We start from the raw sequence: 57,671 nt of genomic DNA on the forward strand, positions 1-57,671 counted from the left end.
TCCAATAGCCAATGAAAAATCGGGAACCGTTAAGGCCAACTCTCCAGCGTCAATAGCATCTTGCTCTACTTCATAATAATAAATATCGTATAATAGAGGATCTGAACCATCTAAAACCTCTGGCTCAACAACCGTTAAATCAAAAACCTCTAATCCATCGCCTGGAGTATCATAATCACACAAACGTAAAGGGTCGGCAGGTGCTACAATCTCAGGAGTGTTACGGACTTCTAAATTTAAAATAGTCGTATTGTAACAGCTCGTTGTAACACTCTCGATACGTGCAAAAACAACATCGTTATAAGGATCATCATTTGCATACGGATCTAGCAATTCATTTAAATTGTTCTCTGCATCCGATTGAGTTGGGTGATAGGTAACTATTAAATCAGGATCGCCAAGAGTAATATCAACATCGGCATCGTGCAACGTAAAAAAGGCAAAACCATCATTATTACCGTCGCAAATTACCAATGGCTCTGGCGCTCCATTTACTACAGGAGGCGTATCCATCAAAATGTCAAAATTTTGGGTCGTATCAAAACAATTTTGATTATCGTCATTTTCAAGACGAATGTAAATTGTAAGCGGTGTTGCCGTTACATTATAAATCAATGGCAGTGCATTTGCATTTGCATCAGCATCAGCTTGACTTAAGTGATAGGTAACATTAAAATTAAATGGATTAGCCCCATTTAATACAGTAGCATTAAACAATGCACTAAAATTAATTTCTTCATCACCTGTTTCATCTTGATCGCATAAATAATAAGGAGATGTAACTGCTCCTGCGATAGCCGCAGCAAATTCAATTTCAAAAGAAGTCGTGATAAAACATGTCCCCGACAAATCTTCAATACGAATATAAATTACTTCCACATTACCAGTAATTAAATATACTGATGGATTTAGAATTGGATTTGCACCAGAGTTTGCTTCTCCAGGTGTGTTATGAAATGTAATATTAAACAATGCTGGGTCCTGTGTTCCTAAAACAAGCGAAGAGTTTACTGTAAGATCAAAAACACCTGGAGCCGTACCATCATCACAAATAAATATATCATTAGGTTCTGTTGCTATAATCGGCATTGGAAGAATGGTAATTTCAAAACTATCCGTAGCAAAACATGTAGGAGAATCAACATTTTCTACTCGAACATAAATTATTTCAGAAGGAGCGTTTACATTATAAGGAGTAGGTAATGGATTAATTCCTCCATCAGCTTCTACTTGTGAATTATGATAGGTAACAGTATATGCTAATGGGTCTTGTCCATTTAGAGCTTCCGCATCTTTTAAAGCAGGTAAATCAATAGGTTCAACGTTATTAGAACCTGTGTCACAAATCTCATAATCTGTCATTGGCCCCGCAGTTGCCTGTGTGTATTCAATTAGGAAGCTTGTTGTTTCCCAACACGTTCCTGAAGTATCTTGAATTCGAATATAAATAGTTTGAGACGAACCAACAATTGGATAGGCCGCAGGATTAGCTATAGGATTAAACCCTGTATCGGCATCAGCTTGCGACGTATGATATGTTATAACAAAGTCGGTAGTGCTTTGAGTGCCAAACACAATAGGTGTATTTACTGTTAAATCAAATATCCCTGGTGTGGTTCCATTATCGCATATAAAAAGGTCTATTGGAGGTGATGCAATTACAGGATTTGGATATGTAATTATTACATATTCTCTTAATTGATCTGTACCTGAACCAAAACTTATTGTAACTCTATAATCACCAGCATCTGTCACATTAATTATTGGAAAATTCCCATTAAATATAGTCACATATCCAGTTCCATCATCATATTCCCAAAGGTAATTTGTAGCTCCAAGTTCTGTGGCATCAAGTTCAAAACTATCCCCCTCACAACCTGTTTGTGTTGTTAAAATTGTACAATCTGTCGATCCTGAATTTGGTGCTCCTGCATTGGTTTGTTCTAATTTAATAAAACCAGCAGCTTGATCATAATTTGTAATTACTAGGACATAAATCTGTCCCGGAAGCCCAGCATTAATTGTAAAGTTTTCTACTGGTGCAGCTGAAAAACTACAATCTACTTCGTTAAACGCTTGTAATTTTGTGTAATCACATAAATCATCACCCTGACTAAAAGGCCCCCAACAAATAAAATCTACATCTAGACCTGTTCCTGTTGGATTTCCATTTACATCAAATGAAGTATTTTGCGTTATCTCAAAATTTAAAGTTCCAGCTTGATCTATTTGCAGGAAAAACCAAGCAGGATAAGGTTGATCAAATAAACAAGCATAATCAGGACCAGGCTCTGCTGTTGCATTACAATCTGGATCTGTATTATTACAATTAGCAAATATTAAAGATTGGTCACCTGCACAAAATGGTTCAATTTCAGAACAGGTACCTCCTTGAGCTAACATTATAAGAGGGAAAAATAAAAATATAAATAAGAGTGATTTCTTTAAAGGGAGGTTCTTTTTCATTATCAATTTTATATAAGGGCGAAATTTAAGGTTTTTTTATGAAACCATAAACTTTCAAATATAAAAATAGTGACATTCAATTTTTCAAAGCCAACTCCGAATGCGTATCTTTGCAAACTGCATTTTATGCCTAATTAAAAAATAAATAATGGATTTGGAAAAACAGCTTAAGGCTATTGAAGCATTAGGGGACGATCACGTTGGAACTGCTAGCGACACTCCGCTACGTAGTGATGCTTTCGATTTAAGTGATATTGAAAAAATTGCACTTATAAAAAAAGATGTTCACAACATCATGCAAACCTTAGGTCTCGACTTAACAGACGACAGCTTAAAAGGGACTCCAACGCGAGTTGCAAAAATGTTTGTTCAAGAAATTTTTAGTGGTTTACACCCAGACCGTAAACCAAAAGCGTCAACATTTGACAATAAATACAAATACAACGAAATGTTGGTAGAGAAAAACATCACCCTCTACTCAACCTGCGAACACCATTTACTTCCAATTGTTGGAAAAGCACATATTGCTTACATTTCTAACGGAACGGTTGTCGGTCTTAGTAAAATGAATCGTATTGTAGATTATTACGCTAAACGCCCACAAGTTCAAGAACGATTAACCATACAGATAGTAAAAGAGCTTCAGCAAGTTTTAAACACTGAAGACGTTGCCTGTGTAATTGACGCAAAACACTTATGCGTAAATTCACGCGGTATTCGCGATATTGATAGCAGTACTGTAACGAGCGAATTTGGAGGGGTATTTAAAAACCCTGAAACTCGCAGTGAATTTTTAGACTACATTCAACTTACTACAGAATTTTAACATTTACCTATATAGATGAAACTTTTCGAACAACAAGAATTGCACATTTACAATTCCATTTCAAAAGAAAAAGAAAAATTTGAACCCATTCACCAAGGAGCAGTCGGCATGTACGTCTGTGGACCTACCGTTTATAGTAACGTACACATGGGGAATTGTCGTACTTTTTTGTCGTTCGATTTGGTGTTTCGTTATTTAAAACATCTAGGGTATAAAGTTCGTTACGTTCGTAATATTACAGATGCGGGGCATTTAGAAAATGACGGCGAAAGTGGTGATGACCCTATTCTGAAAAAAGCACGTATTGAAAAATTAGAGCCGATGGAAGTGGTTCAGAAATACACGGTCGATTTTCACGAAACGATGTCGAAGTTTAACGCCCTTCCTCCGAGTATTGAACCCACAGCTACGGGACATATTATTGAACAGATAGAAATTGTCTCTAAAATTATTGCGGAAGGATACGCCTACGAAGTAAACGGATCGGTTTATTTTGATGTTGTAAAGTTTGACAAAAAACACAAATACGGAAAATTAAGCGGTCGAAATCTAGATGATATGATTTCGAATACCCGCGAATTAGCCGCACAGAGCGATAAAAGGAATCCGCAAGATTTTGCCCTTTGGAAAAAAGCCGAACCACAGCATATCATGCATTGGCCCTCTCCTTGGAGCGAAGGTTTTCCTGGTTGGCATTTAGAATGTACCGCAATGAGCACCAAATACTTGGGTGAGTCTTTTGATATTCATGGCGGTGGAATGGATTTAAAATTTCCACATCACGAGTGTGAAATTGCGCAAGCGGAAGCTTGTAACCACAAATCACCAGTGAATACTTGGATGCACGCAAACATGCTGACCCTTAACGGTAAAAAAATGTCTAAGTCGACAGGAAATAATATTCTTCCAGACGAATTATTCACAGGCAATAATGATGTGTTAAGCAAAGCATTTTCACCTACTGTAGCGAAGTTTTTCATGTATCAAGCGCAATACCGAAGCATTTTAGATTTTTCTAACGATGCGTTGGTGGCTTCTGAAAAAGGCTTCAATCGATTGATGGATTCGTATCGCGCATTGACATCCCTTTCCGTGGCTAAAAAAAGCAGTTTCGATGTTTCGGCATGGAGACAATCTTGCTACGATGCGATGAACGATGATTTTAACAGTCCGATTTTAATTGCGCAACTCTTTGAAGCTTCAAAATTAATAAACGCTGTAAAAGAAGGAAACGAAACACTTTCCGAAGCAGATTTAGAAATTTTAAAAACAACCATGCATGATTTTATTTTCGACGTGCTTGGTTTAACCGATGATGTTTCAGAAACAAATACGAACGGCGACAAATTATCGAGCGCTGTCGAACTATTAATTTCTCTTCGGAATCAAGCCAGAGCAAATAAAGACTTTGCCACAAGCGATCAAATTAGAGACCAATTACAAGAAGTTGGCATTCAGCTAAAAGACGGAAAAGAAGGAACCACTTATTCTTTAAACTAGCAAGTAGTAAAATTACAAATGAAGCGCATTTTAACATATCCATTTATACTTCTTATACGGGGATATCAGCTCTTTATTTCGCCCATACTCCCCTCCACATGTCGTTATACGCCTACTTGTTCTCATTACACTATTGAAGCTTTACAAACTCATGGTTTATTCAAAGGAAGTTGGCTGGCTATAAAACGAATTGGAAGTTGTAATCCTTGGGGAGGAAGCGGACACGATCCAGTACCTCCTGTAGTCAAAAAGAAAGGTTAATTGTTCTTTTTTGCGCGCAAGCTTTTCTATATTTACACTCCACATTAATATAATACATATGCCTTTTTTAAGTTTTACTTGGAATCCTTCAGAAGGAATCGATTTAGGTTTCTTTTTAGTACGTTATTACAGCTTAATGTTTGTAATTGCATTCACACTAGGATGGTTTATCACTAAGAAAATTTTTAAAAACGAAAACCAATCACTTGAAAAGTTAGACAGTCTTTTTATCTACATGGTGGTTGCTATTTTATTGGGAGCACGTTTAGGTCACGTTATTTTTTACCAAAGTGAATTGATTTTTGAAGATCCTATTTCTGTATTACTTCCTTTTAGAACAGTTCCCGAATTTGAGTACACAGGATTTCAAGGTTTGGCAAGTCACGGTGCTGCGATAGGAGTAATTATTGCCATGTTTTTGTACAGCAAAAAAGTACTAAAAAAACCAGTACTTTGGATTTTAGACAGAGTCGTAATTGCTGTTGCATCGGGTGCTATTTTTGTGAGAATTGGAAATTTTATCAATTCTGAAATTATTGGTAAAGCGACAAACAGTGACTTCGGAGTAATATTTAAGCAATTAGGAGAAACTTTTCCACGTCATCCTGCACAATTGTACGAATCTGCTGGTTATGTTGTTGTATTCCTTATCCTATGGTTTACGTACTGGAAAACTGAAAAAAGCAAACAACTAGGATACCTTTTTGGTCTTTTCTTAGTATTGCTATGGACGGTTCGTTTCTTTGTAGAGTTCGTAAAAGAAAGTCAAGGTGGTTTTGAAAGTGCTTTAGGGCAAACTCTTTCCACTGGGCAATGGTTAAGTATTCCGTTTATTATTGCTGGAGTTTATTTTATGGTGCAATCGAAAAAGAAACCCACTGTATAGTATGAAATCTAAGGCATTACTTTTAAGTATGATTGGTGGTTTTTTGCTCTTCGGAAGCTGTAAAGAGAAAACTACCGAAAAAGTATTGACACAAGAGGTAGTCTTCAAGAAAGAAGGAGAGCTTCAACTGAAAAAGGCCACTAGCGACTCACTCATTGTTTCACTTGACATTGAAATAGCCGACGATGAATACCAAACCCAAACGGGATTGATGTACCGCAAGTCGATGCTAGACAGTCGCGGAATGCTGTTTATTTTTGAAGATGAAGAACCGCGCTCCTTTTACATGAAAAACACAGAGTTTGGATTAGATATCATCTACATTAATAAAGCGCAAGAGGTTGTTAGCATTCAGAAGAACGCCAAACCATTAGATCAATCTTCCTTACCTTCAAACAAGCCTGCTACGTATGTTTTAGAAGTTAACGCAGGACTTTCAGACCAATGGGGTCTTGAGCCTGGAGATCGCATAGAATGGACTGCTTTATAACTAGCGTACATTTTTGCGCAACACCACTTTTTCTACCATAATGCGTCACTTTCCGAAGCAATTAATGAACGTCTAACAGGAAATAACACTTCGTTTACACATCTGCATCCCTTCTATTTTTAAAACACCTTCAACAATCAATAAGCCATACCAAAAACAGTCATCAAACGAATCAATACCGATTGTTTTGATTGGAAACTGCGCAATGCTTAGTTGTATTCTGAAACCTCAAAACTAGTACAAAACAAAAAACCCTTCGCACATTACGAAGGGTTTTTATAGTCTTTAGAAAAGAAGGATTTACGCTTTAACTTCTTCCTCTTCTTCTTTTTTATTTGAAAGGTCAATTCCTTTTCTCTTAACTGTATCGTACATCACTGGTGTTGCGATGAACAATGAAGAGTATGTACCTACAACCACACCTACGATGATTGCGAATAATAACCCTCTAATAGATTCAGCTCCGAAAAAGAACATACATAACAATACTACCAAAGTAGTTAATGACGTATTTAACGTACGACTTAATGTACTGTTCAATGCTTCGTTAATTACTCTACCAAACTTCCAAGAAGTATGCTCGTTAAAGTATTCACGAATACGGTCAAACACTACCACCGTATCATTTAATGAGTATCCAATTACGGTAAGGATTGCCGCAATAAACGATTGGTCAATTTCCATACTAAATGGCATAAAGCTGTATGTTAACGAGAAGATCCCTAATACGATCAATACATCGTGGAATACTGCCGCTACAGCACCTAAACTAAATTGCCATTTTCTGAAACGCAGTAAGATGTATAAGAATACAACAATTAATGAACCTAATACAGCCCATAAAGAGTCTTTCTTAATATCATCTGCAATAGTAGGACTTACTTTATAGTATTCCATTCTACCTGCTACTTTTCCTTGGTCATCTGTTTTAAACTGCTCTAAAGTCATTGTTGCAGGAAGGTTTGGTTTCAACCCTTCAAATAACATGCTTTCGATTTCGTCATCCACTTCAGTTCCAGTTTCATCTACTTTGAATTTTGTAGTAATTTTCAACTGGTTTTCACTACCGTAAGTTTTTGCTTCAGCACTACCAAATACAGCTGTTAAATCTTCTTGAATTTCAGAAGAGTTGACATCTTTTTCAAAACGAACTGTGTATGTACGTCCTCCAACAAAATCAATACCTTGATCTAGTTTGTTTGTAAACAACGAGATTAAACTGATTGTAATTAAAATACCTGAAATTATATAGGCAATTTTACGTTTTCCAAGGAAATCAATGTTTACGTTTTTAAACAAGTTCTTTGTAAATGATGTAGAGAAATCTAATGGCTTCCCGTTTTTAGTATAACGATCAATAAACAATCTTGTAATGAAAATTGCAGTAAATAATGACGTTAGAATACCTATTAATAAGGTAGTTGCAAATCCTTGAATTGGTCCTGTTCCGAATACCAATAAGATTAAACCAGTTAAACCAGTTGTGATGTTCGCATCTAAGATTGAAGACAATGCATTTGAGAAACCATCTTTAATAGCATCTTTTTGCAGCTTCCCTTTGGCAAGCTCTTCTCGAATACGCTCAAAGATAAGTACGTTCGCATCTACCGACATACCAATGGTTAATACAATACCGGCAATACCAGGTAATGTTAATACAGCTCCTAATCCAGCTAAAACTCCGAATATGAACAAAATGTTTACTGCCAAAGCAACATCTGCAAATGCACCTGCTTTTCCGTAGTAACCAATCATCCATAATAATACAAGTGCTAATGCAATAGCGAATGATAAAATACCACTATCAATTGCTTCTTGACCTAATGTCGGTCCGACAACCTCTGCTTGAATAATATCTGCCGATGCTGGTAACTTACCTGCACGTAATACGTTTGCTAAATCTTGTCCTTCAGTGATATCAAAGTCTCCTGTAATTTCACTACGACCACCGCCAATACCACCTGCTACAGAAACACCTGGTGCAGAGTAAACGATATCGTCTAATACAATTGCAATTTGACTTTGGTTGATGTTTGCTTGATTGGTCATTTCTTCCCAAATTTTAGCACCTTTACCATTCATTTGCATGTTTACAGCCACACGACCTACTTGGTCATACGATTGTGATGCATCCGTTACCACACCACCAGATAATGGCGGGATGTTTTCTCTGTTTCCTCTTAACGCATAAAGTCCTGTAGTAATTAGTACATCACCTTCTTCATTAATTTGAGTTTCTTTTGGCTTTTCCCAAACGAATTTTGCGTAACGCTCACTGTTAGGCAACAAAGAACGTACTTGCGGCATACGTAAGTAACTATTGATTACTGCTGTATCTTTTAATGAGAAGTTTGCGATAACTGGACCGCCTTGGTAACCAGGAGACACTATTTTAGAAATGATTGGTCTTGCATTAGCTGCATCTACCAATGAATCATTTACATCTTGACCACCTAATAATTCAGTAATATCATCGTCTGCTTTTGTTGAATCTACAACAGTTTCGGCAGTTTGTGGTTTTTCAGCTTTTTTAAGCTCTGCTACTTTAGCATCGGCTTGAAAAAGGAATCCTTGCATTTGCTCAGACTTGTATACATCCCAAAATTCTAATTGAGCGGTACTTTGTAATAATTTTTTAACACGATCTACATCTCTTGCTCCTGGCAATTCAACTAATATACGAGCTGACTGACCTAAACGTTGAATGTTTGGTTGCGTGACACCAAATTTATCGATACGTTTTCTAAGTACTTCGAATGCTGATGTGATTGATTCGTCAATTTTCTTTGAAAGAACAACCTTAACTTCATCGTTAGACATTGAAGCGTTGATATCATCTTCCAACCCTTTGTTGAAGAAAATATCAGGTGACGCTAAATTATTTTCACCTGGAAGCGCATCAAAAGCTTCGAAGAAAGACTCTAAATAGGTGTCTTGTGCATCCTTCTGAAGTTCAGTAGCGTTCGCTAATGCTTGATTGAAAGCTGGATCTTTAGAATTATTCGCCAATCCTTTTAAGATATCTTGTACAGAAACTTGTAGAATTACGTTAATCCCTCCTTTTAAATCTAAACCTTTATTAAGCTCTTTTTCTTTTGCTGTTTTATAGTCAATCCCTAATAACACAGAGTTGTTAGCAACTGAATCTAAATATCTTGCTTCCGCAGCGTCACTATCTCTAGGGCTATCTGGAAATTTCAAGTCTGCGAATGCTTTTGCATCGTCTTCAACTTGGTTTGCTACGTATGTAAATGACAGCTGGTATAAACTTACCAGGCCAAATAATACTGCAAATACTATAATGAGTCCTTTATTTTGCATTGTTAATTGTTTTTTGGTCTTATTTTTCCCCGAATTTCCGGGTGGGCAAATATATACTTTTACCCTATGATTTGATAATTATTTTTTTCGATTGTATTACTCTCTAAATGAATTTTGAAAGTAGGCTTTAAAAATTAAATCATAGTACGTCTTGCGTAACTATTAGTTAACCTAGTAAAGATTCTGATGGTGTTCGGGAAGTATTATGAAATCCCGTTTAGAACCGGCCCGGCCCTAACTTCAGGAATGTTATGTGTAGAATGATCTATTGCAATCGCAATTTTTTGTTGTATTATAAATCGAATCTTATCAACTCTATTCGCTTCTGAAACGATGGTACTAGCCAGTGAGAAATACAACAACGGATTGTGTGGTCGTTCAATTTTCTGAGAATGATTTAATAGATACCCATTAAAATCTGAACCATCGTCAAAACTAGTTTGAATTTCTGATACGTTAAGCTTGTAGTTATTCGAGTCGTTTTCAGAAGGAAAATCGGAACCTGCGCCACTTAGTCCGAAAGAAGAATATCCCAGAAAAATACTATCGTCTTTAGAGAATATTTTTTCAATTCCAGTGACATCAATTTCACTGTAGTAAGTGATTTTTAAGTTTCCATTTAAGGACTCTCGCACCTGTATTTTGTCAACCCCAATACGCTGCAATTGTTTTTTTACAATCGCGACTGCATTTTGAGCGTCGGTAAACGATACCTCATCATTGTCAAACTGAACAACTATTTCCTGATTGGGAACAGTTACCTGCTGCTGACTTAGACCTAATAAGGCAAAGATTACTACTAAAGTACTTAAGTACCACTTAGATTTCATGCGCCAAATATAAAAAACAAAAGCTGTACATGACAGCTTTTGTTTATTTAATTATGTAAGTTGAAACTATAAGTTCAACAATCCGTTTGTTTTAGTCACTCCTTCGGCACTATTTTTCATATGTGCTTTTTCGGCATCGTTCAATTCTAATTCAACGATTTTTTCAATTCCGTTACGACCTAACACTACAGGAACCCCTATACAAAGGTCATTAAGCCCGTACTCTCCTTCCAGAAGTGTAGAACAAGGATAGATTTTTTTCTGATCGCAAGCAATTGCTTGTACCAAACCAGAAACAGCAGCTCCAGGAGCATACCATGCAGAAGTACCTAATAATTTGGTAAGTGTTGCACCTCCAACTTTAGTATCTTCTTTTACTTGCTCTAATCTTTCGTCAGAGATAAATTCACTCACAGGAACACTATTACGAGTTGCCATTCTTGTTAAAGGCACCATTCCAGTATCACTATGACCTCCAATTACCATTCCGTCAACATCGCTAATTGGCGCTTCAAGAGCTTCAGCCAATCTGTATTTGAAACGAGCACTATCTAAAGCTCCACCCATACCAATGATTCGGCTTTTAGGCAGGTCTGTTGTTTTATGCACTAAGTACGTCATCGTATCCATTGGATTACTCACAACGATAATAATTGTATCTGGTGAATGTTGCACAAGGTTTGATGAAACAGTCTTTACAATTCCAGCATTGATACCAATTAGCTCCTCACGAGTCATTCCTGGCTTACGAGGAATTCCACTTGTAATTACACAAATATCACTCCCTGCTGTTTTAGAATAATCGTTTGTAGACCCTACAATTCTAGTATCAAAACCATTTAATGAAGCAGTTTGCATCAGATCCATTGCCTTCCCTTCAGCATATCCTTCTTTAATGTCCAACAATACAACTTCGCTTGCAAAATTTTTAATGGCTATGTATTCAGCACAACTTGCGCCTACTGCACCTGCTCCAACAACTGTTACTTTCATTTATTCCTTATTTTAAAATGTTATTATTCTTTTTTATTTCTGAAAAAAAGTTCTTTTCTGAAACTCATACAAAAATACAATTATCTGTATAAAATATAGTCCTTTAGCGTATTATTTTCCGAAGAGAACCTCAACAAAAACATACTATTAAAACACATCAATCTCTTATTTCTGAAAAATTTAAAAGCAAAAAGCCACAACAACTGTCGTGGCTTTTTAAATTATGATTTAACGCTTTACTTATGCGTCAATATTTGCATATACTGCATTCTTTTCAATAAACTCTCTACGAGGCGGTACTTCATCTCCCATTAACATAGAGAAAATACGATCTGCCTCTGTTCCGTTATCGATGGTTACTTGGCGCAATGTTCTGAATCCTGGATTCATGGTTGTATCCCATAATTGCTCCGCATTCATCTCCCCAAGACCTTTGTAACGTTGAATTGCAGCGCTTCCACCAAACTTTTCGTTTAACGCATCGCGTTCTTTATCAGACCAAGCGTATTCTTTCTTAGCTCCTTTTTTAACCAAATATAAAGGAGGTGTCGCAATATAAACGTGCCCTGCTTCTACAAGGTCTTTCATATAACGGAAAAAGAAGGTTAATATTAAGGTAGCAATGTGACTACCATCAACATCGGCATCACACATAATTACTACTTTATGGTAGCGTAATTTTGAAAGATTTAAAGCTTTGCTATCGTCTTCAGTTCCTATTGTCACCCCAAGAGCGGTAAAAATATTTCGAATCTCTTCGTTTTCGAACACTTTGTGTTGCATTGCTTTTTCAACATTCAAGATCTTACCACGAAGCGGCAAAATAGCTTGAAAATTACGATCACGACCTTGCTTAGCCGTACCACCCGCCGAATCTCCCTCGACAAGGAATACTTCACATTGCGCTGGATCTTGTTCTGAGCAATCTGATAGCTTTCCTGGCAATCCTCCGCCACTCATAACATTTTTACGCTGCACCATTTCACGAGCCTTTTTAGCAGCGTGTCTTGCTTGTGCAGCCAAGATCACTTTCTGAACAATTGTTTTAGCATCATTTGGATGTTCTTCCAAATAATTTTCTAACATTTCAGAAACTGCCTGACTTACCGCAGAGGTAACCTCACGGTTTCCAAGTTTTGTTTTGGTCTGTCCTTCAAATTGAGGCTCGGCTACTTTTACAGAAATAATAGCTGTTAATCCTTCACGGAAATCGTCTCCTGTAATTTCAAATTTAAGCTTGTCTAACATTCCTGAAGCATCTGCATACTTCTTAAGGGTTGTAGTTAAACCACGTCTAAATCCTGATAAATGCGTACCACCTTCGTGGGTATTAATATTGTTTACGTACGAGTGTAAGTTTTCGTTAAACGAAGTGTTATACACCATCGCAACCTCAACAGGAATATCATTCTTTTCACCTTCCATAGAGATTACATCATCGATGATCATCTCTCTATTTCCATCTAAAAAGCGGATAAACTCTTTTAATCCTTCAGTACTATGGAATGTTTCAGAAACAAACTCACCATCTTCTTCTTTTTGACGTCTATCGGTCAATTCGATGGTAATTCCTTTATTCAAAAAAGCCAACTCTCTAAGTCTACTCGCTAGGGTATCGTAATTGTAAACCAACCCTTCTTTAAAAATTAAATCATCTGGCTTAAAGGTAACGATTGTACCTCGGTAATCTGTTTCTCCAGTAGATTTTACCGGATATAGAGCTTTACCGCGCTCGTATTCCTGCTCCCAAACTTTCCCATCTCTATGAACGGTAGCTTTTAAATGCACCGAAAGTGCATTTACAACAGAAACCCCAACACCGTGAAGTCCTCCAGATACTTTATACGAATCTTTATCAAATTTTCCTCCTGCTCCAATTTTAGTCATTACAACCTGCAAAGCAGAAACTCCTTCTTTTTTATGAAGGTCGACTGGAATACCACGACCGTTATCTTTTACTGTTACTGAGTTATCTTCATTAATCCAGACGCCAATTGTATCACAATGACCTCCCATTGCCTCATCTATCGAGTTATCAATCACCTCATACACTAAATGGTGCAATCCTCGCATTCCAACATCACCAATATACATCGATGGACGCATGCGCACATGTTCCATTCCTTCTAAGGCTTGAATACTATCCGCCCCGTAACTTCCTTTTTTTTGTTCTTCGCTCATAAAAATTTAGCTTGAAAATGTGTGTTTTTCGAATTCAAACAAATATAAGAAAACACCTACTAAAACATAGGGTTTCAGTACTTTTTGAATGCGAAGTTATTAACAAATTTTGTGAAAAAAATATTCTACAGCTCAACTACTTTTAAACGTCTGTAAATCGATTGAAAAAAGCAACTTAACATTAAAAAAATAAATATTCTGAAAACTTTAATACGGAGCATTTCGTTAATAAAGTATCTTTAAACCCTCAAACAGTTATTTACTATGAAAACACTATGTGTTAGCCTTCTTTTACTATTCGTTATTTCTTTTTCTTCGGAATCTTTACATGCACAAGAATTTCCTAAAATAGATGCTTCTCCGATGGATTTAGCTTTAGCGCGTCCCGATAAAGACAGTCCGCCATTAGCAAGAGTGATTTACAGCCGACCTGTAAAAAATGGCCGTAAAATATTTGGCGAGCTTGTTCCCTACGGAAATGTATGGAGAACCGGAGCAAATGAAGCTACCGAGTTAACACTATACATCCCTATGAAACTAGGCGATACTGTTTTGGATGAAGGCACATACACTCTTTACACCATCCCAGATAAAGACTCTTGGACCGTTATAGTTAATTGTGACACGAATGTTTGGGGATCGTATAGCTATAGCAAGTTCAACGATATGGCTCGAATTAACGTTCCAACAAAAAAGCCTGCAGCACCTGTAGAAACACTCTCTATGGCTTTTAAAACAAACGTGAAAGGAACTACGCTATTAATTGGCTGGGACACTGTTTATATTGAAATTCCCTTCAAAAAAATATAGCTATTACGGAATGTTTAAATACTTGTGTGTTTGTAACGAAACTTTCCAAGCAGGGTTTTTCATCACATAATCCACCATTAAAGGAATCATTTTATCACGATTACTCCATTCTGGCTGCAAGTATAGAATGCAATCTTTATTCACTTTTGCTGCTTGTTCTTCAGCAAACCTAAAATCATCTTTATTAAATATAATCACTTTAAGCTCGTGCGCTACTTCATATATTTCAGGTTGTGGTAATTTTATTTTCTTTGGAGACAAACAAATCCAATCCCATGTGCCAGACAATTTATATGCACCAGAAGTTTCTATATGAACCTGCATCCCTTTTTCTTTAAACTGCTTTGTTAAAGGCCCCATATCCCAGGTTAAAGGCTCCCCTCCAGTGACTACCACTGTATTCGAGTAAGAGGCAGCATTATCAACTATCTTATTCGTATGCGTTGGTGGATGCAACGTAGCATTCCAACTCTCCTTCACATCGCACCAATGACATCCCACATCACAACCACCAATACGTACAAAATACGCTGCGGTTCCTTTATGAAATCCCTCTCCTTGTATGGTATAAAACTCTTCCATTAACGGAAGCATTTCTCCTTTATTTACCAGCTCTTTAATATCTTCTTGCATAGTTGGCAAAGATAGCCATATTTCAAACTTAAATATCAAGTTTAAAGAAGGAAAAATTCAGAAAAAAAATAAAAATACGACTAGTGCAAAAACACGATAATTGAAGAAAACTCCTACTAAATTGTTAATGAAACATGCTTTTAATCGGACATAAAACACTTATGAACGAAAAAACCCACAGCTATTTTAAAGCTATAATGATAGACACTAGCTTTACATAATTATACTTCACAAAATCCCCAAATAAATGACTACTTTTTTTAGATTGATGTTGATTTGCCAATTTACTTTTATGGGCTATCTTGGACAAGCACAAGTTGGAATAGGCACCTCTTTGCCTGACCCATCTTCAGCATTAGACATCTCAGCAAATAATAAAGGTTTACTAATTCCTAGATTAACAACTGTTGAACGAAATGCTATAGCAAGTGCTGCAAATGGACTACTTATATTTAATACAGATTCAGACGAATTTCAGTACAACTCAAGCAATTCAACGGTTCCCATCTGGAGAGCTTTAAGCCTAACAGGAACCAGCATTGCCAGCCCAGGTGATTCCGTTAAATATTCAAACACCGATGTTACTACAGACGTGAATCCAAACACAGCTATTACAGTTCCAATTTTCGGAAACCTACTTTGGAACGACAATACAACACTCTATGTCGTTGCTGGAAATCAGGTTACCATTACTGAAGCTGGACGTTATGAGTTTATAATAAATATCTCTCTAATAAACGTTGCCGCAGGCGCTAGAAACGCACCTGAAATGAGACTTAGCGTAAATGGTACTGAAATAGGATCTTATGGTGCTACTGGATACATGAGAAGCCAAAACGGACATGATGAATCTTCTTTACACCTTAGGGAAGTATTAGAACTCAATGCTAATGATGTTGTTTCTATTGGAATTCAAAGAGCCGCAAACGGAGGAGTTGTAAATTTACGTAGTGCTGGTAGCTCAACGGTATATATTGAAAAAAAGTTATAAGCCATGAAAATTCAATTTATACTCATACTGCTAGTTAACGTTTATATTGGTTATTCTCAAGTTGGAATAGGAACGACAGTAGTTGACGAATCAGCAATTTTAGACATCCCCTCTAATTCACTAGGTGTATTACTTCCAGAAGTTACAAATCTTGAGCAAAACTCAATTACGCTTCCTGCACATTCACTCCTTGTTTTTAATACCGATAGTAATACCATTAATTTTAATAGTGGGACAGCAGTGCTTCCAAAATGGGAAGCACTAAATCCAAATACAACTGTTACTTCGTATTTAGGTCAGTCGGCAAAATATTCAAATACAGATATCACCTCGAACCTAAACACTTCTGCTGAAAGCTCCATTCCTCTTTTTGGACAGGAAAACTGGAATGACAATAGTAGTTTGTATATCAATCGCGGAAATACACTTGTAATTACAGAAGACGGCCGATATGAAATCACAGCAAATATTTCAATCGCAAGTGGAACAACTTCTGGAAGAAAAGCTCCAGAAGTTTATATTAGTGTGAATGGTACGCAAATAGGTTCCTTTGCTACAACAGGATATATGAGACGCGCTAACGGTCATGAATCAACTTCATTACATTGTAACGAGATTCTTGAATTAAGAGCCAACGATACTATTACAATCACAACCATACTAACAGCAAATAATGGCACTGTTACAATGCGCTCTTTAGGCTCTTCCGATTTTTACATAGAAAAGAAGAGTTAACTTTTATATTTTTTCATTCAACAGCACTAATCAACCATTCACCTTCATTATTTAACGTTTCAACGCACATATGACGATTTATTTATCCTATTTTTACAACAAATTTTTTTTCATGCCCCAAAGATTTATCCTCACACTATTACTTTGCGCAACCTTACAAACCTTAACGGCCCAAGTCGGAATTGGAACCATAACATTAGATGACGGTTCAGCCTTAGAAATAGAAAGTACTACAGGAGCCTTAGTTCCACCAAGAATGTCAACAACAGACATGAATTTAATACCGACCCCGCTAGAAGGAGCTATTGTATTCAATTCAACCGAACACGCCTTATTTATTTTCAAAAATGGAACTTGGCAAAGTTTGTCTAATGGAAGCCTTGTTGTGAATAGATCCTTCGGAAATAGCAATAATGTTATCACAGGTGACGATAACACGTATGCAAATTTCCCTATTGGAGCAACTGAGGTTATTGCAACAGACGCCTCTCTTTATGATGTAACTGCAAACGGGACAGTAACTGTAAAAGCAAGTGGTGTATATCAAATGTCCGCTTCTTTTTCAACTACAAACATGCCTTCAGGAAACAAAAAATACATTATCGCAGTAACTAAAAACGGAAGCTTGATAGGATACCTTTCTAGAGGTTTTAGTAGCTTACCAAGTCAAGATTACTGGGGAACAAGCGGAACACTAATGTACCCTCTAGCCGCCAATGATGTACTAAGGTTTCAGTATGTATTAAACAATGGAGGGACAAACTTAAATGCCAAATTTTTCAATTTTGGTGTTAGCAAGCTTCAATAAAGCCTTTCTTTACTCTTAAATATTAATTTTTGCCTGTGTTTATTTCAGTAGCAGCGCTACAATTGCTATTTTTATCAAAAATTATAGACAATGGCAGACAAAGAGGCTTTTTTTAAATCTATTACGGAAGGGTACGCTACCAAAGGCGACGCTATTACACTAGGAGCAGCAATGCTCGATGGCGAAACATTAACCAATGCCTTTGTAAAGATTCCGTTAAAAACCTTAAACCGTCACGGCCTTATTGCTGGTGCCACGGGAACAGGAAAAACAAAAACACTACAAATCCTTGCCGAAAACCTTTCAGAAAAAGGAATCCCTGTTCTTTTAATGGATATGAAGGGAGATTTAAGTGGTATTGCGCAACCTAGCCCTGGACACGCAAAAATAGAGGAGCGTCACGAAAAAATTGGAATCCCTTTTACCGCCAAGAAATTTCCTGTTGAAATTCTTTCTATTTCCGATCAAGAAGGAGTTCGTTTACGCGCTACGGTAAGTGAGTTTGGACCTGTATTACTTTCACGTATTATGGATCTTACTGAAACGCAGTCTGGAATTGTATCTGTAATTTTCAAGTATTGCGACGACAACAAACTTCCTTTATTAGATTTGAAGGATTTCAAAAAAATGTTGCAATATACAACCGATGAAGGTAAAGAAGAACTTTCTAAAGACTACGGAAGAATTTCTACAGCCTCTACAGGAGCTATTCTTCGGAAAATTGTGGAACTAGAACAACAAGGTGCCGATTTATTTTTTGGAGAGAAGTCGTTTGAAACTGAAGATTTATTGCGCATCGATGAAAATGGAATGGGGTACATCAACATCATCCGATTGACCGATATTCAAGATCGTCCAAAAATGTTCTCTACGTTCATGCTAAGTCTTTTGGCTGAAATATACGCTACCTTTCCAGAGCAAGGAGACAGCGGAAGACCCGAATTGGTCATATTTATTGATGAAGCGCACTTAATTTTTAAAGAAGCAAGTAGCGCATTGTTAAATCAAATTGAAAGCATTGTAAAACTAATCCGTTCGAAAGGTGTCGGTTTATACTTCGTTACACAAAACCCAACCGATGTGCCAGACGGCGTATTAAGTCAGTTAGGATTAAAAATACAACACGCCTTAAGAGCTTTTACCGCAAAAGACAGAAAGGCTATTAAGCTAACTGCGGAAAATTATCCGATATCAGAATATTACAAAACTGACGAAGTACTTACCTCTTTAGGAATTGGAGAAGCTCTAGTATCTGCTTTAAGTGAAAAAGGAATCCCAACACCCTTAGCAGCAACCATGCTTCGTGCTCCTATGAGCAGAATGGACGTGTTAGAAGATTCAGAATTAAAAGAACTTACAGACAACTCTAAACTTATTAAAAAATATTCGGAAGTTGTTGATCGTGAAAGTGCTTATGAACTACTAAATAAGAAAATTGAAATAGCCGAACGAGAAGAAGTCAAAGCAAAAGCCGCTAAAGAAAAAGAAGCCGCAGAAAAAAGTTCGTCCAGAAGCGCATCACGAAAAAGTAGCAAATCAACCCAAAGCATTTGGGTAAAAACCTTAACAAGCCCAACCGTAATTCGCAGCGTGTTAGGAATACTTGGAAAAATGATGCGATAAAAAATTAGAAAAAGAAAAACAACAAATGAAAAAAATCTTATTATTCGGTGCTTTTGTAGCGCTATTATTTACACAATGTGGTGAAAAAAGCAACCCATTTTCTATACAACAAGGGGCTATTGGTGATTTAACTAAAGAGATTCAGATGAAACAAATCGACTCTTTGTTTGCAAACGATTCTATTGTAAAACTAAATCCGATAAAAGATGCTTTAGGTACGCAAGGAGAAGTAGAGATTTACGAAAAAGGTGGTGCTAAATTACTATTACTTTCGCCAGACAACGAAAGTGATCCAAACTCTATCATTACAAACATTCAAGTTTTTGATAGCCGCTACAAAACAGACAAAGGATTGAACAAAGCTAGCACGTTTAAAGACATTAAAGCGAACTATACTATTTCAGACATTGAAACAACTATCAATTCAGTAGTTATTTTCCTTGAAGGAAGCGATGTTTTTATTACAATCGACAAAAAACAATTGCCTGAAAATTTACGCTACGACCCAAGTGTTACCGTAGAAGCAAGTCAGATTCCTGACGAAGCTACTTTTAAATATTTCATGGTAGGTTGGGAAAAAGAATAATCTGCACACAACAACTCACTTTAAAAGCCTTCTTCATCGAAGGCTTTTTTTATACTCAAAATTGTGGTATTTTAAGTCACGCTAAGCAACCATCATTAATTACTAAAGGTATAAAAACATGAAGCACCTCATTTTTATTTCCCTGCTCCTATCGGTACTAATTGGTTGCAAAAACCCTTCCGAAGAAAAAGAAAAAACTACAAATTCAAACACAGTTTACAATTGTGACAGCAAGAGAAATTACGGAGACACATCTATTTGCTTACCTAAAATTGAAGGAATAAACGAAGCCTATGCCCATCCGGAAGTTAAAAAACGAGTAGACGAATTTGAAGATACCAGCAATATTATTTTAGGGTACTATTTGGATGATGCCACCTACGCCCAAGCGTCCGATTTCAGCTTCATTAATTATGACAACTATTACAAAGTGTATGGCGCAACTGCAGCTCTCGATGTTATAATGGGTCCTTCAGAAATGAAACAGATTGTACAAATGATGACTTCTGGCTTTCTAGACAAAACCCTAGAAGATGTAAATAAAAGCGATTCCTTTTCAGAAAAAAAACTACAAATAACACAACCCATTCTTATTGAAAAGTACAACGTCACTAAAAATGCTGGAACCATTGTATTTTTAATGAATGTTACTGTGGGAGACGATGAACGTATAAAAGCGGCTACGATGTCGACCATGCTCGTAAAAAAACGACTCATTTTTATGGCGCATTATTTAGACTATATAGACGCAGAAACGATAACAACACTTAAAGAACATACCGCTACATTTATTGACGCATTTCTTAACGCAAACTCATAACCTTTTATGCTAACAAATCTAGAAAAAAAAGAGTACAGATCTGAATTATTTAGACATCTTGACGGAATTGGTGTCGCACCTGTCGCGTATGCTTTGAAAGAAAAAGGAGTGTTAGATTTCATTCTTACAGAAGAAAGCACCACACTTTCACATATTTCTGAAACATTTACCACCAACGAAGGCTACCTCAACGTTGGATTGCGAATGTTAGCTTCACAAGGTTGGCTTTTACACGAGATTGACAGCGACACTGATGTGGTTACAATTACCACAAATGAACGCAGTGCTATTGCTTTTTCAATGATAGATCGCTATACAGATGTTGTTAATTTCATGAAGGTTTCTGAAGAATTTCATCCGCGTCACTTTGAAATGGAGCAATTCACCATCTTGAATAAAATCCTGAACAAATATAAAAACAATGAATTTGCACCTACTTCTGAAACACCCGAAGTACGAGATATTGAATACCAAATAGAAAAGCATATTGAAGGTGTTCTCGTAGGCCCTATCACCGTTTTTTTAGGAATGGACGGAATGTTTCACAAATACTTTATGGAAGCTTCTTTTAGCGCTGATGAGTTTCATGAAGACCCCATTAGTTTCAGTAAAATACTCGACTTCTTTACCTTTTTAGGATGGTTCAGTAAAAAGAATGACAACTATAGATTTACCAATAAAGGACTGTTTTTTGCCCGACGGTCATCGGCCTATGGCGTGACTGTATCGTACATTCCAACCTTTAGACGCGTGGACGAGCTTATTTTTGGGAACCCAAATATTTTTAGAAGCTCCATTCCAAACGCCCTCGAAATTCACGTAGATCGTGAAATGAACGTTTGGGGAAGTGGTGGTGCACATTCAGCGTATTTCAAAAAAATAGATGAAGTCATTATCGAACTTTTCAACAAACCTATAGAAGAGCAACCCAAAGGTATTTTAGATATGGGCTGCGGAAACGGAGCGTTTTTAATACATCTTTTTGAAGTCATCGAACAACGAACCAAGAGGGGCGCTTTGCTGGAGCAATATCCGTTATTTCTTGTCGGTGTAGATTACAATAAAGCAGCGCTAAAAGTAACGCGCGCTAATCTGGTGAAAGCAGATATTTGGGCAAAGGTGATTTGGGGAGACATTGGCGATCCGAAGCAATTACAGGAAGACATTCAAGAAAGTTATAATATTGAACTCTGCGATTTATTAAACGTACGTACCTTTTTAGACCATAACCGACCGTGGACAGAACCTAACACTTTCAGTATCGCAAAAAGTAATTCGACAGGCGCTTTTGCGAGCTGCGGAAAAAGACTTTCAAACAGTGAGGTTGAAAATAACCTGAAAGAGCATTTTGAAAAATGGGCTCCTTACATCACAAAGTTTGGCTTGCTTTTAATCGAATTACACACCATACCTCCAGAGATTACCGCAAAAAACATTGGAAATACCGCCGCAACTGCTTACGATGCGACGCACGGTTTTTCAGACCAATATATTTTAGAACTAGAAGTGTTTAGAACGGTAATAGAAAAAGTAGGCTTACATTCTGTTGATAAATACTTCTCAAAATTTCCAAATAACGAATTGGCCACCGTTAGTATTAACTATCTTATTGGCGCTATTAAAAACGAAACATTATGACACAAAACCTTCGCCCTTTTCACTTAGCCATTCCCGTAAACAACTTGGAAGTTTGTCGCACGTTTTACAGAGATGTATTAGGTTGCGAGGAAGGAAGAAGCAGCGACCATTGGGTAGATTTCAACTTTTTTGGACACCAATTGGTATTACACTATCAAGAAAGCGCTTCAGAAGAAATTGCAAATGCTGTAGATGGCAAAATAGTTCCAATTCCACATTTCGGTGTCGTACTCGATATGGAGACTTTCGAAAAATTTTCAGAAGCACTAAAAAAGAAAAATGTAAGTTTTAATATTGAACCGTACATTCGTTTTAAAGGATTAACAGGCGAACAAGCAACAATGTTTTTTAAAGATCCGTCGGGAAATGCCTTAGAGTTTAAGGCTTTTAAAAATATAGATCAACTTTTTGCATCTTAAATTTATGAAACAGATACCTATAAAAGTAATTCAGCAAGTATTTGTCCTACTTCTTATCGTAGTAATGGGCGGATTAATTTTTAGCGAAATGCTCCCGTATCTTTCGGGTGTGCTAGGCGCTATCACATTTTATGTTTTACTTCGGAAATGGATGGTGAAACTTGTGAAAAAAGGCTGGAAACCAAGTTTGGCGGCGGTCTTTTTAATGTTCCTTTCGTTTGTATGTATTTTACTTCCTATAACCGGAATTATTATCATGCTCACCAACAAAATTGGGAATGCTGTGAATAATTCAGAACGTGTTGTAGACGCTTTTAAGGAGCAGCTTGCTTCCATAGAGTCTCGTTTGGGATACGATATAGGTTCACAAATTGATGTTTCTTCAATATCGTCATGGGTATCAGACAGCCTTCAGAGTTTTGCCGGAAGCACCTTCCATATATTTATCGCTATTGGTATTATGTATTTTATGCTATACTATATGTTTACCAACAAGAAAACAGTAACAGAATCGCTTACAGACATTGTTCCGTTTAATAAGAGCAACACCAAAGTAATTGGCAATGAAATACAAGCCATGGTTCGTTCTAATGCCATAGGAATTCCGTTGGTTGCATTAGCACAAGGAATCATTGCACTTATTGGGTTTTTAATTTTTGGTATTGAAGATCCCTTTTTCTGGTTTGTAATAGTCACTATTGGCTCCATGATTCCATTTATCGGAACACTATTGGGGATCATCCCTGTTTTTATACTCACTCTTTCTATGGGGGAAACATTTCAAGCATGGGGGATTTTAATATACGGACTCGTAGTAGTAGGTTCGACCGACAATATTATAAGACTCTACGTTCTTCAGAAATTAGACAATGTGCATCCACTAATCACTTTAATAGGAGTGATTGTTGGTGTGCCCTTATTTGGATTCATCGGACTTATTTTCGGGCCATTGTTAATTAGTTTGTTCTTAATTATTGTTCGTATTTACAGAAACGAATACGGAGATGCTTCCCCTTCCGAAGAAAAAAAAGCATAGCGTAGTCGTTTTATTCTGAATACTATAACAAAACCCTAAGACTCTTTAACATTTACATCTTGTATATTTAGTACTCAATTAAATAGTTATGTCTTTAAAAAGTTTATTTTCTAAAATAAATCGCTCTTCGGAAAGTACCGAGGACACATCGAATGAAGATTTTATGAAAGAAGAAATCATAAAAATTGACGAAGATGATGTTGAAGTAGTACTTCACAATGAAGAAACCATTGCAAAAAAAATGCGTAATAGTAACGTTCTAAAGAAGTATTTCCAGTTGGGAAAAGTACTTTTCGGAATGCTGAAGGATATTAAAACCGGAGTCTATACAAATGTACCGTGGCTTACCATCGCAACCATTGTCATGATACTACTGTACGTTTTAAACCCAATGGACTTAGTGCCCGATTTTATCCCTGGATTGGGGTATCTAGACGACGCAACTATTCTAGCTTTAGGTATTGGCTGGATAGAATCGGATGTACACCGCTATTTAGATTGGAAAATTTTGGAAGGAGAAACGACTTAATTTGAACGTCGTTGCTCTCTCGCTAACAATGTATTTTTTAATAACATTGCAATTGTCATAGGCCCTACTCCACCTGGTACTGGGGTTATAAAACTTGCTTTTTTACTTACGTTTTCAAAATCTACATCTCCAGTAATTACATACCCTTTTGGATGTGACTCATCTGGAACTCTTGTAATACCTACATCTATAATTACAACATCGTCTTTTACCATTTCAGCTTTTAGAAAGTTTGGAACTCCCAAGGCAGAAATAATAATATCGGCTTGCGATGTAATTTGTGTAATGTTTTTGGTATTACTATGCGTTAACGTCACGGTACTATTTCCTGGCCATCCTCTTCTACTCATTAGAATACTCATAGGACGCCCCACAATGTGACTTCTACCAATAACAACGGTATGTTTTCCTTTGGTGTCTACTTTATAGCGCTCTAACAATTCTAGAATTCCGAAAGGTGTTGCAGGAATAAAGGTAGTCATATCCAACGCCATTTTTCCGAAGTTTTCAGGATGGAATCCATCTACATCTTTACTTGGATCTACGGCTAATAATACTTTTTGCGTATCAATTTGTGGCGGTAATGGCAATTGAATAATAAAACCATCAATCGCGTCATCGTTGTTAAGTTGCTCTATTTTTTTAAGCAATTCTACTTCACTTGTTGTATGTGGCATACGAATTAATGAAGATTCGAACCCTACCCGTTCGCAAGATCGAACTTTGCTTCCAACATAGGTTAAACTCGCACCATCATCCCCTACTAACACAGCTGCCAAATGCGGAACTTTCTCACCGTTGTCCTTCATTTTCTGAACTTCAACAGCGATTTCATTTTTAATATCGTTTGAAACTTTTTTTCCGTCTAAAATTGTCATAGTACTGTAATTAGGGGCAACACATATATAAAATCTGTGTTTGGTATTAAATAGGTTGTGTTATTATTTCATTTTTCCCATCATCTGCATCATCTTGCGATTTCCGCCTCCCTGCATCATTTTCATCATTTTACTCATTTGATCAAATTGCTTCATCAACTGATTTACTTGCTGCACTGAAGTTCCGCTTCCTTTTGCAATACGTTTTTTTCGACTTGCATTAATCGTTGAAGGAACACTTCGTTCTCCTGGTGTCATTGAATGGATAATAGCTTCAATACCTTTAAAGGCATCGTCGTCAATATCTACATCTTTTAACGCTTTTCCGGCTCCTGGTATCATTCCTACCAAGTCCTTCATGCTTCCCATTTTCTTTACTTGCTGAATTTGCTTCAAGAAATCGTCAAATCCAAATTGGTTTTTTGCAATTTTCTTCTGAATTTTTCTCGCTTCATCTTCATCAAACTGTTCTTGTGCTCTTTCAACTAAAGAGACAACATCTCCCATTCCAAGAATACGATCTGCCATACGTGAAGGATAGAACACATCGATAGCATCCATTTTCTCTCCAGTACCAATAAACTTAATTGGTTTGTTTACAACACTCTTAATTGAAATTGCTGCTCCACCACGAGTATCACCATCTAACTTGGTTAATACAACTCCGTCAAAGTTTAATCTATCATTAAAGGCTTTGGCTGTGTTTACAGCATCTTGCCCTGTCATTGCATCTACAACAAATAAGGTTTCTTGAGGTTGGATCGCTTTGTGTACTTCAGCAATCTCGGCCATCATCTCCTCATCTACTGCCAAACGTCCGGCGGTATCAATAATAACAACGTTATGTCCGTTTTTCTTAGCGTATTCAATTGCGTTTTGTGCAATTGAAACTGGATTTTTATTTTCTGGCTCACTATACACCTCAACCCCTACTTGGTCTCCTACTACATGCAATTGATTTATTGCAGCAGGACGGTAAATATCACAGGCAACCAATAAAGGCTTCTTTGTTTTTTTAGATTTAAGAAAGTTAGCTAGTTTTCCAGAGAAGGTAGTTTTACCACTTCCTTGAAGACCCGACATTAAAATAACTGAAGGACTTCCCCCTAAGTTAATTCCAGCAACATCACCTCCCATTAACTCGGTAAGTTCGTCTTTTACAAGCTTCACCATTAATTGACCTGGCTGTAATGTTGTTAATACATCCTGACCTAATGCTTTTTCTTTAACTCTTGTAGTAAACTCCTTCGCTATTTTAAAGTTAACATCGGCGTCTAGAAGTGCACGACGAACTTCTTTTAAAGTTTCGGCTACGTTTACTTCAGTGATGCTACCGTGCCCTTTAAGGACGTGGAGTGCTTTATCTAATTTATCGCTTAAATTATCGAACATAGTATTGCTTTCTTAATAAGGGGCAAAGATAGCAATTGACAGGTGAGAATCAAAGAAACTTAGAAGTAGAATTAAGAGTCAAACTAATCCTTACACAAAAAACACATAGAAAACAATATCTCAATAAACATTCGCTATATATCACATATTCATAAAAAAGCAGGTCAAAAAATTACATATCCACAAAACTTTATGTATATTTAATAGGAAATAATCAAACATAAACCTCAACTTAACTTTAGTATGTTCTGTATTGTATTAAAAATTATTTTTTTGTTTTATAAGTAGTGCCTTTTACAAACAACGAACCAACCTACTTATAATGCTCTCAAAACACAGAACATTAATTATAACTTAACACCTGTCAAACTATGAAAGCTAAAAACATCACTCTCCTTTTTATTGCTTTACTAACCTTGTGTCCTTTTACACAATATGCACAAGAAAAAAGCATTTCTCAAGCCTTTTGGGTTCATGAAGACCCTGTGTATCCTGCAAAAGTCTCCGACTATGAAGAGTATTGCACCATTTTAGCCGATAGTTGTGAAAAATATGATATCAAAGAAGCAAATTGGACTACTATTTCTACAGACGATTTACGTTATTATTCTTTGTCTCGAATTGACAACATGGGCGATTTAGACAATAGTCGATTTTCATTATTACAAGAAAATATGGGAACCGATGAGTTTAACGAGCTTTTCGATAATTTTGACAATTGCTACGATTCGCACTACGATTACATTATACATCTAGACAATGAACTTTCATACATGCCTGCTGAAATAGCCGAAGCACAAAACAATTTAGAGTTTCGAAAACTAGAATTTTGGTATATGACTCCACAAAACCTTCAGAAAGTCTTAGGATTGGCAAAAAAATTCAAAAAATTATATGCTGATAAAAAATCTAAAGAATACTATCAAGTCTTCCGAAGTGGTTTTGGCGCACAAGGACAATTTATTATTGTGTCAATTTCAGCAAAAAGTGCCGAAGATTACGAACGAATTCGTAAAGCAAACAAAGAATTGTTAGGGGAAGCCAGAACACCTATCTATAACGATCTTTTAAAATCTATTATTAAAACAGAATCTTTAAACGGTTACATTAGAAGAGATTTATCGTATACACCAAAAATGTAATCGAAGTCTAGCGTCTACCGCGTCTTTTAAAACCCGTATCACTTTTACCCTTGGGGGCGTCATTCCTTTTTTGACGTCCTCTTTGATTTTGTGCTTTGTTCTGCGCTTTTTTATCTAACACATCAGCCAATTTTTCTGTCGGCTCAAAACCTTCAATTACTTGAGTGTCTAATTTTTCTCCTAATAGCTTTTCAATACCTCGAACATATTCGTTTTCATCGATACTAACAATAGAAATGGCTTCTCCACTTGCTCCTGCGCGACCTGTTCTACCTATACGGTGAACATAATCTTCAGGAATATTTGGAAGCTCGTAGTTTATAACATGAGGCAACAATGGAATATCCAACCCTCTAGCGGCAATATCGGTAGCGACTAAAACGCGTACTTTTCCACTTTTAAATCCGGCAAGCGCTTTGGTGCGTGCTCCCTGACTTTTATTTCCATGAATGGCTGCGGAAGTAATTCCAGTTTTACCTAACTTTTCACTCAGCCTATTAGCTCCGTGTTTCGTTCTTGTAAAAATTAAAACTTGTTGCCAATCACCTTCAGAAATAAGCTTTGTAACCAACTCCGTTTTCATAGCCTTGTTTGTTTTATAAACCAACTGGTTCACTTTTTCGGCTGTTGTATTTTGTGGTGCTGCTTCTACTAAAACAGGATTGTGTAAAAATCCATTGGCTAGTTGCTTAATCTCTTTTGAAAACGTAGCAGAAAACAATAAGTTCTGTCGCTTTGAAGGCACTAAGGCAAGTACTTTTTTAATATCTCGTAAAAAGCCCATGTCCAACATTCTATCGGCTTCATCTAATACTAGTATTTCTACTTTAGCTAACGAAAGCACTCCTTGACTTTGCAAATCGAGTAACCGTCCAGGTGTTGCCACCAAAACATCAACTCCTTGTCTCAATTGTTTTATCTGTGGTGCTGCTCCAACTCCTCCAAATATAACCATAGAACGCAAGTCAGTAAACTCACTGTAATCTTTAAAATCTTGTAATACCTGTGCTGCTAACTCTCGTGTGGGTGTCAATATTAATGAACGTATAGGACGATGACGCAGTGTGGGTGTCTCTGATAAGATTTGTAAAATAGGCAATGCAAAGCCAGCTGTTTTACCAGTTCCTGTCTGTGCAGATGCTAATACATCTTTTCGTTCTAATACTTTGGGAATTGCTTTTTCTTGAATTGGGGATGGGGTAGTGTATCCTTTTTTGCTAATAGCTTTTAGCAGGGCATCGGACAGCCCTAATGATTTAAATGACATATAAATTGTTTGTGAAATGACAATCTATAATAGGTTTACTTACGAAAAAGAGTCATTTCTTTGAGCGGCAAAGGTACACTTAATTTTCTCCATGAGAGTTTTATTCAATGAAACCTTACATTTTTTAAACTTTATGTATCTTTAATATTCAAATTAAAGCCTTCAAAACACCTATGAATATCGATCAGATTTTCAAGAACAATCAAGACTGGGTACAAGAAAAACTAACACTTGACCCCAACTATTTTAAAAACCTTTCCGAAGGGCAAAGCCCAGAAGTACTGTACATTGGCTGTAGTGATAGCCGCGTAACAGCCGAGGAATTAATGGGTGCGAAACCTGGCGAAGCATTTATACACAGAAACATTGCCAACCTTGTCTCTAATTTAGACCTAAGCGCGATGTCTGTGATTAACTATGCCGTTTCTATTTTAAAAGTAAAACACGTTATTATTTGTGGTCATTATGGCTGTGGTGGTATAAAAGCTGCGATGGAATCGAAAGATTTAGGCATTTTAAATCCGTGGTTGCGTAACATTCGTGATGTATATAGGCTGCATCGCGCAGAGCTTAACTCGATTACAAATGAAGAAGAAAAATACAAGCGCTTGGTCGAGTTAAATGTGCAAGAGCAATGCGTAAATGTGATTAAAACTTCTGAAGTTCAAATTGCATATCGGGAACGTGACATTACAGTTCATGGATGGGTTTTAGACATTCACAGCGGTAAACTTATTGACCTAGAAATAGACTTTGATCACATTTTAAAAAACATTATGGAAATTTATCATTTGGATTGATTATCTAAAAATCACGATGCGAAAATTCTTCAAACACAGCATTCTATTCATACTAACACTACTTAGTTTGGGGATACTATCGTGTGGGGCACAAAAAAGAGGAATGATGTATTTATATTCAGATCAAAATAACAATCGGTTTCAGATTACAGCTTCTGAAATACGTTATATTCCGATGACTGCTTCGGAAAGTTCTTCGGGGCAGTACAATGGTGGTAAAAAAGCAACCGTAAAGATTACTAAAGAAACCTTCAACCAAATTTCAACCCTTGCGGAAGCTGTATTTGCTTCAGAAGGAGTCACGACACAAAGAAGGATGCTTACGGCGGTACTAAGCCTTCAAAACAACGGAGAAAACAGACAAGTAATTGCAACCCCTTCCGAAGAAAGAAAAAGACTAGAAGCAGTATTACGTGAACTTATTCAATAAAAAAACACCCAAAATACAAACTGCATTATTGGATGTTTCTAAATTACGTTAAGCCAAAAACTAATTCTTTTCAAAGGTTAAATAATCGGTGCCTCCATTACCTCCGCTTACATCAATCAATTCTATTTTGTTTTCAGAAACAGAAATAATATCCCAATCGTCACTTAACTCATTAAAATCGTCTGGCGCTGCGAAAAAGATATTAAAATCTAAATCACTACTATTGTTACCATCATCATCACTAGACGAACTATCGTCTGAAATTGACCAAGTCCCGGTAACTGTAGTGCTTTCATTAACCGCAACTAATGTTCCATCTTGATTGAACGTGAAACTATAGCCACTATAGTTACCGGTTTCATCTTGGTCTGTATCATAGAAATACGTTATTCGCCAATCACCACTTGAAGCTGTTGTTGTTACTTGTGCGACAGTGATGGCGTTGTCTGTTGGGTTGCTATCATCATCCGAATCGCAAGCCACAATAAAAGCTGCCACAATAAGAGTAAAAACCATCATTTTCAAAAGCTGTACTGTTTTCATAATTATCGTTTTTATAGTTGTTATCTTTTAGTTTTTCTGGAAGGTTAAGGTGTCTTCAATAACGTTGTCTGAATCAAAAGTGACAAAGGTCACCGTATTTTCGTTATACTGAAAGACTTTATAATCGTGATCGTCGGTGCCATTTAAAGGGCTATCCATATCAAAATCCAAGTTTAAACCACCATTTACAACGGTGACAACCCAAGTACCATACACATAATCAACACCATTGGTTGCATACACGGTAATACTGTCTAAAAAGTTATAATTATACCCTTGATACTCTTGAGTTTCATCTTCCCCATCGTCTAAATATTCGGAGATATGCCAAGCACCATTTTTTAAAATGTCACGCAAGATTTCAACATCAGGATCTACTGTTGTCACTACAACTTCACAATCAGCCTGCGCAAAGGCATTGGTTAATTCTTGGTTGTTATTAATTAGATAAGGCTCATTATTTACAATTACTGTCATTCCATAATCGATGGCAATTATAATATCGTCTGTTATATAATTTAGGTACTCAAACCAATCATGATCAGTATCAATCGTAATATCACCTAGTTGTTCATTGCTTGTATTGTAAATAAAGCACGAAATTGGATATTCGAATTCAACACAAACATAGGTGTCGCCTATAAAATTAAAACAATCCGCAGTAAAAGCATCTAGCTCGGTTTGGTTGGCTATTTCCGTTTCAGAATAATCTTCACTAATAACAACGATTGGAAAGACTATTTCTAGTGTATCGATGTCGCCAGGATATTCGTCAAAAATGGCATGAATGTTTTGCAAATCGGCAAGTGTTGAAATTGTAAGTTCCTGACTATTTGCAAATACGGTAACAGGAAGCTCCACAGACGAACAGCTACTACCGTCGATTATATCGTCTACATAACCATTGTTTTGAGAAGCACTCACCAACATTTCGGCAAGTACCGAATTTGCAGTTATTGTTTCATTAGGGGTTTCATCAATTAATTCATGTTCTTCTTTCTGACAAGAAGAAAACAACAATCCTAGCAATAAGATTGGAACTAGTGATGTATAAAATTTCTTTTTCATAGCAATTGCTTTTTGAGGCATTACTAAAACTATAACAGCCTATTTAAAAAATACCCTACTGTAAAATATAAATTCTTTTTGGATATATTTGAGTGGACAACAAATTATATGGACTCACTGGAAGATATTTGTAAAGAAGCCACCTTCAAAAAGGTTTACAACACCTATAATAAAGAAGTCTGGCGTTTTATCTATTACAAATGCGGAAATACCGCACAAGCAGACGATTTGGTGCAAGATGCATTTATCAAGCTTTGGCAAAATTGCGCAAAAACACCTTTAGCCAAAGCAAAATCTTTTTTATACACCATAACCAACAATGCCTTCTTAAACGAAATAGCGCACAAAAAAGTTGTTTTAAAACACGCAAAAGCACAGCCTAACAGAATTAATAGCGAATCGCCAGAATATGTTTTTGAAGAAAAAGAATTCAATCAGAAAATTGAAAATGCGATTGCGAATCTTACAGAAGGACAACGAACTGCTTTTTTACTTAACCGAATAGAAGGTAAAAAATATGCCGAAATCGCTACACTTTTAGACATTTCAGTAAAAGCAGTAGAAAAACGAATGAGCCAAGCACTAGCCTCTCTTCGGAAAGAAATAGGAAATGTATAACTTAAAGGTAGGGTAAATTAAAACAAACCTGTTCTACCTACGAACACATAACATATGGATTTAGAAAATCTATTACACAAATGGTTAAATGGCACCGCTACTCCAGAAGAAGTAACACAATTAAAAGCTTCTCCCGAATATGCGAGCTATCTAGAAATTTCAGCAGCAACGGCACATTTGAAAACGCCGGAGGTTGCTAGCGACCAAAACTATAAGGCCATCGCCTCTCAATTACAACCAAAAAACAACGTGCGAAAATTATTTCCGGTACGTAACCTTCTTAAAATCGCAGCCGTTCTTGCTATTTTTGTTGTTGGTTATTTATATGTAGACTCTTTAGACACCACCATACATTCTCAAATTGCAAAAAAAGAAACATTTACATTGCCCGACAGTTCTGAAGTTGCCTTAAATGCCAACTCAACTATTACCTATAACAAAAACAATTGGAACTCGCAGCGAACATTAAATCTGCAAGGTGAAGCTTATTTTAAAGTAACCAAAGGAAATACTTTTAGCGTTAAAACACCCTTAGGAACGGTGACCGTTTTAGGAACACAATTCAATGTTTTTTCAAGAGACAAACAGTTTAACATTACCTGTTACGAAGGCTTGGTGAGTGTTGCCTATAATGACACGCTTATTAAATTACCCGCAGGTTCACAACTTAGCATTGAAAACAATACGCTTATTAAACATGCCAATGCTTTCGCTCCATTTCCTAGCTGGACCGCAAACGAAAGTAGTTTTGAAAATGCTGATTTAGCAGCTGTTTTAGAAGAGCTAGAAAGACAATATCCCATTCAATTAACCGCAACATTTAGTAATGCAAATCGCCGTTTTACGGGAAGTTTCACGCACACAGATCTTACATTAGCCTTAAAATCTATATGCGATCCTTTGCAACTTGCATTTACTATTGAAGACGAACGTGTAACCATATATGCCAACAAGAGCCAGTAAATGTAACTTGAAACTCATACTCCTTGTTTGTTTTTTTTGCTGTAGCAGCCTTATCGCTCAAACAACAAAAAAAACCACCTTACTTGCGCTTATACCAACCCTAGAAACTACGTATAACATCCGATTTTCGTTCGATAGTAATGCTCTTTCAGAAATAGAAATTACTACGCCACCTACTCAAAAAACACTTGCCGAAACACTCTCCCACTTAAATAATACGACCCCATTCACGTTCACACAGATAGACGAGCGCTACATTACCATTGTTTCTAAAGCATCTCTTTTTTTCTGCGGAAAGATCACAGATGCCTACAATAACGCAACTCTAGAAGGAGCTACGATAGAAGCTACACTGCAACGCTTTTCGACCGTTACCAACGCTGAAGGTATATTCTTTATCTCAAAAAACGAACCTCAGCAAATTACCATCCGACATCTAGGTTATCAAACACGTACAGTCCCTGTATCGCAACTAAGTACTAATTGCGCTACAATTACATTAACTCCAGTTGTATCGAGTTTAGAGCAAGTATTACTGCATACTTATTTCACCAAAGGGATTCGCAAACAACAAAACGGAGCTTTTAAAATTAACACGGATAATTTCGGATTACTTCCTGGGCAAGTAGATGGTGATGTTTTACAAATTGCACAAGCATTTCCTGGTGTTGAAAGTGTGGACGAAACAATCTCGAACATTAACATTCGAGGAGGCACACATGCCGAAACCAATATTTTATGGGACGATATTAAAATGTATCAAAGCGGCCATTTTTTCGGACTGATATCGGCCTTTAATCCAGATATTACTAAAAAAGTAACAGTTTTTAAAAATGGAACACATCCAAGATATGGTGAAGGTGTTTCGGGAGTCATTGATATGCGTTCTGAAAATGAAAACACAACTGCCTTCTCAGGCGGCGCAGGTTTCAACTTAATTAATGCGCACGCTTTTGCTGAAATCCCTATTACCTCCAATTTCGGAATTCAAGTCTCTGGACGGCGTTCGATTAACGACTTTATTGAATCGCCTGTATTTGGTATTTATGAAGATCGCATTTTTCAAGATTCTGAAATCACCGCCATTGCTACCGACGATAATGGCACTGAAGTCGCTTCCGAATACGATTTTACATTTTACGATTTTAGCACCAAACTACTTTGGGATATTTCTGAAAAAAGCAACATCCGAATCAACTTTTTAACCATCGATAATGAATTAGAATTTACCGAGACCTTAAATGCTTCCGCTAGTTCTGAAACGAGTAATCTACAACAACGAAGTCTGGTGGGAGGACTTTCATGGGAATACCAGTGGAATTCGAAGGTGAAAACACAACTGTTAGGATATGCTAGCTATTACAAACTAAATGCCATCAATGAAGAAATATTCACCACACAAAAACTGCTTCAGGAAAACGAAATACTCGAAACAGGAGTAAAAGTTGATGCAACATGGAATCTTTCAGAAAAAATTGAAATACAAGGGGGCTATCATTTTTCAGAAGTAGGAATTGCCAATACACAGGATATCAATCTGCCCCGTTTCCGAAGTTATGATAAAAACGTACTACAAACACATTCGGCTTTTGGGAACCTCCACTTTACTCCTAATAACGAAAAAACAAGTATACATACAGGGATTCGCGTCAACCATTTTACCGAGTTAAAAACAACCCTCGTAGAACCGCGTCTTAGTGTTCATCAATCACTAGGCAATGGTTTTGCTGTCGAAGCATTGGGCGAATTTAAAAGTCAGTCCACCACACATCGCATCGATTTTGAAAGTGATTTTCTCGGAGTTGAAAAAAGAAGATGGGTTCTTGCAGACAATGAGGGAGTTCCTATTATTAAAAGCAAGCAAGTGTCTTTTGGGTTGGTGTACAACAAATCTAATTGGTTTGTGAATCTAGAAGGGTTTTACAAGTTCGTGGAAGGCATCACAACCGCTAATCAAGGTTTTCAGAATCAGTTTCAGTTTACGCGAAGTACTGGTGAATATGCCGCAAAGGGATTGGAATTTGTACTTAACAAAAAAACAAAATCGTACAGCACTTGGTTGTCGTATATGTTGTTAAAAAACGATTATAGCTTCGATGCTTTATCGCCTTCAGAGTTTCCGAATAACTTAGACATTAGACATACAGCAACGCTCGCTAACACACTTGCTTTTAATAAATTTAAATTAGCATTAGGCATTAATTGGCACAGTGGCAAACCGTACACCGTTCCAATGACCAACGAAGAAATTGCAATCACTGACGGAATTCCTTCTATTCAATACGACCTTCCCAATCAAGAACGGCTCTCAAGCTATTTTAGAGTAAATCTTTCCGCAGAACATATTTGGAATCTCTCGGGAAAACTAGATGCAAAAATCAATTTTGCCCTTCTGAATGTGTTCAATACTAAAAATACTTTAAACATTCGATACGCGATTGATACGGATAAAAATGGCACACTTCGCGTAAACCAAATTGAAGAAATCTCGTTAGGTTTAACCCCAAATTTCTCTGCACAACTACTATTTTAAAAGTCCTTTAGAATCCTCTAACAGAATTCCCATACTTTTCACTCCTCCTAGAATTCTTTGATAGTGTAGTGATTATCATCTATTAATTTAGCTACATAATCAAAATCTCACACAATGAAACGAACACTACATAATGTAGGTGTTTTCCTAATCGTAGGATTCTACTCATCTAATACACACGACTGCAGCGAAGAATTTACACTTTTAAATTCCCTCCGGGAAAAAGCAAGCATTGAACAAGCCCTCACCGACCCTGACGCAATTATTGACGACTTTAAAGGGTCGCTCACCGCATCGTTAACCAAGTTAAGTTTTAAAAAGGACGCGCCCAAACTCTTACCCATGAATGGAAAAGAGAAAAAATGAAACGTCCAAAAAAAGCAACAAACGCATGTATGCAACGTATCTGGCGGGGAAAGAGTTGTTACAAGTAACCATTCAATATAACAAGCAGTTACCCAATGCTGAAGTCATTGTCTGTGCACACAACAAAACGGGTAAAACTAAAAATCTGGAAAGTTTTGTTTTCACTTCGGAAAGTCCCGAATCTGAGAAGTTGTTTGAGCTTACAGAAGTAAAAGGACGTATTGTAAGCATTGCGATTAAGAACCCTTCTGAAGCCAAATTTTGAATATCAAATTAACGTCTTACAACTGTAAAAAACAGTCCTCTATGAATTCCGTTAATTTTCACTCCTCGCAGAATTCTTTGATACTAAACACATTACACCCAATTACTTTAGCAGTAATCAAATTATAAACCAATATAAACTTTAAATTATGAAAACTTTAAACACATTAAAAGCAAAAATTTTTATCGTCGCATTAATTGCGAGCGCTTTTACATTCCAATCCAATGCACAAACCTGCGCAACGACATTGACTAGTAAAACTGGAAAAGTATATTCTGTAAATCCGGCTAACATAACCACTAAAGCAACATCAGATAAAGTAACCATTCGCATTAAAAAAACGGCTGGAAAAGCAGAAACGCAAGTCAATATTTACGTAAACAACGTAATGCAGCAAAATAAAACGATTGAGTTTGACAATGGTAAATACACAACTGGATATCGCACAGCCACACTAAATAATGTAAAAAACAAAAACATTAAAGTAAAAGTTGTAAACCAATCTGTGGGAAACACTTTTAGTTACAAATTAAAAATTGATGGAGCTAGTAGTTCTCTAGCATCAACAGGTGGGAAAGTAGTAGGCTCACTTGTGGGACAAACCAATAAAACAATATACACCAACAACTCTTGTACGAATAAAGCACGAATTGTAGTACGTAGAAATAGTGGTAAAGCGCGTGGAAACATTCGTGTTTGGGAAAAGAATGGAAGCAGCTGGTCGCTACTTAATCAATACAACCAAACTTTAGAGAAATCGGAGTCGCAAAAGGTTTTCACAGTCAACTCCAATAAGCCGCTAAAAGTAGAACTACGCAATGTATCGATAGGAAACAATCTAGGGTATACTATGAATGCACTTGCAGCAAATTAAAAATAATCACTCACATTTTAAATCTCACACAATGAAAAAAATAATATTATTACTAGGTATCGCTTTATTCACATTAAGCTTTCAAGCAACCGCACAAAACTGTAATCAAGGTGTTAAATTGGCCGAAAAAACTTGGGAGAAGTGGGGTCCATGGAAACCGAATATTCAAATCGTGCCGTTTAAAGCGGAAGTTCAAAAAATTAAAAGAGTTTGGAATTGGATTGCTGCCAATGGAGGCGCAACCATAGGACCCCGTTTATTAGAAATGGACGGAGGTAATGAAACTGGAAACATCGCTGGACAAACCAAAAGTACATTTGTTACGCCACCTTCATTTAATAACAATGTAAAATTGACCATCAACAAATACGATGGAAAAGCCAAAACAGGTGTCACCATTTGTGTGCAAGGTCGCGACGGAATTACCACACAAAAGGCGAGCTATGAATTTCCAAACGACAAAAATGGAAAAACAAAAGTCTTTAATCTTAAAAACGTAAAAGGGAAAATCATCATCGTTGCGATGAAAAACAAATCGGTTGGTAACAAGTTTAAGTACCGAATTAATGCCAAATAAATTCTAATTATTAATTCTAGAGGCTGTCTAAAAAAGCAGGTTTTAATGTTCGTTCGAGCACAGTCGAAAATTTCAAGTAGTCAATTTACACTGAAGCCTCTACTACACTCGACCCGACAAACAAATTAAACTTCACTTTTATAGACAGTCTTTTTTAATTCATCAGATTATAACTTCAAAAGCACCGTGCGTATTCTCTTACCGGAATTCATCTAGTTTTTACACCTCCTAGAATTCTTTGATGCGAAAACTACTAAAGTGAGGTACCTTGAACTACAATCACAATATCTCAATTATGAAAAAGCTATTATTTATAGTACTAAGCCTTCCGTTATTTATGAGCGCACAAACAAAAGTGTACACCATAGAGCTTGTACCAAATCAAGAAGTTGCATATTCTGGCAATCTTTCCGAAGGAATTATTTTAAACGATTTATCATGGGCATGGAATAGTAATAATGCCTGCTTTGTTGAAAATCAGAAAAAAAAGTTTTCAGGAAAACACGTTCTTTTTGAAGGTATTATCCCGAAATACAGTGAAGTTTCGGTGACAGTAGTCCCAAAAGACCCATCGGCTAATTTCAGTATTTACGCTTATCAAACTGGAATAAACACAAAGGATTTAGTTCCTAATCTTCCAAGATGTATTCGTTGTGAAGCCGATCATTTTCAAGAGCGTAACCGCGTGGGACGTGAAGAACAAGACCACACACGCACCGTTACAAACCTTGTCGCTATGAACAGAAGATACAGATTAGTTATTGGTGTTACGGGAGCTGATGGCTTGAGCGAAGGAGACTTTACAATTAAAGTAAAAACTAAGACTCGATAATTTTAAAAAATAAATACCTAAATTAGAGATGCCTAACCATTATCCTTCTTTATTTTGAGAAATTATACATATCGATTTATACCCGCTTTTATTACAAAAACACATTGTATCTATCGGTATGTTCTTTTTTTAGGATTTCTATTTTTCACGCTCTCAGCCACCGCACAATCTAAAAGTCCTGTCAATAAAAAGTATGTCGATTCGGTAATTAGCACTCTCGATACTATTCCCGATCATTTTAAAAAGATTGAGAAATTAGTCCGAACTGCGGGAAATAACAGGTACACAAAACCTACAAGAGCACTTATCGACAAAGCTATTTCTATTTCTAAAATAGTAGATGACCCCAAGCTCTTCGGACATTCTTATTATTCATTAGGGAATTATTACTACTTCAATTCTAAAATAGATTCCTGTTTGTCTGCTTTAGACAAAGCCTATCAATATTCCGAAGGAATTAACGAACCTCTTTTAAAAGCTTCTATTTTAACCACAAAAGGAGGTGCTTACCAAAACCTAGGCGCCGTTATTTTAGCTATTTCTACCACTATCGAAGCTAAGAACATATTAGACAAAGTAGACACCTCAACACTAACAAAGGAAGAGCAACGAAAATATAAAGGACAAAACTTAGTCCTTAACAATAGCCTCGCAAATCTTTACACTAAAACTGAAGATTTTGACAAGGCCGTAGAGTTTTATGACAAGGCGTACGATGCCGCCATCGGACTAGGATCTCAAGGGAATGCTGCCGTTATCCTTGGAAACAAAGGGTTCCTTCTCATTACTAATGACAAATTAGAAGAAGGGTTAACAATCCTCGAAGCCGCCAAGGAAATGAAAGTGAATGCTGGGTTGCCTGAACGGTTTATTGCCAGCACCGATCTTTCTATTGGATTGGCCTATTTTAAAATGAAAAAGTATGATCTCGCTAAAGAATATTACGAAAAATCATTAGCCGTCTATAAAGCCATTAATTCTGAAAAAGGAATGATGGAAGGCTATACAATGCTGGGTGAATTAAATAATGCTGAAAACAATCTGCTTGCAGCTGAAGAACTTTGTAATAAAGGAAAAGCCATTGCGGTAAAAATTAATGACTCTGATTATTTAATGAAATCTTGTAACTGCTTATATGAAGCTCATAATAAGTTAGGGAATTACAAGGCTTCACTTACCAACCACGAATTATTTACAAAAGTGAAGGATTCTGTGTTTAACGAAAAGAACATTCGGAAGATTACACAAGTTGGAATGCAGTATGAATTCGATAAAATTGAAGCGGAACAACAAGCCATCATTGATCAAAAAAACAGGCAAACAAATCGAATTCTCTTCGTTCTATTCACCTTGGGAGTTTTCTTATTGCTTATCATTTTGTTTTTCAGGAAAAGAATCAAATACCAAAAAACCATTGCAGCTCAAAATTACGAGTTACAACGTCAGAAAATAATTGAGCTTCAGCAAAAAAATAAATTAGCTTCTTTAAACAGTATGATTGAAGGGCAAGAGGTAGAACGGCTCCGAATTGCAAAAGACCTCCACGATAGTCTCGGTGGCTTATTAAGTACCGTGAAGGCTCATTTTAAAACCATTCAGAATAAAAACGAAGCGTTAAAATTGCAAGAAATTGCACAAAAAACAGATCAATTAATAGACGAAGCCTGTATTGAAGTCCGTCGAATCTCACACAATATGATGCCGCACGCCCTGAGTATTTCTGGGTTAAAAGGTGCCATTGAAGATATGGGCGATCGTCTTGTTCAACAAGGCTATACTGCCAATGTAGAAATACAAAATTTACCTTCTAAAATAGACACGACCAAAGAGGTGATGATCTATCGACTGATTCAAGAAATTAATTCTAACATTCGAAAACACGCAGAAGCGACCTCTATTTTAATACAGCTTATTGGTCATGAAAAAGAAATTACCCTCATTGTAGAAGACGATGGTAAAGGCTTTGATTACAAAGAAGCAGAAGCAAAAGGAGGACTTGGATTAAAGAGTATTAACTCCCGTGTTCAATTTTTAGACGGAACTATAGACTGGGACACAGCGCCAGGAAGAGGAACCACACTAACCATTAATATTCCAACAATATGATACGAGTTTTTATAGTAGACGACCACAAAATGGTAATTGAAGGAATGCAATTATTATTACAAAATGAAGACGACATTAAAGTAATTGGTACCGCATTAAGTGGTGAGATTGCTTTAGAAAAAATTCCAGAGGCAGCACCAGATGTTGTTTTATTAGACATCAATTTACCTGGAATAAACGGAATTGACACCTGCAAGCAACTCATCAAAACGAATCCTGATTTAAAAATTATTGCCATTTCAATGCACAAAGAAAGTAGTCTTATTAAAATGATGCTAAGCAACGGTGCCAAAGGCTATGTATTAAAAAATGCGGGGCAAGAAGAAGTGATTGAAGCGATTAAAACAGTTTTCAATGGCAAAATGTATTTAGACCAAGCAGTGAACGACATTGTTATAAATAGTGTTGCAAGCAATGCTGCAGCAAAGGCAAACAACCCATTTCCTACCCTTTCGAGGCGCGAAAAGGAAGTCTTACAATTAATCCTTGACGAATATACGACGCAGGAAATTGCCGATAAATTATTTATCAGTTTTGGAACAGTAGAAACGCATCGTAGAAATATGTTGATTAAAACGGGAGTTCGAAATACTGCTGGATTGGTTCGTGTTGCTTTCGAATATGAACTTCATAAATAACAACCCACATGAAATTATTTATACCCTTTCTTTTAGCACTCCTAGTACTAAGCTGTGCTTCAGAAACTGAACAGAAAAGTTTAAACCAAATTGCTGAAATTTACAAGGCAAAAACAGCGTACTCTAAAGGTTTTAATAGCAATGTAGGCGAAAAAACCATTCGTAATTTTAAGATAACCGCTTCTGAAAGCAAATTATTAGACAGCTTAAGGCCCGAATTAAGTTCTTCAAACATCGCACTTTTAGTGTATGAAGGTTTTACTTCCGAAGAAAAAGAAACGTACGATGAAATAAAAGTTGACATTCTCAACCTCAAAAAAGATACTGCCTCTTTTGTGTTTCAGCTTCCTGTTTTAGAAAAATTAAGTAAAAAGTCGACGGCTTTCAAACAGTTTTCTGAAAACATATTACTTAGAAAATACAACTTGTTAGATTCTATTAAAAACGCGGCTGACTTTAAGACTCCTATTTCAAAAAGTATTGAAGATTTAATGCAAAAAAATGAAGCGGTTTTTGGCGAATTAATCACGTATTGCCCGATTTCTCTTGCTGAAACCGAAGATGAAATAAGTGGTATTTACCAATATAGAGGCCTATTTATTTACAAAAATGATGCTATTCCGTATCTCGTTGCAGTAGATGCAACTGAAGGAAAAGACAAAATGATTGGTTATAAAATAAACAAATAAGGCTTACATGCGCTCTGGAACCTGAATTCCTAACAATCCAAAAGCCGACTTAATAACACTTGCAACAGCTTGCGCCAATTGAATTCTGAAGTTTTTTTCTGAATCTGAATCGGCAGCCAAAATTGATACGTTTTGATAGAAAGAATTAAACTCTTTCACCAAATCGTAGGTGTAATTTGCTATCAAAGCGGGACTGTAATTTGCCGCTGCCATTTGAATTACATCTGGATACTGCTGAAGGGTTTTCAACACCTCTTTCTCTTTTGGATGCAATGTAATAGCACCAACTGGAGTCGTTGTGAAAGTTTCGTCTGCCTTGCGAAGTATGGACTGAATTCTGGCGTACGTATATTGTATAAACGGTCCTGTATTCCCTTGGAAATCGACACTTTCTTCAGGATTGAATAAAATTCGTTTTTTAGGATCTACTTTCAGAATGTAATATTTTAAAGCGCCTAAACCAATCGTATGGTATAACGCCTCTTTTTCTTCTTCTGAAAACGCATCAATCTTACCTAACTCTTCGCTAATTTTTTTAGCAGTCTGCGCCATATCGTCTATCAAATCGTCTGCATCTACAACCGTTCCTTCACGACTTTTCATTTTTCCAGAAGGCAAATCAACCATTCCGTAGCTTAAATGATACAGGTTTTTAGCCCAATCGAAGCCTAATTTTTTCAGAATTAAAAACAACACTTGAAAGTGGTAATCTTGTTCGTTACCCACCGTATAAATCATTCCCTCCACATTGGGATGGTCTTTTACACGTTGAATTGCCGTTCCAATATCTTGCGTCATATAAACAGCAGTACCATCACTACGCAATACAATTTTCTCGTCCAATCCTTCATCGGTAAGATCGCACCATACTGAACCATCTTCTTTCTTAAAGAAAACACCTGTTTCCAATCCTTCGGCAACAAACTCTTTTCCCAAAAGATAGGTATCACTTTCATAATAAAGCGTGTCAAAATTCACACCTAATGACTCGTAGGTTTTATCAAATCCTGCATACACCCAACTGTTCATCTCTTTCCAAAGTGCAACTGTATCAGCATCTCCAGCCTCCCATTTTTGAAGCATTTCTTTTGCTTCAAGTAAAATGGGAGCCTCAGCTTTCGCTTCGTCTTCTGTTTTACCTTCAGCGATTAAAGTTGCAATTTCTTTCTTGTATTCTTGGTCAAACTTCACGTAGTAATTCCCTACTAACTTATCCCCTTTCAATCCTGTAGAAGTAGGTGTTTCTCCATTCCCAAATCGTTTCCAGGCCAACATACTTTTACAAATATGAATTCCTCTATCGTTGATAATTTGTGTTTTATAGGCTTTTTTTCCTGAAGCCGCTACAATTTCAGAAACACTGTATCCTAATAAAATATTTCGGATGTGCCCTAAATGTAACGGTTTGTTGGTGTTTGGCGAAGAATATTCAACCATCATTGCCGCTTCTCCTTGTGGTTTTCTTCCGAAGTTAGAAAAATCTGAAATTCCTGTAAAGAAATCAAGATAATAAGCATCACTCAACACTAAGTTCAAAAACCCTTTTACCACGTTAAATTTCACTACTTCTGAAACATTGGCAACTAAATAGGCTCCTATTGCTTCACCAATTTGTACCGGATTTCCTTTTACGACGCGCAAAATAGGGAATACAACCACCGTTATATCTCCTTCAAAATCTTTACGAGTTGCTTGAAACTCTACCGTTTCTAATGTAGCACCGTACACTTCTGTAATGGCTTTTTTAATTTCTATTTCTAAGGTTTCCTGTAAATTCATAGGTACATTAAGGTTACGCTGAACGGTTTTATATACAAAAAACACCCCTGCAAAAGCGTAGGTGTTGACTGCAAAGATACAAGAATTTTAGGCTTTAAAAAGACTGTAAAAAGGATAATCTAATAGCATTTTCGTAACCTAAGTTTAACCACTCCGTAAACTTTAAATGAATGAACAAGTAGTTCTTTGCCGAAAAAACGATGGATATATTTTTATACGTATTTGCAGCCTTATTTTCGGTCATAAACCCTTTGGGAACCGTTCCTGTTTTTGTAGGACTCACAAGTGACGAATCTCCTAAAGAACGAGGTAAAACATCTTTTCTAACCGCGGTAAATGTGATTGTAATTTTAACAATCTCCTTCTTTGCAGGAACCTATTTATTAGACTTTTTTGGTATTAGTTTAAATGCATTACGAATTGCGGGAGGAATGATTATTGTAACTTCAGGATTTGCACTATTAACAGGAACATTCTCAAAACACAAAGGAATGAAAAACAAACGCGTTCAGAAGGATTTAGACAATAGAGAGAAATTCTCCCTTACTCCGCTTGCCATACCTATGTTAGCAGGACCTGGGTCAATTTCGTTATTGATAACTTTTAACCAAGAATACAGTCACACAAAAGAAATTTTAATTGTGGTGCTTGCGGTGCTTGCTGTTGGCGCTGCCACGTATTTTATTCTGAAAAGCGCTCACTTCATTACCAAATTTTTAGGCGCTTCTGGAATTAATGCAATCTCAAGAATTGTTGGTTTTATCGTAATATCTATCGGCGTTGAATATATTGCAACCGCTGTAGTAGCTATTCTAAGTAGTATTCAAATTGGATAATTAAAAATTCTTACCTCCTATTTTTAGCGAAAACGGCTGCCAAAAGAGACATCACGCCCAATCCAATCATTCCTAAGGTCTGATTTTTCAAACCTTCTTTCGCATTGACTTCTAAAGGGCCAATTTCTAAAACAGTTTGTGGCACAAAAGCAGTGTACAACCCAAAGGCTATTAAAACGATTCCGACAAGAACTAAAACTATTTTTAAAATTCGCATTGAAGCAAGATTGAAATTATCCTTTAAAGATACTTAAAATTAGCTTCTAGGAAGAAAAACTTCAGCCATCATACAACGAGCACTTCCGCCACCACAGGTTTCAATTGTTTCAAGGTCGCTACTTAAAATTTCGCAGTGTTTTTCAATCGCAGCAATTTGATCAGGCTTTAAACTTTTATGCGCAGCAAGACTCATTACCATATATCGTTTATCATCCGCTCCTTTTACTTGCAACATATTCCCTGCAAACTGATGCATTTGTGCTTCGGTGATTCTAATAATTTCTTTTCCATCTTCTTTTAAATGCTGAACTACATTTTTCTTCTCTCGCTTGTCGTCAATAGTATCCAAACAAATCACAGCAAAATTTTCAGCCAAAGCCATCATTACATTGGTATGGTAAATAGGCAATCGCTCTCCGTTTACCGTTTGGTTCGCTGTGAAAATAACAGGATGGTAATCAAAATCTTCACAAAATTCGATAAGCAAATCATCATCAGCACGAGCCGATAACGCACAATACGCTTTTTGATGAACGCGATCTAGCAACAAACTTCCCGTACCTTCCAGAAAAACGCCTTCATCTTCAGCACTGGTATAATCCATATAGCCTTCAATTAAAAAGCCTTCACTTTCCAAACGATCCATCACCTCTTCACGACGCTCTCTACGTCTGTTTTCAGCAAACATAGGATACAATCCAACAGTACCATTCGCATGAAAACTCACCCAATTATTCGGAAAAATAGAATCTGGAGTATCCATTTTTAAATCATCATTTTCAACAATAACGTTCACCCCAACCGCACGTAATTTTGCAACAAAAGCATCAAATTCTTCCTGTGCTTTTGCGTTAATCACACTGTTTTTAAGATCTATATCTTCTTGAAAATAATTATTTACTGCAGTTTCTTCGTTCATACGGAACGCCACTGGACGAATCATTAAAATGGTATTGGTAATTTGCTCCATATATCCCATCGTTGCGATCAACGGTTGTATTAAATTAAAATTGATTTTTTGTAGTCCGCAAAAATACATTTTTTTTAAGCTGGCAATGATAGTTATACAATTTTCTTCATAAAAATTAGGGCAACTAAAAAAAAGGAAGTAGTTTTGCATCAGATTATAAACATCATGAACACACAATTACATCATCATCATTCTCATATTTGCTCTCAGGCGAACAGGAAATGATATATGTAATCTAAAAATATTTCAAAACCCGTCTGAGTAATCAGACGGGTTTTTTGTTTATAGCTCTTTCGGTTACTCAGATTAAAATCTAAAAAAATGAGTATCCTAAAAATTGCGATTCAAAAAAGCGGACGTTTACACGAAGATTCTTTAAAACTGCTGAAAGATTGCGGTATAAAAGTTGAAAATGGTAAAGACCAACTAAAAGTAAGTGTCCCAAACTTTCCGATGGAAGTATTATACCTTCGGAATTCTGATATCCCACAATACTTAGAAGATGGCGTAGTTGATATTGCAATTGTTGGTGAAAATTTACTTATTGAAAAACAGAAAAAAGTAGCCGTTGTTAGCAAACTAGGTTTTTCAAAGTGTAATGTTTCATTAGCTGTCCCTAAAGAAGTTGATGACAATTCTCTTTCCTATTTTGAAGGTAAAAAAATTGCAACATCCTACCCTAATACACTAAACACGTTTTTAAAAGCAAATAACATCTCTTCAGAAATTCATGTTATTTCAGGTTCGGTCGAAATTGCTCCAAACATAGGACTGGCAGATGGTATTTGTGATATTGTAAGTTCAGGAAGCACACTTTTTAAAAACGGACTCCGAGAAACACAAGTGATTTTACAATCTCAAGCGGTATTGGCACAATCCCTACTTCTATCTTCGGAAAAACAACAAATCCTTGACAAGCTTGTATTTCGAATGGAAGCAGTATTACGCGCAAAAAACACAAAGTACATTTTAATGAATGTTCCCAATGATAAAATTGCAGAAGTAAGCGCTATCCTTCCCGTATTAAAAAGTCCAACCCTTCTCCCTTTAGCACAAGAAGGTTGGAGCTCGCTACACAGTGTGATTGACGACAGCACCTTTTGGAATGTCATTGACGAATTGAAAGATGCAGGTGCAGAAGGAATTCTAATTGTTCCAATCGATAAAATGGTACTGTAATGAAAAAAGTTGAAAACCCACCTAAAGAAGCCTGGTTAGCATTGACAAAACGACCACAGTTTGAACAAGAAGAACTCACCAAACTGGTTCAGTTTATTCTGAATGATGTAAAGCGAAACAAAGACAAAGCAATATTTAAATACACCGAAAAGTTCGACAAAGTAGCGTTACAAGAACTGTTTGTTTCTACTTCGGAAATTGATACGGCCATGACTTCTGTTTCTGAATCATTAAAACAAGCCATTAATATCGCAAAGGCAAATATTGAAAAATTCCACGCGTCACAAAACTCGGTTGAAGCTGTCATAGAAACGACTGAAGGCGTATCGTGTTGGAGAAAAAACGTAGGTATAGATAAAGTAGGCCTATACATCCCCGGAGGTTCTGCGCCACTTTTTTCAACTATTTTAATGTTGGGAATTCCAGCTAAATTAGCGGGTTGCAAAGAAATTATTCTCTGCACACCTCCCAATAAAGAAGGAAACATTCACCCAGCCATTTTGTATGCCGCAAACCTAGTGGGCATTACTAAAATATTCAAAGTTGGAGGTGCGCAAGCCATTGCCGCGATGGCGTATGGTACAGAAACGATTCCACAAGTGTATAAAATATTCGGTCCCGGAAATCAATTTGTGACCAAGGCGAAAGAGCTAATTCAGCAAGATGGAACTGCTATCGACATGCCTGCAGGTCCAAGTGAAGTGTTGGTAATAGCCGATACTAGTGGAATCCCAAGTTTTATCGCTTCCGATTTGTTATCGCAAGCAGAGCACGGCGCCGATAGCCAAGTAATTTTAGTTTCAAACGATGCTGCTATTTTAGAACAATCACTTTCCGAAGTACAAAAACAACTGGAAGTATTGCCTCGAAAAGAAATTGCTCAAAAAGCATTAGAAAACAGCAAAGCCATATTACTTCGTTCGGTAGAAGAGTGTTTTGAATTTAGCAATCAATACGCGCCAGAACATTTAATTATTGCTTCGGAAAATGCTTCAGATTATGCAGCACTCGTTCAAAATGCAGGGTCCGTATTTTTAGGGAACTACAGCTGTGAAAGCGCAGGCGATTATGCCAGTGGCACCAATCATACCTTACCCACTAATGGATACGCAAAAAACCACAGTGGTGTTTCGTTGGAAAGCTTTCAGAAAAAAATCACCTTTCAGAAACTCACAAAACAAGGTTTACAGAACATCGGCCCCGCGATAGAGATCATGGCAGAAGCTGAAGAATTACAAGCTCACAAAAACGCAGTTACTATTCGTTTAAACTCTTTGAAAAATGTTTAATTTACAATCAATTGTCCGCAATAACATTCAGGCGTTACTTCCCTACTCTAGCGCTCGCGATGAGTTCAAGGGTACTTCTGGCGTGTTTTTGGATGCGAATGAAAATCCATTTGGAACCTTAAACCGGTATCCCGATCCGTATCAAACGGACTTAAAATCAAAAATTGCCAGTTTGAAAAATGTTCGTTCAGAGCAGATTTTTATTGGTAATGGAAGTGATGAAGTAATCGATTTGGCGTTTCGTATTTTTTGTCAGCCGCGTGAAGACAAAGCATTGACCTTTTCGCCCACCTACGGAATGTACGACGTATCGGCAGCGATTAACGAAGTGTCATTAACAAAAATACCATTAACCGATTCCTTCCAAATTGATAGTGATGCGGTGCTTCCTCTTCTGAAAGATTCGTTTTTAAAAATCATATTTATTTGCTCGCCCAACAATCCAACAGGAAACACCCTCAGCAAAAACGCAATTGAAACCATTCTAAAAAATTTCAACGGAATTGTCATCATCGATGAAGCCTATATTGATTTTAGTCCTTCCGAATCATGGCTACGAAAGCTGAATGATTATCCGAATTTGATGGTATGTCAAACCTTCAGTAAAGCCTGGGGACTTGCAGCCGCACGTGTTGGAATGGCGTTTGCTTCCGAAGAAATTATTCGCCTTTTAAACAAAGTGAAGCCACCGTATAACGTAAGTGAACTGAATCAGAAAGCAGCGTTGGAAGCAGTATCAAATACAGCACAGTTTCAGAAGAACCTTGAACAAATCAAAACGCAAAAAGAGGCACTTCAAACAGCTTTACAGGAATTAAAACTAGTCGTGAAAGTATATCCTTCCGAAGCAAATTTTCTGCTTGTAGAAGTGATAAACGCAACTAAAATTTATTCAGACTTAGTAACACAAAAAATAATTACACGAAATCGGAACAGTCTCGTTGCAAACTGTATTCGTATTTCTGTGGGAACGCCTTCAGAAAATAAAAAACTACTCACCGCCTTAAAAAATATTGAATCATGAAAAAAGTATTGTTTATAGATCGCGACGGAACACTCGTTATTGAGCCACCTGTAGATTATCAATTGGACAGCTTGGAGAAGTTAGAATTTTATCCTGGTGTGTTTCAAGCCATGGCTAAAATTGCCACACAATTGGATTACGAATTGGTACTTGTTACAAATCAAGATGGTTTAGGCACCGATTCTTTTCCCGAAGACACCTTTTGGCCTGCGCAGAACAAAATGATTCAGGCATTTAAAAATGAAGGTGTTGAATTTTCAGATATTCTTATCGACAGAAGCTTTCCCGAAGACAATGCGCCTACGCGAAAACCTAGAACAGGATTGCTTCAAAAGTATATTTATGGAGACTACGATTTGGCAAATTCGTATGTCATTGGCGATCGAAAAACGGATATTGAACTGGCTAAAAACTTGAATTGCAAAGGTATTTTCATAGGAAACGAAGCTGTTGAAGGCGCCGAATTATCGACAACAAGCTGGGCTGAAATTGTTTCTTATTTGGTATCAAAACCACGTGTTGCAAAGGTAGTTCGTAAAACAAATGAAACCGACATTGCCATTGAAGTAAATCTGGATGGAACGGGGAAAAGCAGTATTTCAACCGGAATTGGCTTTTTTGATCATATGTTAGAACAAATTTCAAAACATGGAAACATCGATGTAAACATTGCTGTAAAAGGCGATTTAGAAATTGATGAACATCACACCATTGAAGACGTTGCTTTGGCCTTAGGAGAAGCCTTTTTAAAAGCATTAGGTTCTAAAAAAGGAATTGAACGCTATGGTTTTTTATTGCCAATGGACGATTGTTTGGCACAGGTAGCCATCGATTTTGGCGGACGCCCTTGGTTGGTTTGGGAGGCCGAATTTAAAAGAGAAATGATTGGAGAAATGCCTTCGGAAATGTTTATGCACTTTTTTAAATCGTTTAGCGACACCGCAAAATGTAATCTAAACATGAAAATGGAAGGCGATAACGAACACCACAAAATAGAAGCGCTTTTCAAAGGTTTTGCCAAAGCAATTAAAATGGCGGTGAAAAAAACAGACAATTATTCAATTCCAAGTACCAAAGGAACCTTATGATAGCCATTATAAAATACAATGCCGGAAATGTACGGTCGGTTCAAAATGCACTGACCAAGCTAGGCTACGAATCTGTGATTACCGACAACCGAGAAACAATTCTTTCTGCGGATAAAGTGATTTTTCCAGGTGTGGGCGAGGCAAGTTCGGCCATGAACTATTTGAAAGAAAAAGGACTCGACAAAACGATTTTAGACATTAAAAAACCAATGTTGGGTATTTGCTTAGGTTTGCAACTAATGTGCAATTATTCGGAAGAAGGAGACACTGATTGTTTAGGAATTTTTAAAGCTTCAGTGAAAAAATTCCCACCTAACGACACTGTTCCGCACATGGGATGGAATAATTTTTCGAGTACAAGCGGTGTTTTATGTCAAGGCATAACCGATACCCAAGATGTCTATTACGTGCATAGTTATTATGCTGAAGTAACGGAAAACACCACAGCTATATGCAATTATATTGTTCCGTTTAGCGCTTCGATGCGAAAAAATAATTTTTACGCTACGCAGTTTCACCCAGAAAAATCGGCAGGTATTGGAACACGAATTTTACAAAACTTTTTAGAATTATGAGAATTATCCCAGCGATAGATATTATTGACGGTAAGTGTGTGCGCCTCTCCAAAGGAGATTATAGCACTCAAAAAACATACAACGAAAACCCTTTGGAAGTTGCCAAACAATTTGAAGATAGCGGCATTGAGTTCTTACACTTGGTCGATTTGGACGGTGCAAAGTCGAAACACATTGTAAATTATAAAGTGTTAGAAACGATTGCAACTAATACCAACTTAAAAATTGATTTTGGCGGCGGTTTAAAATCGGATGAAGATGTTGCTATTGCGTTTGAATCGGGTGCCAGTCAAATTACGGGCGGAAGTATTGCGGTTAGTAATCCGACGCTATTTCTTAAATGGTTGGAGCGCTTCGGAAAGGAACGCGTTATTTTAGGAGCAGATTGTAACAACCGAAAAATTGCTACCCACGGATGGTTGAAAAGTTCAGAACTGGATGTTATTGAATTTATCAATGACTTTGAAGCAAAAGGGATTCAGAGTGTGATTTGTACCGATATTTCTAAAGATGGAATGCTACAAGGAGCTTCCAATGAGTTGTACAAAGAGATTATTGCCAACAGTACGGTACATTTAATTGCCAGTGGCGGTGTGTCTTCGATGAAGGATTTAGAAGATTTGATAGAAATAGGATGCGAAGGTGCGATTCTTGGAAAAGCTATTTATGAAGGAAACATTACCCTTAAAGAACTTGAGAAATTATGCTAAAGAAACGAATTATTCCGTGCTTGGATATCATGAATGGCAGAACGGTTAAGGGAATTAACTTTGTAGGCATTAAAGATGCTGGCGATCCTATTGAATTGGCTAAAAAATATGTCCAAGAAGGAGCCGACGAATTGGTTTTTCTAGACATTACAGCTACGATTGAGAATAGAACAACTCTGCTTCAGTTGGTAGAAAGAATAGCTTCAGAAATAAACATTCCGTTTACGGTGGGTGGCGGTATAAACACTGTAGAGGACGTTTCCAATCTTCTAAATGCTGGAGCAGACAAAGTGAGTGTAAACTCTTCCGCAGTAAAAAATCCAAGCTTAATTACCGATATTGCAACTACGTTTGGGAGTCAGTGCTTGGTAGTCGCTATTGACACTAAATTTGAAGCAGACGAATGGAAGGTTTTTGTACATGGAGGACGAACGCCTACAGAGCTTACAACGGTGCAATGGGCACAACAAGTGGAAGCGCTAGGTGCAGGTGAAATTTTACTCACTTCGATGAATAATGATGGTACAAAAGGAGGATTTGCTTTAGATATCACGAACCAAGTAAGCACTGCGATTAACATTCCTGTTATTGCTTCGGGTGGCGCTGGAACAAAAAAACACTTTACCGAGGTGTTTGAGCAAACCAAAGCAACGGGTGCCTTAGCGGCTAGTATATTTCACTACGGTGAAATTCCAATACCTGAATTAAAAGAATATTTACACACAAAAAACGTAGCTGTTAGGCTTACATAAAATATAAAATGATGAATTTAGATTTCAGAAAAGGCAATGGATTAATCCCAGTGATTGTTCAAAACGACACCACACTGCAAGTATTAATGTTAGGTTATATGGATGAGGCAGCCTACGAAAAAACAATTACGGAAAAGAAGGTTACTTTTTTTAGTAGAAGTAAAAACAGACTGTGGACCAAAGGAGAAGAGTCTGGTAATTTCTTATTTGTGAAAGACATCAAAATTGACTGTGATAGAGATACTATTTTAATTCAGGCAACACCAAATGGACCTACGTGTCATACTGGATCTACGACTTGTTTTAAAGATGAAACCGCAAAAGGGTTTGTGTATGAATTGCAAGATGTAATTGCAACAAAAATTGATACGGACGATGCCGAATCCTATACCAATTCATTATACAAAAGAGGGATTAATAAAGTAGCCCAAAAAGTTGGTGAAGAAGCGGTAGAATTGGTTATAGAAGCTAAGGATGACAACATAGACTTGTTTAAAAGTGAAGCAGCCGATTTATTATACCACTATTTAATACTACTGAAAGCGAAAAATGTAAGCCTAGAAAGTATTGAAGCTGTTTTAAAAGAAAGAGCAAAATAGAATCTTATAAAAGCGTATTTTTACTGAAAGCGCATTCCTTTATATATCCATTTATGAAAACAATAAACAACGGTTTCTTAATTTTTATACTTTGCTTTTTTTCAATGTTTACTATCGTTGCTCAAGAATGGCAACATGATTTTGAAACTGCGAAGAAAGTAGCTTCGGAAGAGAACAAACCTATTATTCTTGTTTTCCAAGGATCTGATTGGTGTGCGCCTTGTGTGTTATTAGACAAAGAAGTGTTTCAGACCGAAACCTTCAGTTTATATGCTAAAGACCATTTTGTAATGATTGAAGCAGATTTTCCGAAGAAACCTGAAAACGCACTATCTGAAGCTTTAAAAAAACACAACTATGAATTACTCAACACCTACAACACCAGAGGGATTTTTCCATTTGTAGTTGTATTAGATTCCGAAGGGAAGGTACTGGGCGAAACTGGATATTTTAATGCAACTCCAAGTGAATACATTTTACACTTAGAATCGTTTAAAGGCTAATTGCGTTCTTTTTTCTTGATGTTATACACCACGCCAACACCGTAGCCTTGTCCTTGGAAGGTATTACGCCCTGCTAAGGTGTACGATAGATTTATAAAGGCCCCAAAGTTTTCAGAAAAAGAAGTGTACACAGAACCTCCTACTTTATGATAGTCGGATCCAAACTCTTTAAAGTTTTGTGGCGCAGGAGTTCCTAAATAATCAATTCCCCCAAAAGAGTGCTGATAGTCATAATAAAAGTCATAGTACCACTTCGCCATTGCTTTTCCAACCTTCAGTGTCGCAGGAATGCTATTTGGAGTTTCTTCTAGTTTTAAAGAGTATCCACTTTGTACCGTTGCAAACCATCCTGTTTTCCAAAAGTAATGTGCCAATGCTCTTCCTTCAAAAACGGTAGCTTGTTGCCCGATATCATTTAAACCACCAATATCGTAATCGCTTACAGGAGTAGAAAATCCAGCTCCTAGGGTTACTTGAAAACTACCACTTTCGGTGTTTTTTTGATAGATAAGATGCTTCAGAAAAATTGAAATGTCTTGTAAACCGTTATTTTTATTACTGGACAAGTATGGAAGTGCAACAGCTACATCTAAGTTATCTGTTATTCCGTAGGCGCCATAAAGGTTAACGTAGTACAAACTCTTACTAATATCTGTTTTTTCGGTGCCTGCAAAGTAGTTTTTACCATCTTCAAAACCGAGTCCGACAACAGCTGTGGCATTTCCTTTTCCGCGATAAAATCCGTCGATTTTACCTTGTGAAAAAGCTTCAGAAAAAAATAAACTAAAAATTACTAGTAATACTATAGGTTTCATAGGGTGGTTTTATGGTTATTCAATAAGACGAACCCTATTTCTATTCCTTACATTAATCTCGAATTAAAGGCATCGTTGTACAACGAAGTAGTCCTTCTTGTTTGGCTATTTCAGCATACGGAACTTCTTCAACCGTAAATCCTTGCGAACGCAACCATGTATTTAGGCGTGTAAAGTTTCTTTCTGAAATAATTACTTCAGGAGAAATAGAAAAAATATTGCTATTCATATTGTACATTTCTTCTTTCGTAATATGGAAGCAGTTATCTTTTCCGAAGAAATTAACCAACCATTCATACTCCTCTTCAATTAGAAATCCTTCTTTATGAATAATGGCTTTGCCTGTTCCAATCGGTTGAAAACAACAGTCTAAATGAAGTGCGTTATCTTGTGCGACAGTATTTGATTTTCGCAAATTGAATGATTTCACTTTTTTATGTGGAAATAATTTCTGAAGGTGCGCTACTGCCTTCATATTGGTTCTAGCAGTAATAAAACTTGGATAGTCCTCACCGTAATAAGTCCCCACAAAGATATAGTCTCCCCAAGGCATTACGTCTCCTCCTTCAATATGGGCTTCTTCAGGAAACTCTATGATTTTTGAAGGGTCTATTTGATCAATAACATGGTGCAAAGCATCAATTTCTTTCGAACGATCTTCTAAGATGTTTGCTTTTATAAATTTATCTTCAATAACAAAAGCGATATCTCGTGAGAAAATTTGATTGTAATCTTTAATCTCATCAGGACGATATACTGTTACGTCGTACTTTTTAAAAACCTCAAACACGGCATCCATCTCTTTCACCATATCCTCATCTTTAGGATAGGTTCCAGCCTTAATATGTTCTGCCGATTTTGGGTCGTACGCATCTTCAAGTGCAGGAACGGGTCCGTTACTATTTGCTAACCCTAACACCACTGCTCTTAAGCGAGAGGTTTCATTAGTAATGTTTAATTTGATCATATTACAAATATAAAAAAAGCACCCGCCAAAGACGGATGCTAGTAAACTATTTAAATGAACGATTAACGCTCTTCTGTTTCTTTAAAAGGGCGAAGGTTTTCACCAATATATACTTGCCTTGGTCTTCCAATTGGCTCTTTGCGTAAACGCATCTCTCTCCATTGTGCGATCCAACCTGGTAAACGACCTAATGCAAACATTGGCGTAAACATTTCGACTGGAATCCCTAAAGCTCTATAAATAATCCCTGAGTAGAAATCTACGTTAGGGTATAATTTTCTATCAACGAAATATTGATCTTCTAAGGCTTCTTTTTCAAGAGCAATTGCAATGTCTAACACTGGATCATCAATTCCTAGGTCATTAAGAACTTCATCTGCTGCTTTCTTAATTATTTTCGCTCTTGGATCAAAGTTTTTATATACTCTATGTCCAAAGCCCATTAATCTAAATGGATCATTTTTGTCTTTGGCTTTTGCCATAAACTTTTTCGTATCGCCACCATCTTCTTTGATTGCTTCTAACATTTCGATTACCGCTTGATTAGCACCACCGTGAAGTGGGCCCCATAATGCTGCAATACCTGCTGAAATAGAAACAAATAATCCTGCGTGAGATGAACCAACCATACGTACTGTAGAAGTAGAACAGTTTTGTTCGTGATCTGCGTGTAAGATTAATAACTTATCAAAAGCGGCTACAATATCCTTTTTAGGAACATAGTTACTATTAGGCTTCTTAAACATCATTTTTAAGAAGTTTTCTACGTATCCTAGAGAAGCATCTCCATATTCTAATGGAAGGCCAACTCTTTTTCTATATGCCCAAGCCGTAAGCACTGGAAATTTAGCCAGAATTCGTACAATTGCGTTGTACATTTCTTCTTCACTATCTACATTTACTGAAGATGGATTAAAAGCGACCAACGCTGAAGTTAATGACGATAGCACTCCCATTGGATGGGCAGACTTTGGAAATCCGTCAAGAATTTTCTTAACATCTTCATCAACGTGCGATTGCGCCTTAATATCTTCATGAAACTTAGACAACTGATCTTTTGTTGGTAACTCTCCAAAAATAAGCAAGTACGCTACTTCTAGGAAGTCAGCTTTATCAGCCAGCTCTTCGATAGAATACCCACGGTAACGTAAGATTCCTTCTTCACCATTCAAAAAAGTAATAGCACTTTCACAAGAGCCTGTATTTTTATATCCTGGATCGATCGTTGTTACACCTCCAGTGATAGCTCGAAGTGTTTTTATATCTAAGGCAACTTCCTTTTCAGTTCCTTCTATTAAAGGAAATTCATACTTTTTACCATCGATTTCGAGCGTTGCTGTTTTTGACATATACTATTGTTGTTTTTAATAAATTTCAGAATGGCTAAGTTACGAAATATTGTGTGATTTTTTAACACTTCGGAAGAATCCTAAGGTTAAAAAATCCTTAAATATCATACCCCTATAAATTATTTTTATAGTGCGCCATTTTTTTCTTTGTAGCGTTCTTTTCAGAATAAATAAAACTATTGCTGAACCTTGAATGCTTTTGTTTTTGGATAATAGGCAACTTCTGCTAATTGCTCCTCAATACGCAACAACTGATTGTATTTTGCCATACGATCACTTCTTGATGCCGAACCTGTTTTAATTTGCCCGCAATTAAGTGCTACCGCTAAATCTGCTATGGTATTATCTTCCGTTTCACCACTTCTATGAGACATTACTGAAGTATATCCAGCATTGTGCGCCATATTTACTGCGGCAATAGTTTCAGTTAGTGTTCCTATTTGATTTACTTTCACTAAAATTGAATTCGCAGTATTTTCATTTATTCCTCTTGAAAGTCTTTCAACATTCGTTACAAACAAATCGTCTCCTACTAATTGAACTTTTTTTCCAATTTTTTCAGTTAAGTATCTCCAACCTTCCCAATCATTTTCATCCATTCCATCTTCAATAGAGATAATTGGATACTTTTCTGAAAGTTCAGCTAAATAATCA

General features: G+C 36.7%; 57 protein-coding genes and 1 pseudogene (1 of these 58 running past the window's edge). 40 read left to right on the forward strand and 18 right to left on the reverse strand.

Annotation, left to right across the window (positions count from 1 at the left end; translation table 11 throughout):
- Window positions 1–2,466, reverse strand: a pseudogene (locus BLQ00_RS00005) (hypothetical protein); the annotation flags it as partial.
- Window positions 2,467–2,614: 148 nt separating this feature from the next.
- Between BLQ00_RS00005 and folE the strand changes: the two are divergent.
- The 5 genes from folE to BLQ00_RS00030 are packed head-to-tail and all read left to right on the forward strand — an operon-like array spanning window position 2,615 to window position 6,429.
- Window positions 2,615–3,292 (forward strand): GTP cyclohydrolase I FolE, encoded by a 678-nt coding sequence (gene folE, locus BLQ00_RS00010; RefSeq protein WP_093139196.1) that lies wholly within the window; start codon window positions 2,615–2,617, stop codon window positions 3,290–3,292.
- Window positions 3,293–3,307: 15 nt separating this feature from the next.
- On the forward strand, window positions 3,308–4,792 hold the full coding sequence (gene cysS / locus BLQ00_RS00015) for a cysteine--tRNA ligase (RefSeq protein ID WP_093139198.1): 1,485 nt from the start codon (window positions 3,308–3,310) through the stop codon (window positions 4,790–4,792).
- Between the two features lie 18 nt (window positions 4,793–4,810).
- Complete coding sequence (gene yidD, locus BLQ00_RS00020; protein ID WP_093139200.1) at window positions 4,811–5,053, forward strand: membrane protein insertion efficiency factor YidD; 243 nt, start codon at window positions 4,811–4,813, stop codon at window positions 5,051–5,053.
- Between the two features lie 58 nt (window positions 5,054–5,111).
- A complete protein-coding gene (gene lgt, locus BLQ00_RS00025; RefSeq protein WP_093139202.1) occupies window positions 5,112–5,939 on the forward strand; it encodes a prolipoprotein diacylglyceryl transferase in 828 nt (275 codons plus the stop codon).
- 1 nt (window position 5,940) lies between these two features.
- Window positions 5,941–6,429: a DUF192 domain-containing protein gene (locus tag BLQ00_RS00030; protein WP_093139204.1), complete on the forward strand. Its 489-nt coding sequence runs from the start codon at window positions 5,941–5,943 to the stop codon at window positions 6,427–6,429.
- Between the two features lie 300 nt (window positions 6,430–6,729).
- Here the strand turns inward: BLQ00_RS00030 and secDF are convergent, their stop codons facing one another.
- The 4 genes from secDF to gyrB form a co-directional block, all read right to left on the reverse strand.
- Window positions 6,730–9,750 (reverse strand): protein translocase subunit SecDF, encoded by a 3,021-nt coding sequence (secDF, locus tag BLQ00_RS00035; protein ID WP_093139206.1) that lies wholly within the window; start codon window positions 9,748–9,750, stop codon window positions 6,730–6,732.
- A 203-nt stretch (window positions 9,751–9,953) separates the two neighbouring features.
- Window positions 9,954–10,580, reverse strand: coding sequence for a hypothetical protein (locus BLQ00_RS00040; RefSeq protein WP_093139207.1), 627 nt, complete (start codon window positions 10,578–10,580; stop codon window positions 9,954–9,956).
- A 66-nt stretch (window positions 10,581–10,646) separates the two neighbouring features.
- Complete coding sequence (gene mdh / locus BLQ00_RS00045; RefSeq protein ID WP_093139209.1) at window positions 10,647–11,573, reverse strand: malate dehydrogenase; 927 nt, start codon at window positions 11,571–11,573, stop codon at window positions 10,647–10,649.
- 240 nt (window positions 11,574–11,813) lie between these two features.
- Window positions 11,814–13,754, reverse strand: a complete 1,941-nt coding sequence (gyrB, locus tag BLQ00_RS00050; protein WP_093139210.1) for a DNA topoisomerase (ATP-hydrolyzing) subunit B — start codon at window positions 13,752–13,754, stop codon at window positions 11,814–11,816.
- Between the two features lie 264 nt (window positions 13,755–14,018).
- On the opposite strand from gyrB, the gene BLQ00_RS00055 reads away from it, so the two are divergent.
- On the forward strand, window positions 14,019–14,564 hold the full coding sequence (locus BLQ00_RS00055) for a DUF2911 domain-containing protein (RefSeq protein WP_093139212.1): 546 nt from the start codon (window positions 14,019–14,021) through the stop codon (window positions 14,562–14,564).
- A gap of 3 nt (window positions 14,565–14,567) precedes the next feature.
- Here BLQ00_RS00055 and BLQ00_RS00060 read toward each other — a convergent pair whose 3' ends face one another.
- Window positions 14,568–15,197: a 7-carboxy-7-deazaguanine synthase QueE gene (locus BLQ00_RS00060; RefSeq protein WP_093139214.1), complete on the reverse strand. Its 630-nt coding sequence runs from the start codon at window positions 15,195–15,197 to the stop codon at window positions 14,568–14,570.
- A gap of 247 nt (window positions 15,198–15,444) precedes the next feature.
- Here BLQ00_RS00060 and BLQ00_RS00065 point away from each other — a divergent pair, with 247 nt between their 5' ends.
- The 10 genes from BLQ00_RS00065 (at window position 15,445) to BLQ00_RS00110 (ending at window position 24,382) form a co-directional block, all read left to right on the forward strand.
- Window positions 15,445–16,188, forward strand: a complete 744-nt coding sequence (locus BLQ00_RS00065) for a hypothetical protein (protein WP_139149333.1) — start codon at window positions 15,445–15,447, stop codon at window positions 16,186–16,188.
- A 3-nt stretch (window positions 16,189–16,191) separates the two neighbouring features.
- Window positions 16,192–16,923 carry a hypothetical protein gene (locus BLQ00_RS00070; RefSeq protein ID WP_093139217.1) on the forward strand — a complete coding sequence of 244 codons (732 nt, stop codon included), beginning with the start codon at window positions 16,192–16,194 and terminating at the stop codon, window positions 16,921–16,923.
- A gap of 112 nt (window positions 16,924–17,035) precedes the next feature.
- On the forward strand, window positions 17,036–17,731 hold the full coding sequence (locus BLQ00_RS00075; RefSeq protein ID WP_093139218.1) for a hypothetical protein: 696 nt from the start codon (window positions 17,036–17,038) through the stop codon (window positions 17,729–17,731).
- A 90-nt stretch (window positions 17,732–17,821) separates the two neighbouring features.
- Complete coding sequence (locus BLQ00_RS00080) at window positions 17,822–19,354, forward strand: helicase HerA-like domain-containing protein (RefSeq protein ID WP_093139220.1); 1,533 nt, start codon at window positions 17,822–17,824, stop codon at window positions 19,352–19,354.
- 25 nt (window positions 19,355–19,379) lie between these two features.
- Window positions 19,380–19,940, forward strand: coding sequence for a hypothetical protein (locus tag BLQ00_RS00085; protein WP_093139222.1), 561 nt, complete (start codon window positions 19,380–19,382; stop codon window positions 19,938–19,940).
- Window positions 19,941–20,058: 118 nt separating this feature from the next.
- The gene (locus BLQ00_RS00090; RefSeq protein ID WP_093139223.1) at window positions 20,059–20,760 is read left to right on the forward strand and encodes a hypothetical protein; all 702 of its coding nucleotides are present in this window, start codon (window positions 20,059–20,061) and stop codon (window positions 20,758–20,760) included.
- A gap of 6 nt (window positions 20,761–20,766) precedes the next feature.
- The gene (locus tag BLQ00_RS00095; protein ID WP_093139225.1) at window positions 20,767–22,398 is read left to right on the forward strand and encodes a class I SAM-dependent methyltransferase; all 1,632 of its coding nucleotides are present in this window, start codon (window positions 20,767–20,769) and stop codon (window positions 22,396–22,398) included.
- Window positions 22,395–22,817: a VOC family protein gene (locus BLQ00_RS00100; RefSeq protein WP_093139226.1), complete on the forward strand. Its 423-nt coding sequence runs from the start codon at window positions 22,395–22,397 to the stop codon at window positions 22,815–22,817. Before BLQ00_RS00095 ends, BLQ00_RS00100 begins: the two co-directional genes overlap by 4 nt.
- A 4-nt stretch (window positions 22,818–22,821) precedes the next feature.
- Window positions 22,822–23,853, forward strand: coding sequence for an AI-2E family transporter (locus BLQ00_RS00105; protein WP_093139228.1), 1,032 nt, complete (start codon window positions 22,822–22,824; stop codon window positions 23,851–23,853).
- Between the two features lie 88 nt (window positions 23,854–23,941).
- Window positions 23,942–24,382, forward strand: coding sequence for a YkvA family protein (locus BLQ00_RS00110; RefSeq protein ID WP_093139229.1), 441 nt, complete (start codon window positions 23,942–23,944; stop codon window positions 24,380–24,382).
- On the opposite strand, the gene BLQ00_RS00115 is transcribed toward BLQ00_RS00110, so the two are convergent.
- Entirely contained in the window at window positions 24,379–25,260 is an 882-nt protein-coding gene (locus BLQ00_RS00115) for a bifunctional 5,10-methylenetetrahydrofolate dehydrogenase/5,10-methenyltetrahydrofolate cyclohydrolase (RefSeq protein ID WP_093139231.1), read from the reverse strand. The genes BLQ00_RS00110 and BLQ00_RS00115 overlap by 4 nt on opposite strands.
- Window positions 25,261–25,323: 63 nt before the next feature.
- A complete protein-coding gene (gene ffh, locus BLQ00_RS00120; RefSeq protein WP_093139232.1) occupies window positions 25,324–26,652 on the reverse strand; it encodes a signal recognition particle protein in 1,329 nt (442 codons plus the stop codon).
- 371 nt (window positions 26,653–27,023) lie between these two features.
- On the opposite strand from ffh, the gene BLQ00_RS00125 reads away from it, so the two are divergent.
- On the forward strand, window positions 27,024–27,794 hold the full coding sequence (locus tag BLQ00_RS00125; protein ID WP_093139234.1) for a hypothetical protein: 771 nt from the start codon (window positions 27,024–27,026) through the stop codon (window positions 27,792–27,794).
- Between the two features lie 7 nt (window positions 27,795–27,801).
- On the opposite strand, the gene BLQ00_RS00130 is transcribed toward BLQ00_RS00125, so the two are convergent.
- A complete protein-coding gene (locus BLQ00_RS00130) occupies window positions 27,802–29,061 on the reverse strand; it encodes a DEAD/DEAH box helicase (RefSeq protein ID WP_093139235.1) in 1,260 nt (419 codons plus the stop codon).
- A gap of 173 nt (window positions 29,062–29,234) precedes the next feature.
- Here BLQ00_RS00130 and BLQ00_RS00135 point away from each other — a divergent pair, with 173 nt between their 5' ends.
- Together BLQ00_RS00135 and BLQ00_RS00140 are read left to right on the forward strand one after the other, a co-directional pair.
- Window positions 29,235–29,861 (forward strand): carbonic anhydrase, encoded by a 627-nt coding sequence (locus tag BLQ00_RS00135; protein ID WP_093139237.1) that lies wholly within the window; start codon window positions 29,235–29,237, stop codon window positions 29,859–29,861.
- A 103-nt stretch (window positions 29,862–29,964) separates the two neighbouring features.
- Window positions 29,965–30,291: a hypothetical protein gene (locus BLQ00_RS00140; RefSeq protein WP_139149334.1), complete on the forward strand. Its 327-nt coding sequence runs from the start codon at window positions 29,965–29,967 to the stop codon at window positions 30,289–30,291.
- 60 nt (window positions 30,292–30,351) lie between these two features.
- Here BLQ00_RS00140 and BLQ00_RS00145 read toward each other — a convergent pair whose 3' ends face one another.
- Both BLQ00_RS00145 and BLQ00_RS00150 read right to left on the reverse strand, forming a co-directional pair.
- On the reverse strand, window positions 30,352–30,834 hold the full coding sequence (locus BLQ00_RS00145) for a hypothetical protein (protein WP_093139240.1): 483 nt from the start codon (window positions 30,832–30,834) through the stop codon (window positions 30,352–30,354).
- Window positions 30,835–30,861: 27 nt separating this feature from the next.
- Window positions 30,862–31,902 (reverse strand): hypothetical protein, encoded by a 1,041-nt coding sequence (locus tag BLQ00_RS00150; protein WP_139149335.1) that lies wholly within the window; start codon window positions 31,900–31,902, stop codon window positions 30,862–30,864.
- 108 nt (window positions 31,903–32,010) lie between these two features.
- Between BLQ00_RS00150 and BLQ00_RS00155 the strand changes: the two genes are divergently transcribed.
- The 11 genes from BLQ00_RS00155 (at window position 32,011) to BLQ00_RS00205 (ending at window position 42,363) form a co-directional block, all read left to right on the forward strand.
- Window positions 32,011–32,520, forward strand: coding sequence for an RNA polymerase sigma factor (locus tag BLQ00_RS00155; RefSeq protein ID WP_093139243.1), 510 nt, complete (start codon window positions 32,011–32,013; stop codon window positions 32,518–32,520).
- A gap of 54 nt (window positions 32,521–32,574) precedes the next feature.
- Window positions 32,575–33,483, forward strand: a complete 909-nt coding sequence (locus tag BLQ00_RS00160; protein WP_093139245.1) for a FecR family protein — start codon at window positions 32,575–32,577, stop codon at window positions 33,481–33,483.
- 7 nt (window positions 33,484–33,490) lie between these two features.
- On the forward strand, window positions 33,491–36,016 hold the full coding sequence (locus tag BLQ00_RS00165) for a TonB-dependent receptor domain-containing protein (RefSeq protein ID WP_175445390.1): 2,526 nt from the start codon (window positions 33,491–33,493) through the stop codon (window positions 36,014–36,016).
- Between the two features lie 114 nt (window positions 36,017–36,130).
- Window positions 36,131–36,382 (forward strand): hypothetical protein, encoded by a 252-nt coding sequence (locus BLQ00_RS00170; protein WP_093139248.1) that lies wholly within the window; start codon window positions 36,131–36,133, stop codon window positions 36,380–36,382.
- Window positions 36,363–36,647, forward strand: a complete 285-nt coding sequence (locus tag BLQ00_RS00175; RefSeq protein ID WP_093139250.1) for a hypothetical protein — start codon at window positions 36,363–36,365, stop codon at window positions 36,645–36,647. Before BLQ00_RS00170 ends, BLQ00_RS00175 begins: the two co-directional genes overlap by 20 nt.
- Before the next feature lie 148 nt (window positions 36,648–36,795).
- Window positions 36,796–37,521, forward strand: a complete 726-nt coding sequence (locus BLQ00_RS00180; protein ID WP_093139251.1) for a hypothetical protein — start codon at window positions 36,796–36,798, stop codon at window positions 37,519–37,521.
- A 31-nt stretch (window positions 37,522–37,552) separates the two neighbouring features.
- Window positions 37,553–38,098, forward strand: a complete 546-nt coding sequence (locus tag BLQ00_RS00185) for a hypothetical protein (RefSeq protein WP_093139253.1) — start codon at window positions 37,553–37,555, stop codon at window positions 38,096–38,098.
- Between the two features lie 295 nt (window positions 38,099–38,393).
- Window positions 38,394–38,930, forward strand: a complete 537-nt coding sequence (locus tag BLQ00_RS00190; RefSeq protein ID WP_139149336.1) for a hypothetical protein — start codon at window positions 38,394–38,396, stop codon at window positions 38,928–38,930.
- Between the two features lie 54 nt (window positions 38,931–38,984).
- Window positions 38,985–41,036 carry a tetratricopeptide repeat-containing sensor histidine kinase gene (locus BLQ00_RS00195; RefSeq protein ID WP_093139256.1) on the forward strand — a complete coding sequence of 684 codons (2,052 nt, stop codon included), beginning with the start codon at window positions 38,985–38,987 and terminating at the stop codon, window positions 41,034–41,036.
- Window positions 41,033–41,674 carry a response regulator gene (locus BLQ00_RS00200; protein ID WP_093139257.1) on the forward strand — a complete coding sequence of 214 codons (642 nt, stop codon included), beginning with the start codon at window positions 41,033–41,035 and terminating at the stop codon, window positions 41,672–41,674. Before BLQ00_RS00195 ends, BLQ00_RS00200 begins: the two co-directional genes overlap by 4 nt.
- Before the next feature lie 8 nt (window positions 41,675–41,682).
- Complete coding sequence (locus BLQ00_RS00205; RefSeq protein ID WP_093139259.1) at window positions 41,683–42,363, forward strand: hypothetical protein; 681 nt, start codon at window positions 41,683–41,685, stop codon at window positions 42,361–42,363.
- 3 nt (window positions 42,364–42,366) lie between these two features.
- Here BLQ00_RS00205 and argS read toward each other — a convergent pair whose 3' ends face one another.
- The gene (gene argS, locus BLQ00_RS00210; RefSeq protein ID WP_093139260.1) at window positions 42,367–44,142 is read right to left on the reverse strand and encodes an arginine--tRNA ligase; all 1,776 of its coding nucleotides are present in this window, start codon (window positions 44,140–44,142) and stop codon (window positions 42,367–42,369) included.
- Window positions 44,143–44,342: 200 nt separating this feature from the next.
- Here argS and BLQ00_RS00215 point away from each other — a divergent pair, with 200 nt between their 5' ends.
- Window positions 44,343–44,978 carry a MarC family protein gene (locus BLQ00_RS00215; RefSeq protein ID WP_093139262.1) on the forward strand — a complete coding sequence of 212 codons (636 nt, stop codon included), beginning with the start codon at window positions 44,343–44,345 and terminating at the stop codon, window positions 44,976–44,978.
- 10 nt (window positions 44,979–44,988) lie between these two features.
- Here BLQ00_RS00215 and BLQ00_RS00220 read toward each other — a convergent pair whose 3' ends face one another.
- Both BLQ00_RS00220 and ctlX read right to left on the reverse strand, forming a co-directional pair.
- Complete coding sequence (locus BLQ00_RS00220; protein WP_093139264.1) at window positions 44,989–45,195, reverse strand: hypothetical protein; 207 nt, start codon at window positions 45,193–45,195, stop codon at window positions 44,989–44,991.
- A 39-nt stretch (window positions 45,196–45,234) separates the two neighbouring features.
- The gene (ctlX, locus tag BLQ00_RS00225) at window positions 45,235–46,167 is read right to left on the reverse strand and encodes a citrulline utilization hydrolase CtlX (protein WP_093141820.1); all 933 of its coding nucleotides are present in this window, start codon (window positions 46,165–46,167) and stop codon (window positions 45,235–45,237) included.
- A 321-nt stretch (window positions 46,168–46,488) separates the two neighbouring features.
- On the opposite strand from ctlX, the gene hisG reads away from it, so the two are divergent.
- From hisG to BLQ00_RS00270, 9 genes are read left to right on the forward strand one after another with little or no spacing between them, the layout of a single operon-like run.
- Entirely contained in the window at window positions 46,489–47,346 is an 858-nt protein-coding gene (gene hisG, locus BLQ00_RS00230; protein ID WP_093139265.1) for an ATP phosphoribosyltransferase, read from the forward strand.
- Window positions 47,346–48,635 carry a histidinol dehydrogenase gene (gene hisD, locus BLQ00_RS00235; protein WP_093139267.1) on the forward strand — a complete coding sequence of 430 codons (1,290 nt, stop codon included), beginning with the start codon at window positions 47,346–47,348 and terminating at the stop codon, window positions 48,633–48,635. Before hisG ends, hisD begins: the two co-directional genes overlap by 1 nt.
- Window positions 48,628–49,659 carry a histidinol-phosphate transaminase gene (gene hisC, locus BLQ00_RS00240; protein ID WP_093139268.1) on the forward strand — a complete coding sequence of 344 codons (1,032 nt, stop codon included), beginning with the start codon at window positions 48,628–48,630 and terminating at the stop codon, window positions 49,657–49,659. Before hisD ends, hisC begins: the two co-directional genes overlap by 8 nt.
- Window positions 49,656–50,747: a bifunctional histidinol-phosphatase/imidazoleglycerol-phosphate dehydratase HisB gene (hisB, locus tag BLQ00_RS00245; protein ID WP_093139270.1), complete on the forward strand. Its 1,092-nt coding sequence runs from the start codon at window positions 49,656–49,658 to the stop codon at window positions 50,745–50,747. Before hisC ends, hisB begins: the two co-directional genes overlap by 4 nt.
- Window positions 50,744–51,322 (forward strand): imidazole glycerol phosphate synthase subunit HisH, encoded by a 579-nt coding sequence (gene hisH / locus BLQ00_RS00250; protein WP_093139272.1) that lies wholly within the window; start codon window positions 50,744–50,746, stop codon window positions 51,320–51,322. The genes hisB and hisH overlap by 4 nt, the downstream gene beginning before the upstream one ends.
- Entirely contained in the window at window positions 51,319–52,032 is a 714-nt protein-coding gene (hisA, locus tag BLQ00_RS00255; protein ID WP_093139273.1) for a 1-(5-phosphoribosyl)-5-[(5-phosphoribosylamino)methylideneamino]imidazole-4-carboxamide isomerase, read from the forward strand. The genes hisH and hisA overlap by 4 nt, the downstream gene beginning before the upstream one ends.
- A complete protein-coding gene (gene hisF / locus BLQ00_RS00260) occupies window positions 52,026–52,784 on the forward strand; it encodes an imidazole glycerol phosphate synthase subunit HisF (RefSeq protein WP_093139275.1) in 759 nt (252 codons plus the stop codon). Before hisA ends, hisF begins: the two co-directional genes overlap by 7 nt.
- Window positions 52,785–52,795: 11 nt before the next feature.
- Window positions 52,796–53,383: a bifunctional phosphoribosyl-AMP cyclohydrolase/phosphoribosyl-ATP diphosphatase HisIE gene (hisIE, locus tag BLQ00_RS00265; RefSeq protein ID WP_093139276.1), complete on the forward strand. Its 588-nt coding sequence runs from the start codon at window positions 52,796–52,798 to the stop codon at window positions 53,381–53,383.
- A gap of 53 nt (window positions 53,384–53,436) precedes the next feature.
- Window positions 53,437–53,886: a thioredoxin family protein gene (locus tag BLQ00_RS00270; protein WP_093139278.1), complete on the forward strand. Its 450-nt coding sequence runs from the start codon at window positions 53,437–53,439 to the stop codon at window positions 53,884–53,886.
- Here BLQ00_RS00270 and BLQ00_RS00275 read toward each other — a convergent pair.
- From BLQ00_RS00275 to eno, 4 genes are all read right to left on the reverse strand, one after another.
- On the reverse strand, window positions 53,883–54,701 hold the full coding sequence (locus BLQ00_RS00275; RefSeq protein ID WP_093139279.1) for a transporter: 819 nt from the start codon (window positions 54,699–54,701) through the stop codon (window positions 53,883–53,885). The genes BLQ00_RS00270 and BLQ00_RS00275 overlap by 4 nt on opposite strands.
- 52 nt (window positions 54,702–54,753) lie before the next feature.
- On the reverse strand, window positions 54,754–55,668 hold the full coding sequence (locus tag BLQ00_RS00280) for a dimethylarginine dimethylaminohydrolase family protein (RefSeq protein WP_093139281.1): 915 nt from the start codon (window positions 55,666–55,668) through the stop codon (window positions 54,754–54,756).
- 62 nt (window positions 55,669–55,730) lie between these two features.
- Window positions 55,731–57,017 (reverse strand): citrate synthase, encoded by a 1,287-nt coding sequence (locus BLQ00_RS00285; RefSeq protein ID WP_093139282.1) that lies wholly within the window; start codon window positions 57,015–57,017, stop codon window positions 55,731–55,733.
- A gap of 176 nt (window positions 57,018–57,193) precedes the next feature.
- Window positions 57,194–57,671, reverse strand: partial view of a phosphopyruvate hydratase gene (gene eno, locus BLQ00_RS00290; RefSeq protein WP_093139284.1) — the end only. The gene runs 815 nt beyond the window's last position; 478 of the gene's 1,293 nt are visible here — the last part of the coding sequence; its start codon lies off the right edge, out of view; its stop codon occupies window positions 57,194–57,196.

Origin of the sequence: Ulvibacter litoralis (assembly GCF_900102055.1) — a bacterium.
In the GTDB taxonomy this organism is placed as follows: domain Bacteria; phylum Bacteroidota; class Bacteroidia; order Flavobacteriales; family Flavobacteriaceae; genus Ulvibacter; species Ulvibacter litoralis.

Coding starts and splice junctions, on each gene's coding strand:
- folE (WP_093139196.1), top strand. CDS start 2,615: ATGGATTTGGAAAAACAGCTTAAGGCTATTGAAGCATTAGGGGACGAT.
- cysS (WP_093139198.1), top strand. CDS start 3,308: ATGAAACTTTTCGAACAACAAGAATTGCACATTTACAATTCCATTTCA.
- yidD (WP_093139200.1), top strand. CDS start 4,811: ATGAAGCGCATTTTAACATATCCATTTATACTTCTTATACGGGGATAT.
- lgt (WP_093139202.1), top strand. CDS start 5,112: ATGCCTTTTTTAAGTTTTACTTGGAATCCTTCAGAAGGAATCGATTTA.
- BLQ00_RS00030 (WP_093139204.1), top strand. CDS start 5,941: ATGAAATCTAAGGCATTACTTTTAAGTATGATTGGTGGTTTTTTGCTC.
- secDF (WP_093139206.1), bottom strand. CDS start 9,750: ATGCAAAATAAAGGACTCATTATAGTATTTGCAGTATTATTTGGCCTG.
- BLQ00_RS00040 (WP_093139207.1), bottom strand. CDS start 10,580: ATGAAATCTAAGTGGTACTTAAGTACTTTAGTAGTAATCTTTGCCTTA.
- mdh (WP_093139209.1), bottom strand. CDS start 11,573: ATGAAAGTAACAGTTGTTGGAGCAGGTGCAGTAGGCGCAAGTTGTGCT.
- gyrB (WP_093139210.1), bottom strand. CDS start 13,754: ATGAGCGAAGAACAAAAAAAAGGAAGTTACGGGGCGGATAGTATTCAA.
- BLQ00_RS00055 (WP_093139212.1), top strand. CDS start 14,019: ATGAAAACACTATGTGTTAGCCTTCTTTTACTATTCGTTATTTCTTTT.
- BLQ00_RS00060 (WP_093139214.1), bottom strand. CDS start 15,197: ATGCAAGAAGATATTAAAGAGCTGGTAAATAAAGGAGAAATGCTTCCG.
- BLQ00_RS00065 (WP_139149333.1), top strand. CDS start 15,445: ATGACTACTTTTTTTAGATTGATGTTGATTTGCCAATTTACTTTTATG.
- BLQ00_RS00070 (WP_093139217.1), top strand. CDS start 16,192: ATGAAAATTCAATTTATACTCATACTGCTAGTTAACGTTTATATTGGT.
- BLQ00_RS00075 (WP_093139218.1), top strand. CDS start 17,036: ATGCCCCAAAGATTTATCCTCACACTATTACTTTGCGCAACCTTACAA.
- BLQ00_RS00080 (WP_093139220.1), top strand. CDS start 17,822: ATGGCAGACAAAGAGGCTTTTTTTAAATCTATTACGGAAGGGTACGCT.
- BLQ00_RS00085 (WP_093139222.1), top strand. CDS start 19,380: ATGAAAAAAATCTTATTATTCGGTGCTTTTGTAGCGCTATTATTTACA.
- BLQ00_RS00090 (WP_093139223.1), top strand. CDS start 20,059: ATGAAGCACCTCATTTTTATTTCCCTGCTCCTATCGGTACTAATTGGT.
- BLQ00_RS00095 (WP_093139225.1), top strand. CDS start 20,767: ATGCTAACAAATCTAGAAAAAAAAGAGTACAGATCTGAATTATTTAGA.
- BLQ00_RS00100 (WP_093139226.1), top strand. CDS start 22,395: ATGACACAAAACCTTCGCCCTTTTCACTTAGCCATTCCCGTAAACAAC.
- BLQ00_RS00105 (WP_093139228.1), top strand. CDS start 22,822: ATGAAACAGATACCTATAAAAGTAATTCAGCAAGTATTTGTCCTACTT.
- BLQ00_RS00110 (WP_093139229.1), top strand. CDS start 23,942: ATGTCTTTAAAAAGTTTATTTTCTAAAATAAATCGCTCTTCGGAAAGT.
- BLQ00_RS00115 (WP_093139231.1), bottom strand. CDS start 25,260: ATGACAATTTTAGACGGAAAAAAAGTTTCAAACGATATTAAAAATGAA.
- ffh (WP_093139232.1), bottom strand. CDS start 26,652: ATGTTCGATAATTTAAGCGATAAATTAGATAAAGCACTCCACGTCCTT.
- BLQ00_RS00125 (WP_093139234.1), top strand. CDS start 27,024: ATGAAAGCTAAAAACATCACTCTCCTTTTTATTGCTTTACTAACCTTG.
- BLQ00_RS00130 (WP_093139235.1), bottom strand. CDS start 29,061: ATGTCATTTAAATCATTAGGGCTGTCCGATGCCCTGCTAAAAGCTATT.
- BLQ00_RS00135 (WP_093139237.1), top strand. CDS start 29,235: ATGAATATCGATCAGATTTTCAAGAACAATCAAGACTGGGTACAAGAA.
- BLQ00_RS00140 (WP_139149334.1), top strand. CDS start 29,965: ATGATGTATTTATATTCAGATCAAAATAACAATCGGTTTCAGATTACA.
- BLQ00_RS00145 (WP_093139240.1), bottom strand. CDS start 30,834: ATGAAAACAGTACAGCTTTTGAAAATGATGGTTTTTACTCTTATTGTG.
- BLQ00_RS00150 (WP_139149335.1), bottom strand. CDS start 31,902: ATGAAAAAGAAATTTTATACATCACTAGTTCCAATCTTATTGCTAGGA.
- BLQ00_RS00155 (WP_093139243.1), top strand. CDS start 32,011: ATGGACTCACTGGAAGATATTTGTAAAGAAGCCACCTTCAAAAAGGTT.
- BLQ00_RS00160 (WP_093139245.1), top strand. CDS start 32,575: ATGGATTTAGAAAATCTATTACACAAATGGTTAAATGGCACCGCTACT.
- BLQ00_RS00170 (WP_093139248.1), top strand. CDS start 36,131: ATGAAACGAACACTACATAATGTAGGTGTTTTCCTAATCGTAGGATTC.
- BLQ00_RS00175 (WP_093139250.1), top strand. CDS start 36,363: ATGGAAAAGAGAAAAAATGAAACGTCCAAAAAAAGCAACAAACGCATG.
- BLQ00_RS00180 (WP_093139251.1), top strand. CDS start 36,796: ATGAAAACTTTAAACACATTAAAAGCAAAAATTTTTATCGTCGCATTA.
- BLQ00_RS00185 (WP_093139253.1), top strand. CDS start 37,553: ATGAAAAAAATAATATTATTACTAGGTATCGCTTTATTCACATTAAGC.
- BLQ00_RS00190 (WP_139149336.1), top strand. CDS start 38,394: ATGAAAAAGCTATTATTTATAGTACTAAGCCTTCCGTTATTTATGAGC.
- BLQ00_RS00200 (WP_093139257.1), top strand. CDS start 41,033: ATGATACGAGTTTTTATAGTAGACGACCACAAAATGGTAATTGAAGGA.
- BLQ00_RS00205 (WP_093139259.1), top strand. CDS start 41,683: ATGAAATTATTTATACCCTTTCTTTTAGCACTCCTAGTACTAAGCTGT.
- argS (WP_093139260.1), bottom strand. CDS start 44,142: ATGAATTTACAGGAAACCTTAGAAATAGAAATTAAAAAAGCCATTACA.
- BLQ00_RS00215 (WP_093139262.1), top strand. CDS start 44,343: ATGGATATATTTTTATACGTATTTGCAGCCTTATTTTCGGTCATAAAC.
- BLQ00_RS00220 (WP_093139264.1), bottom strand. CDS start 45,195: ATGCGAATTTTAAAAATAGTTTTAGTTCTTGTCGGAATCGTTTTAATA.
- ctlX (WP_093141820.1), bottom strand. CDS start 46,167: ATGGAGCAAATTACCAATACCATTTTAATGATTCGTCCAGTGGCGTTC.
- hisG (WP_093139265.1), top strand. CDS start 46,489: ATGAGTATCCTAAAAATTGCGATTCAAAAAAGCGGACGTTTACACGAA.
- hisD (WP_093139267.1), top strand. CDS start 47,346: ATGAAAAAAGTTGAAAACCCACCTAAAGAAGCCTGGTTAGCATTGACA.
- hisC (WP_093139268.1), top strand. CDS start 48,628: ATGTTTAATTTACAATCAATTGTCCGCAATAACATTCAGGCGTTACTT.
- hisB (WP_093139270.1), top strand. CDS start 49,656: ATGAAAAAAGTATTGTTTATAGATCGCGACGGAACACTCGTTATTGAG.
- hisH (WP_093139272.1), top strand. CDS start 50,744: ATGATAGCCATTATAAAATACAATGCCGGAAATGTACGGTCGGTTCAA.
- hisA (WP_093139273.1), top strand. CDS start 51,319: ATGAGAATTATCCCAGCGATAGATATTATTGACGGTAAGTGTGTGCGC.
- hisF (WP_093139275.1), top strand. CDS start 52,026: ATGCTAAAGAAACGAATTATTCCGTGCTTGGATATCATGAATGGCAGA.
- hisIE (WP_093139276.1), top strand. CDS start 52,796: ATGAATTTAGATTTCAGAAAAGGCAATGGATTAATCCCAGTGATTGTT.
- BLQ00_RS00270 (WP_093139278.1), top strand. CDS start 53,437: ATGAAAACAATAAACAACGGTTTCTTAATTTTTATACTTTGCTTTTTT.
- BLQ00_RS00275 (WP_093139279.1), bottom strand. CDS start 54,701: ATGAAACCTATAGTATTACTAGTAATTTTTAGTTTATTTTTTTCTGAA.
- BLQ00_RS00280 (WP_093139281.1), bottom strand. CDS start 55,668: ATGATCAAATTAAACATTACTAATGAAACCTCTCGCTTAAGAGCAGTG.
- BLQ00_RS00285 (WP_093139282.1), bottom strand. CDS start 57,017: ATGTCAAAAACAGCAACGCTCGAAATCGATGGTAAAAAGTATGAATTT.